A 54572-nucleotide genomic window follows, 5' to 3' on the forward strand; every position below is an offset into this window, starting at 1 on the left:
CGCTGCTCGGGACTGCTATGCCACTCGACCCCGTCGTACTCGAAGCCGAGCAGGAGGTCCTCGTTGGCCAGGTCGATGCGGCCCAGAAGCTCGCCGTAGCGCCACACCTCCACCTGAGGTACGACGGCCACATTGGCCTCGATGCAGCGCAGCCGCAGCACGGACTCGCCGGGCGACTCGCTGCGGCCGTCGGCCAGCGGGCCGATGGCCCGCAATGTCGTCACCCAGCGCATACCGCGGAAGCGCTCGATGCCGGCGACGAACTCATCGCGGCTGAACGCCCGCAAGCGGAACATGGCGTCGAGCCCCGAGATCGCCTCGTCCGTCCAGCGCACCCGGCCGAGGTCCCACGCTGTGCGGATCGGCGTGGTCACCGCGAGCCCACCCACGTTCATCACGTCCTGGTCGGTGAGGTTGCGCTCGCCGCTCGTGGACAGGTCGTTGCGGAGCCGGCCGTGTCCGGAGGGACGGAACAGGCTGAGCGGTCTCAGCTCCAGATGCTCGCCCGGCGCCAGGACCATCGGCGCGCCGTGCAACCAGCCGGCATGTCGGTCGACGACCACGCAGTCGTCCGGAACCACGAGCCGGAGGCACGCGGCCCGGAGTGCGAGCGAGTCGCCCACGTGCGTGCCGACGTACACCCCCTTGATGGGCCGGCGGACGAGCCCCTCGGCGAGGAGGCGGTCGAGCGCGCGGCGGGAGATGCCGGCGCCCACCGCATCGCGTCGCGTGAAGGCCCGGTCCGGCGATAGCGGGAAGCTGTCGGTCAGTCGTCCGTCCGAGAGCAGTTCATCGAAGTCCATGCGCCCAGCGTTCCCGGCCTGCTGCCGGTGCACCCGAGCTCACGCGGATCTGTGGACAGGGTGGGCAAGACGCGCCGACTCGCGCCCCTGCCGCGGGCAAGTTGCGCCGAGTCGCGCCTCTCGGGCGGGCAAGTTGCGCCGAGTCGCGCCCCGCTACAGCTGGCTGGCGGCGGGGCGGTCGAGGAACCAGAGGGTCTCGTCGTGGCCGGTGACGCCGGCGGCGGGGACGTCGTGGCGGTCGGCGCCGCCGAGCGCGGCCGCGACGGCGGCCGCCTTGCCCGCGCCGCTGACGAGGAGCCACACCGACTTCGCCCGATTGAGGGCCGCGAAGGTGAGGCTGATCCGCTCGGGCGGGGGCTTGGGCGAGCCGGTGACGCCGACGGCGATCGCGTCGGCGACGTCGAGCTGGGGGAAGCCGGGGAAGAGCGAGGCGACGTGGCCGTCCGGACCGATGCCGAGCATCACCACGTCGAACTCGCCGCTGCCGTGCTCCCTCAGCTCGGCGGCGTACGCCGCCGCCCCCTCGTCGGCCGAGGCGGCCGAGGCCGGGGACGGCATCTCGTGGACCTGCGTCGCCCCGACGGCGTCGAGGAACGCCGCGCGCGCCTGGAGGGCGTTGCGGTCAGGTGAGTCGGGCGCGACGAACCGCTCGTCGCCCCACCACACCACGACCCGGGTCCAGTCGACCTCGGAGGCCGGCGAGAGCCGGGCGATCTCGCGGTGGATCTCCTCGGCGACGGTGCCGCCGGTCAACGCGATCTGCGGTACGCCGCCCGCCGACTGCGCGTCGGACAGCCGGGCCAGCAGCTCGCCGGCGACGGCGGTGGCGAGGGCGGCGGGGTCGGGGTGGACCTCGATCCGCGGAGTGGTGGTCACGTCGCAGCTCCCAGCTTGAGCAGCCTGCGGGCGGTCTCGGCGTAGACCTCGTCCTCGTCGAGGCGGCGCAGCTCCTCGCCGAGCAGCTCGGGCAGGTCGCGCCGCTTGAGCGCGACCGGCCGGTCCGGTCGGCCCGGCGAGGAGAAGGTGGCGAGCTTGCCGTCGGCGCGCGAGATCCTGATCGTGCCCTCGGCGGTCTCGAGCACGACCTCGGTGATGCCCGGCCCGCGGGAGCTCCGCCGCTCGACCCTGATCCGCAGCCGGTCGGCGAGCCACGCCGCCAGCAGGTCGGCGCTCGGGCTGATCCGCTCGGCGGTCACCGAGCCGTGGGTCACCTTGAGCGGGTGCTGGTCCAGCGCCGCCGCGAGCAGCGCGCGCCACGGCGTGATCCGCGTCCAGGCCAGGTCGGTGTTGCCGTCGGTGTAGGCGAGGCACTGCTGGCGCATCGCCCTCGTCTTCCCGCGTACGGCGGAGGCGGCGTCGGTGATCCGGCGCTGCGCCAGCCTGCCGAGCGGGTCGTCGGCCGGGTCGTCCGGCGGGTGGTTCGGCCACCAGACGGCGACGGGCGAGTCGGGCAGCAGCAGCGGCAGCACCACCGAGGCGGAGTGCCGCACGACCTCGCCCTTGAGCCGGATCAGCGCGGTCTCGCCGCTCCAGCCCGAGCCGGTACCGACCTGGGCATTGACCTGGGCGGCGCCCCGGCCGTCGCCGAGGATCACGCCGAGCACCCGCGACGGGTGCTCGTGGGAGGCCGCCCGCGCCGCACGCATGGCAGTCTCGGCGTCGTCCTCGTCGACGACGATGACCAGGGTCATCACCATGCCCATCGCCGGGCTGCCGGCGCGCACCCGGGCCCGCTGGAGCTCGGCGGCGATCTCGGCCGAGTTGGTGTCGGTCAGCTCGATCATGTCAGGGCCTCCTCCAGACCCGCCCGTCGCGGGCCAGCATCGCGTCCGCGGACGCCGGCCCCCAGCCTCCCGACTCGTACTGGTCGGGCCTCGTCCTGCCCTTCTCGTCCTGCCGCGCCCAGTAGCCGAGGATGGGATCGAGGATCCGCCAGGACAGCTCGACCTCCTCGTGCCGTGGGAAGAGCGGCGGGTCGCCGAGCAGTACGTCGAGGATGAGCCGCTCGTAGGCCTCCGGCGAGGACTCGGTGAACGCGCCGCCGTAGACGAAGTCCATGTTCACGTCGCGGATCTCCAGCGCGGTGCCGGGCACCTTCGACCCGAACCGCAGCGTCACCCCCTCGTCGGGCTGCACCCGGATCACCAGCGCGTTCTCGGTGAGCTCCTGCGTGGCGGTGTCGGCGAACGGCAGGTGCGGCGCCTTCTTGAACACGATCGCGACCTCGGTGACCCGGCGACCGAGCCGCTTGCCGGTGCGCAGGTAGAACGGCACGCCTGCCCACCGGCGGGTCTCGACGTCGAGTCGTACGGCGGCGTACGTCTCGGTCGTGGAGCGGCGCCCGATGCCCTCCTCCTGGAGGAAGCCGGCCACCGGGACGCCACCGGCCCAGCCTGCGGCGTACTGCCCGCGGGCGGTGTAGAGGTCGAGCCGCCGCGGGAGCGTCACGCTGGAGAGCAGCTTGAGCTTCTCCACTCGCAGCGCGTCGGCGTCGAACGACGTCGGCTCCTCCATCGCGATCAGGCACATCAGCTGGAGCAGGTGGTTCTGGATCACGTCGCGGGCGGCGCCGATGCCGTCGTAGTAGCCGGCGCGGCCGCCGATGCCGACGTCCTCGGCCATCGTGATCTGCACGTGGTCGACGTAGTTGGCGTTCCAGATCGGCTCGAACATGTTGTTGGCGAACCGCATGGCGAGGATGTTCTGGACCGTCTCCTTGCCGAGGTAGTGGTCGATCCGGAAGATCGAGCCGCTCGAGAAGACCTGGTCGAGGATGTCGTTGAGCTCGCGCGCGGACTCCAGGTCGTGGCCGAACGGCTTCTCCACCACCACCCGGCGCCAGGAGCCGTCGGTGCCGACGGCGAGGTCGTGCCGCTGGAGCTGGTCGACCACGGCGCCGAAGAAGCCGGGCGGGATGGCCAGGTAGAACGCGTGGTTGCCGCCGGTGCCGCGCAGGTCGTCGAGCTCCTCGATGGTCCGGTGGAGCTGCTCGAAGGCGTGGTCGTCGTCGAAGTCGCCGGGCACGAACCGGAAGCCCTCGGCGAGCTGCGTCCAGACCTCCTCGCGGAACTCCGTGCGGGCGTGCTCCTTGACCGAGTCGTGCACGATCTGCGCGAAGTCCTGGTCGGCCCAGTCGCGCCGGGCGAACCCGACCAGGCTGAAGCCCGGCGGCAGCAGGCCGCGGTTCGCGAGGTCGTAGATCGCGGGCATGATCTTCTTGCGCGACAGGTCTCCGGTGACGCCGAAGAGCACCATGCCGCAGGGGCCGGCGATCCGCGGGAGCCGGCGGTCGCGCGGATCGCGCAGCGGGTTCTCGTATGCCTTCGACGCGGTCACTGGCGGTGCCTCCGGTAGTAGTCGATGAGCGCCCGCGTCGAGGCGTCCTGCTCGGCCGCGACGGCGGCGACACCGGCGACGGCCGGGCCGAGCTGCCGGGCGAGCTGCTTGCCGAGCTCGACGCCCCACTGGTCGAAGGAGTCGATGCCCCACACCACGCCCTGGACGAAGGTGAGGTGCTCGTAGAGCGCGATCAGCTGGCCGAGCACGGCCGGCGTCAGCGCGGGCGCCATGATCGAGGTCGTCGGCCGGTTGCCCGGGAACACCCGTGCCGGCACCAGCGTCTCGGCCGTCCCGTCTGCCGACTCTTGGGCCCGGACCTCCGCTCGCACCTCCTCGGCGGTCCTCCCGAAGGCGAGCGCTCGCGTCTGGGCGAGGAAGTTCGCGAGCAGCAGCTCGTGCACGTCGGCGCTCTGTCCGTCGTGGCTGTCGACCAGCGGGTACGCCGGGGTGGCGAACGCGATGAAGTCGGCCGGGATCAGCCGGGTGCCCTGGTGGATCAGCTGGTAGAACGCGTGCTGCCCGTTGGTGCCGGGCTCGCCCCAGAAGACCTCGCCGGTCGACGTACCGACCGGGGTGCCGTCCCAGCGCACGCCCTTGCCGTTGGACTCCATGGTCAGCTGCTGGAGGTACGCCGGGAAGCGGTGCAGCAGCTGGGAGTACGGCAGCACGGCGTGGGTCTCGGCACCGAGGAAGTTCGTGTACCAGACGTTGAGCAGCCCCATCAGCGCCGGGACGTTGGCCGCGAGCGGAGTCGAGCGGAAGTGCTCGTCCATCGCGTGGAAGCCGGCCAGCAGCTCGGCGAACGCCTCCGGGCCGATCGCGACGGCCAGCGAGGTGCCGATGGCCGAGTCGAGGGAGTAGCGCCCGCCGACCCAGTCCCAGAAGCCGAACGCGTTGGCCGGGTCGATCCCGAAGTCGGCCACCTTGTCGAGCGCGGTCGAGACGGCGACGAAGTGCCTCGCCACCGCCTCGGACGGGTCCTGGCCCGGCAGCCCGTCGAGCAGCCAGGCCCGGCACAGCCGGGCGTTGGTGAGCGTCTCCAGGGTCGTGAAGGTCTTGCTGGACACGATGAACAGCGTCGTCGCGGGGTCGAGCCCGGCCAGCGTGGTCGCCGCGTCGGTCGGGTCGATGTTGCTGACGAACCGGCACTCCAGCGCCGGGTGGCGGTACGGCGCCAGCGCCTCGTAGGCCATGACCGGGCCGAGGTCCGAGCCCCCGATGCCGATGTTGACGACCGTGCGGATCCGCTCGCCCGTGACGCCGGTCCACTCCCCGGACCGGACCTGCTCGGCGAAGGCGTAGACCCGGCGCAGCACGTCGTGGACGTCGGCGACGACGTCCCGGCCGTCGACACTCGGCCGTCGATCGGGGGCGGCATCGGCCGGCAGCCGCAGCGCGGTGTGCAGCACCGAGCGATCCTCGGTCACGTTGATCCGCTCGCCCCGGAGCATCGCGTCTCGGCGCTCCTCGACCCCCACCTCGGCGGCCAGGTCGAGCAGGCCCGTCAGGACCCGCTCGTCGAGCAGCGACTTGGACAGGTCGACGTGGAGGTCGGCCGCCGCGAACGTCAGCCGCGCGACCCGTCCGGGGTCCTCGGCGAACCAGCGCCGCAGGTCCGGCTCGAAGCCCTCGGCGATCGCCGCGAGCCGCGACCACGCCGCGGTCGTGGTCGGGTCGACGGGGGCGATCACGCCGTGGCCTTCTCCATCTGGCCCCGCACGGTCTCGAGCAGCTCGGTCCACGACTTCTCGAACTTGTCGACGCCCTCGGTCTCGAGGACCACCAGGACGTCGTCCCAGTCGATGCCGAGCTCGACGATCCGGTCGAGGATCGCCCGGCCCTCGCCGGCCTTGCCCGTGACGACATCGCCGAGCACCTCGCCGTGGTCGGCGAAGGCGTCCATCGTCTTCTCGGGCATGGTGTTCACGGTCTCGGCCACGACCAGGTCGCGGACGTAGAGGGTGTCGTCGTAGTCCGAGTTCTTGACGCCGGTCGACGCCCACAGCGGCCGCTGCCGGTTCGCGCCGGCGGCCTCCAGGTCACGCCAGCGCTCCGAGCCGAAGACCTCCTCGAACGCGCCGTAGGCGACCAGCGCGTTCGCGACGGCCGCCTTACCGCGCAGCGCGAGCGCGGTCTCCGAGCCGATCGCCTCCAGGCGCTGGTCCACCTCGGTGTCCACGCGGGAGACGAAGAACGACGCGACCGAGTGAATCGTCGCGAGGTCGCGGCCGGCCTCGCGGGCCTGCTCGAGCCCGGTGAGATAGGCGTCCATCACCTCGCGGTAGCGCCCCTCGCCGAAGATCAGCGTGACGTTGACGCTGATGCCCTCGGCGATCGCGGCGGTGATCGCGGGCAGGCCCTCGCGCGTCGCCGGGATCTTGATCAGCGCGTTCGCGCGGTCGACCGCGGCCCACAGCGCCCGCGCCGACGCGATCGTGCCGTCGGTGTCGTTGGCGAGCGTCGGCTCGACCTCGATCGAGACGCGGCCGTCGTACGGCGTCGCCTCGTGCACCGGCGCGAGGATGTCGCACGCGTTGCGGACGTCCTCGGTGGTGAGCTCGAAGACGACCCGGTCGACGTCCTCGCCCTTGTCGACCAGCTGGGCGACCTGCTCGTCGTAGCGCTCGCCGTCGGCGATCGCGCCCGCGAAGATCGTCGGGTTCGTGGTGACCCCGACGACGTGCTTCTCGCGCACCAGGTCGGCGAGGCCGCCGGTCTCGATGCGCTCGCGGGAGAGGTCGTCGAGCCAGATCGATACCCCCGCCTCGGACAGGGCCAACAGGTGGTCACTCATGGAGCGCTCCTCTCGGTGGTGCCGGTCAGCCGCGGGTGGCGGCGATGGTGTCGTGAGCGGCGGAGACGACGGCCTCGGTGGTGACGCCGTACTCCTGGAAGATCCGGGCGAAGTCCGCGGACGCGCCGTAGGTCTCGATCGAGACGATCCGGCCGTGGTCGCCGACGACCTCGCGCCAGCCCTGGGCGACGCCGGCCTCGACGGAGACGCGGGCCCGCACGGTCGGCGGGATGACGGTCTCGCGGTAGGACTCCTCCTGGGCGTCGAACCACTCGCGGCACGGCATCGAGACGACCCGGGCGCCGATGCCCTCCTCGGCGAGGCGGGCGCGCGCCTCGACCGCGAGCTGCACCTCGGACCCGGTGCCGATGAGGACGACGTCGGGCAGCCCGCCGTGCGGCGTGTCCTGGAGGACGTAGGCGCCGCGGTGGACGTTGCTGGTGTCACTGAACCCGTCCACGCCGCGCGGGAAGACCGGCACGTTCTGCCGGGTGAGCGCGATGCCGGTCGGGCGGGTGGTGTCCTCCAGCGCCGCCCTCCAGACCGCCGCGGTCTCGTTCGCGTCGGCCGGGCGCGCGACGTCGAGGCCGGGGATGGCGCGCAGCGCGGCGAGGTGCTCGATCGGCTGGTGCGTGGGGCCGTCCTCGCCGAGGCCGACGGAGTCGTGGGTCCAGACGTAGGTGACCGGGAGGCCCATCAGCGCCGCGAGGCGGACCGCCGGGCGCATGTAGTCGGCGAACTGGAGGAACGTGCCGCCGAAGACGCGGGTGCCGCCGTGCAGGGCGATGCCGTTCATGATCGCGCCCATGGCGTGCTCGCGGATGCCGAAGTGCAGCACCCGGCCGGCGTACGGGTCGGCCTGCCACATCTTGGAGGCGCGGTCGGCGGGGAGGAACGACGGGGCGCCCTCGATGGTCGTGTTGTTCGACTCCGCCAGGTCGGCCGAGCCGCCCCAGAGCTCGGGGATCCGCTCGGCGAGCGCGTTGATCACCGCGCCGGACGCCTTGCGGGTCGCCATGCCCTTCGGGTCCGCGGCGAACGTCGGCAGCCCGTCGGCCCAGCCCTCGGGCAGCGTGCGGGTCTGCATCCGCTCGAACAGCGCCACGTCGGCCGACGGCTTGGTGGTCCAGTGGCGGAACTCCCTGCTCCACGCCTCCTGCGCCTCCTGACCGCGCCGGACCGCCTGCCGGGTGTGCTCGATGACGTCGGCCGGCACCTCGAAGGTCTGCTCGGGGTCGAAGCCGAGCACCTCCTTGGTCGCCCGCACCTCGGCGTCGCCGAGCGCGGAGCCGTGGGACTTGCCGGTGCCCTGCAGGTGGGGCGCCGGCCAGGCGATGATGGTGCGGAGCCGGATGAAGCTCGGCCGGTCGGTGACGGCGTTCGCGGCCCCGATGGCGTCCCAGAGCTCCCGGACGTTCTCCTCGTAGCCGCGGCCGTCGTTGGTCCAGTCGACCGACTGGACGTGCCAGCCGTAGGCCGCATAGCGGGCCGCGGTGTCCTCGGACAGCGCGATGTTGGTGTCGTCCTCGATCGAGATCCTGTTGTCGTCGTAGATCAGCGTCAGGTTGCCGAGCTGCTGGGTGCCGGCGAGCGAGGAGGCCTCGCCGCTCACCCCCTCCTCGATGTCGCCGTCGGAGCAGATCGCGTAGATGTGGTGGTCGAACGGCGACGCGCCCGGTGCGGCGTTCGGGTCGAGCAGGCCGCGCTCCTTGCGCGCCGCCATCGCCATGCCGACCGCGTTCGCGACGCCCTGGCCGAGGGGTCCGGTGGTGGTCTCGACGCCGGCGGTGTGGCCGTACTCCGGGTGCCCGGGGGTCTTGCTGCCCCAGGTGCGCAGCGCCTTGATGTCGTCGAGCTCGAGGCCCCAGCCGCCGAGGTAGAGCTGGAGGTAGAGGGTGAGCGAGGAGTGCCCGGCCGACAGCACGAACCGGTCGCGGCCCGGCCAGTGCGGGTCGGCGGGGTTGTGCCGCATCACCTTCTGGAACAGCAGGTACGCCGCCGGGGCCAGGCTCATCGCCGTACCCGGATGGCCGTTGCCGACCTTCTGCACCGCGTCCATGGCGAGGACCCGGACCGTGTCCACCGCCTTCGCGTCGAGGTCGGTCCAGTCGAGGGCAGCGGTCTTGCTCACTGGGTTCCTTTCGGGGGTTCCTTCGAGGGGCTCGGCCAGTGCCGAGCCTACTCACGTCGGGCGATAGACTCCCATCGGTCCAAGCACCGCCCCGGTGCCCCCATTCCCGCCCGAGGACACCCCTGTGACGTACGTCGGCCAGCCGGCCTCCGCCGCGCGGCAGTCCGCGGCCGAGCCGGCCACGGCGAAGGACGTCCTCGCGGCGTACGTCGGGCTCACCAAGCCGCGGGTCATCGAGCTGCTGCTGCTGACCACCGTGCCGGTGATGTTCTACGCCGCGCGCGGCGTCCCGGATCTCGGCCTCGTGGTCGCCACGGTCGTGGGCGGGACGTTCTCGGCGGGGTCGGCGTCGGTCTTCAACTGCGTCTACGACCGCGACATCGACGAGCAGATGCGCAGGACGCGGCGCCGGGCGCTGCCGCGGCACATCGTGTCGCCGCGCGCGGCGCTGGTCTTCGGCTTCGTGCTGGCGACCCTCTCCACGGTGATCCTCTACGCCTGGGTCAACCCGCTGTCCGCGGCGCTGGCGCTGCTCGCCAACGCGTTCTACGTCTTCGGCTACACGATGCTGCTCAAGCGGCGTACGACCCAGAACATCGTGTGGGGCGGCATCGCCGGCTGCTTCCCGACCCTCATCGGCTGGACGGCCGTCACCGGCTCGCTGTCGTGGATCCCGGTCGTGCTGTTCCTCGTCGTCTTCTTCTGGACGCCGCCGCACACCTGGGCGCTGGCGCTGCGCTACCGCGAGGATTACGCCAACGTCGACGTCCCGATGCTGCCGGTGGTCGCGCCGGCCGCGGTCGTCGGCGGCCGGATCGTCGCGTACAGCTGGGTGATGGTCGCGACCTCGCTGCTGCTGTGGCCGGTCGCCGGCACCGGGCTGTTCTACCCGGCCGCGGCCGCGGTGCTGGGCGCGGTCTTCCTGGTCGAGGGGCACCGGATGTGGGGCCGCACCCGCGGCACCGAGGACCTCTCGGTGATCCAGCCGATGCGGCTGTTCCACACCTCGAACCTCTACCTGTCGCTGCTCTTCGTCGCGGTCGCGCTCGACCCGCTGATCGGCCGCTGATCCGATTTCACCCCTTCGGGGTGCAACCGATCCGGGTCCTGGCGCGTCTAGTGGGTGATGGCGGTAGCCCGCCCACGGGGGTGCGGGCGACCGCCGTCGCCACGTTCGCGCCGGGGGTTTGGCTGCCAGCAGCCGAAACCCCTCACGAGGCCGTCGGCTCCCGCACCTGCACCAGCGCCCAGGTGACCGCGGCCGACACGAGCGCCGCGCCGAGCATGTGGAAGCCCACGAGGACGACGGGCAGGCCGGTGAAGTACTGCACGAACCCGATCAGGCCCTGGGCGAGCTCGACCACCAGCAGGACGACGACCGCGCGGACGGTCGCGGCGGGCTGCCGCAGCGCCAGGCAGGCGAGCAGCAGGCCGATGGTGAGGCCGAGCAGCAGGAACACCAGGTCGGCGTGGATCTGGCTCCACTGGAGCGGGTCGAGGCCGTTGCGCTCCGCGTCGGCGTCGCCGGCATGCGGGCCGGAGCCGGTCACGATCGTGCCGACGTAGAGCACCGCCCAGGCGGCGGCGAACGTCGCCCACGCCAGCCACGCGAGCGGGCCGCGGTTCGGGGCCGGCGGAGCCGGGCGGCGTACTCGCTGGAGGAAGAGCACGGCGACGCCGATGATCGCCATCGAGCAGATCAGGTGGAGCGAGACGATCCACGGGTTGAGCCCGGTGAGCACCGTGACGCCCCCGATGACGGCCTGCGCGGGGATGCCGAGCGCGATGATCAGCGCCAGCACGCGCAGGTCGCGGCGGCCGGACTGCCAGGCGGCGACGAAGGTGCCGACGGCGATCGCGGCGAGCACGTAGGTGAGCATCCGGTTGCCGAACTCGATCGCCTTGTTGATGTCGTAGGCGCCGCGGGGCGTGAAGGAGTCCTCGGTGCACCGCGGCCAGGTCGGGCAGCCCAGGCCGGAGCCGGTGAGGCGTACGACGCCGCCGGTGACGACGATGCCGACGTTGGCCACGATCGAGACCCACGCCCAGCCGGCGAGCCATTCGTCCAGGTGTCCCAGCCGGTGGCGGAGGCGCGTCGTCACTCCCACGTGAACGTCCTCGCGGTCAGGGCGGTGCCGACCGCGGCCCACACCGCGAGCACGCCGAGCTCGCGCCACGCGACGCCGCCGTCGACGAAGGCGGTGCGCATCGACTCGCCGAGCGCCCCGGAGGGCAGCCAGCGGACGACGTCGCCGAACCCGCCGTACGCGCTCAGGGGGAGTACGACGGCGCCGCCGGCCATGAGCAGCAGGTAGATCAGGTTCGCCACCGCGAGGGTGGCCTCGGCGCGGAAAACGCCGGCGACGAACAGGCCGAGGGAGGCGAACGCCGCGGTGCCGAGGACGATCCCGAGCGCGACGCCGAGCACGCCGGGCTCCGGCGTCCAGCCGAGCAGCTGGCCGACGCCGCCGATGACGACCACCTGGAGCAGCTGCACCAGCAGCAGGGCGCCGACCTTGCCGGCGAGCAGTCCGGAGCGGGGGAGTGGCGAGGACCCGAGGCGCTTGATCACGCCGTACCGCCGCTCGAAGCCGGTGGCGATCGCCAGCGACGTGAACGACGTCGACATCACGGCCAGCGCGATCACGCCGGGGGTGAACACGTCGACGAGCGGCCTGGCGGTCTCCAGGTCGAGCGAGAGGTGCTCGCCCGCGGTGACGCCGCCGATGAGCACGAGGACCGGGATCACCACGGCCAGCAGCAGCTGCTCGCCGTTGCGCAGCATCAGCCGCGCCTCCATCCGGGCCTGCGCCACCACCTGGCGCCGCAGCGGCGCGGCGCCGGGACGCGGGGTGAAGTCGAGCTCACCCATCCTCGATCTCCCTCCCGGTGAGCTCGAGGAAGACGTCCTCGAGGGTGCGGGAGCCGAAGCTGATCGAGCGCACTCCGACGCCGTGCTCCGCGCTCCACCGGTCGACCGACGCGCGCAGCGCGGCCTCGGCGTCGGCCGGGAGCTCCTGGTCGACGACGAGGCGCACGGTCGCCGACGAGCCGCGGGTGAGCTCCTCCGGCGTGCCCGAGGCGATCAGGCGGCCGCGGTCGATGATGTGGACCCGGTCGGCCAGCTGCTCGGCCTCGTCCAGGTAGTGGGTCGTGAGGACGACGGTGACGCCGGCCGCGCGCAGCTCGCGGAGCAGGTCCCAGGTCGTACGCCGCGCCTGCGGGTCCATGCCCGCGGTCGGCTCGTCGACGAACACGACCTCCGGGCGCCCGACCAGCGCCATCGCCAGCCCGAGGCGCTGCTGCTGGCCGCCGGAGAGCCGGCGGTACGGCGTCCGGCCGCAGTCCCCGAGGCCGAGCCGCTCGGCGAGCGCCGCGGTGTCGAGCGGGTGCGCGTGCAGCCGGGCGACGTGGTCGAGCATCTCCATCGCCCGCACGCCGCTCCAGGCGCCGCCGCCCTGGAGCATCACGCCGATCCGGGGGAGCAGCTCCCGCCGGTCGCGGACCGGGTCGAGTCCGAGCACCCGGACCGACCCCCGCTGCGGCCTGCGGTAGCCCTCGCAGGTCTCCAGCGTGGTGGTCTTGCCGGCGCCGTTGGGCCCGAGCACGGCGGTGATCGTGGCCCGCTCGACGGTCAGCGAGAGCCCGTCGACGGCCACCTTGTCGCCGTACCTCATCGCCAGGCCGTCGACCTCGACAGCGCAGACGGCGGGGGAGGCTCCGGGCACGGCCGCAAGTCTAGGGACGGCGTCGGCGCGGCCCGGCGCCGGCCTGCCGCGGGAAGGGGCCGCGAGGTAAGGGTCGCCTTCCTTGAAGGCGCCGGAGCAATAACGGCACACTGGTGTTGTGGAATTCGAGGAGACCCCGATCCCGGGGCAGGACCAGCCGACGCGCGAGCGCGTCGCCCGGTCGATCCTCGTCCACGGACCCTCGACCGCGGCGGCGCTCGCCGAGCGGCTCGACCTCACCCCGGCGGCGGTCCGCCGCCACCTCGACCAGCTGCTCGAGGACGGCGCCGTCGAGGTCCGCGAGCCGCGCACCGGCAGCCACCGCGGCCGCGGCCGCCCGGCGAAGGCGTTCGCGCTGGCCGAGGCCGGTCGCGACCGGTTCGACCAGCAGTACGACGACCTGGCCGTGCAGGCGCTCCGGTTCCTCCGCGAGACCGGCGGCGAGGACGCCGTCCGGGAGTTCGCCGCCCGCCGGGTGGCGTTCGTCCAGGAGCGGTTCGAAAGCGTCCGCGCGGAGCACCCCGAGCTGGGCTCGGCCGAGATCCTGGCGAGGATCTTCACCGACGAGGGGTACGCCGCCGCCGTTCGCGAGCTGCCGGTGAACGGGCCCAGCGTCGGCGAGCAGCTCTGCCAGCAGCACTGCCCGGTGTCCCACGTCGCGCACGAGTTCCCCGAGCTCTGCGAGGCGGAGACCCAGGCGATCGGCCAGGCGCTCGGCCGCCACGTGCAGCGGCTGGCCACCATCGCCCACGGCGACGGCGTCTGCACCACGTGCATCCCGGACCTCCCCGCCGCGAGCGGGGCCTCGACAAGCTCGACCACCGGAAGGGAAGCGGTCACCTCATGACCTCCATCGAAGAACTCAACCCCGAGCTCCAGGGCATCGGCCGCTACGAGTTCGGCTGGGCCGACACCGACGTGGCCGGAGCCGCCGCGAAGCGCGGCCTGGGCGAGGACGTCGTCCGCGACATCTCCGCGAAGAAGAGCGAGCCGCAGTGGATGCTCGACCTGCGCCTGAAGGGCCTCAGGCTCTTCGACCGCAAGCCGATGCCGAACTGGGGCTCGGACCTCTCGGGGATCGACTTCGACAACATCAAGTACTTCGTCCGCTCCAGCGAGAAGCAGGCGACCTCGTGGGAGGAGCTCCCCGAGGACATCAAGAACACCTACGACAGGCTCGGCATCCCGGAGGCGGAGAAGCAGCGCCTGGTCGCGGGCGTCGCCGCGCAGTACGAGTCCGAGGTCGTCTACCACTCCATCCGCGAGGACCTGGAGGAGAAGGGCGTCCTCTTCCTCGACACCGACACCGCGCTGAAGGAGCACGAGGAGCTCTTCAAGGAGTACTTCGGCACCGTCATCCCGGTCGGCGACAACAAGTTCGCCGCGCTCAACACCTCGGTGTGGTCGGGCGGCTCGTTCATCTACGTGCCGAAGGGCGTGCACGTCGACATCCCGCTGCAGGCCTACTTCCGGATCAACACCGAGAACATGGGCCAGTTCGAGCGGACGCTGATCATCGTCGACGAGGACGCCTACGTGCACTACGTCGAGGGCTGCACCGCGCCGATCTACAGCTCGGACTCGCTGCACTCCGCGGTCGTCGAGATCATCGTGAAGAAGGGCGGCCGCTGCCGCTACACGACCATCCAGAACTGGTCGAACAACGTCTACAACCTGGTCACCAAGCGCGCCACCTGCGAGGCCGGCGCGACCATGGAGTGGGTCGACGGCAACATCGGCTCGAAGGTGACGATGAAGTACCCCGCGATCTACCTGATGGGCGAGCACGCCAAGGGCGAGACCCTCTCGATCGCGTTCGCGGGCGAGGGCCAGCACCAGGACGCCGGCGCGAAGATGGTGCACGCGGCGCCGCACACCTCGTCCTCGATCCTGTCGAAGTCGGTCGCCCGCGGCGGCGGCCGGACGTCGTACCGCGGCCTGATCCAGGTCAACGAGGGGGCCCACGGCTCGAAGTCGAACGTGCTCTGCGACGCGCTGCTGGTCGACCAGGTCAGCCGCTCCGACACCTACCCGTACGTCGACATCCGCGAGGACGACGTGTCCATGGGCCACGAGGCGAGCGTCTCCAAGGTCTCCGACGACCAGCTCTTCTACCTCATGTCGCGCGGCATGGAGCAGGACGAGGCGATGGCGATGATCGTGCGCGGCTTCGTCGAGCCGATCGCCAAGGAGCTGCCGATGGAGTACGCCCTCGAGCTGAACCGGCTGATCGAGCTGCAAATGGAGGGGGCAGTGGGCTGACGTGTCGTCGCTCCGCTCCGCCACGCCGGCCCCCTCTCTGCGACCCGGCCGGCTCGTTCGACCGCCTTCCGCAGGTAGCAATGGAAAGTAGACGTAGTAGTGACAGCGACTGACACGGTTCGCGAAAGCGTGGCGTCTGCCCTCGAGCAGACGATCGAGAGCCACCTCAACCCGCCCGGCTCCTACGACCTGGCGGACCATCCGGTGCCGACCGGGCGCGAGGAGATCTGGCGCTTCACGCCGCTCAAGCGGCTGCGCGGGATCCTCGACGGCGAGGCGTCCGACGCCCACCTCACGTGGACCACGACGCTGCCCGAGGGCGTGACGCTCACCGAGATCACCGCCGAGCAGGCGCGGGAAATCGGCGAGCTCGCGCCGAACGACCGGCCGTCCGCGCTGGCCGCGGCGCACGCCGGCGGCGCGCTGCTGCTCGACGTCCCGGCGGACGCCGAGGCCGCGGAGCCGATCGTGCTGCGGCTGCACGGCGAGTCGGTCGATGACCTGGCCTGGGGCCGGCTGCTGATCCGCGTCGGCCGGCACGCGCGGGCCACGATCGCGATCGTGCACACCGGCTCGGCGCGCTACTCCGCGATCACGACCGCGCTGATCGGCGACGGCGCCGTGGCCAACATCCTGTCGCTGCAGGACTGGGCGGACGACGCCGTCCACCTGGGCCGCGACGCGATCCGGGTCGGCCGCGACGCCAGCGTCAAGCACACCTCGGTCTCCTTCGGCGGTGACGTCGTGCGGATGCACGCCAACGTCGAGTACGCCGGCCCCGGCGGCGACGCCGAGCTGCTCGGCCTCTACTTCGCCGACGCGGGCCAGCACCTCGAGCACCGGCTCTTCGCCGACCACAACGCGCCCAGGACCAAGAGCCACGTCCTCTACAAGGGCGCGCTGCAGGGCCAGGGCGCGCACACGGTCTGGATCGGCAACGTGCTGATCCGCAAGGTCGCCGAGGGCATCGAGACCTACGAGGAGAACCGCAACCTGGTCCTCTCCGACGGCTGCCAGGCCGATTCGGTGCCGAACCTCGAGATCGAGACCGGCGAGATCGAGGGCGCGGGCCACGCGTCCGCGACCGCTCGCTTCGACGACGAGCAGCTGTTCTACCTGCGCTCGCGCGGCGTCTCCGAGCAGGAGGCGCACCGCCTGGTCGTGCACGGCTTCTTCAACGACCTGATCCGCAAGGTCGGCATCCCGTCGATCGAGGAGCAGCTGCTCGAGACCGTCGAGACGGAGCTCGCCAAGAACCTCCTCCAGGAGGCCCGGTGAGCTTCGAGCGAGTCTGTGCGGTCGCCGACGTGCCGACCGACGAGGCGCTCGGCGTCACCGTCGGTGCGTACGACATCGCGATCGCCCGCTGCGAGGGCGGCGAGGTCTTCGCGCTGCAGGACCTCTGCTCCCACGCGGCCGTCGCGCTGAGCGAGGGCGAGGTCTCCGCCGACCCCGGGGGAGGCTGCACCGTCGAGTGCTGGCTGCACGGCTCGCGCTTCGACCTCCGCACCGGCAAGCCGACCGGGCTGCCGGCCACCGAACCAGTAGCGACCTTCCCCGTGGAGGTCCGCGACGGAGACGTCTTCGTCGACACGACAACCACTTCGAACGGAGTCACCCCCTCATGAGCACTCTCGAGATCACGGACCTGCAGGTCTCGGTCGACACCGAGGACGGGCCCAAGGAGATCCTCAAGGGCGTCACGCTGACCATCGGGGACGGCGAGACGCACGCGATCATGGGGCCCAACGGGTCCGGCAAGTCCACCCTGGCGTACTCCGTCGCCGGCCACCCCAAGTACGCCGTCACCGGCGGCTCGGTCACCCTCGACGGCGCGGACGTCCTCGCGATGTCGGTCGACGAGCGGGCGCGGGCCGGGCTGTTCCTGGCGATGCAGTACCCCGTCGAGGTCCCCGGCGTCTCGGTCGCGAACTTCCTGCGCACCGCGAAGACCGCCCTCGACGGCGAGGCGCCGAAGCTGCGCACGTGGGTCAAGGACGTCAACGCCGCCCTGGGCCACCTCAACCTCGACCCGACGTTCTCCCAGCGCTCGGTCAACGAGGGCTTCTCCGGCGGGGAGAAGAAGCGCCACGAGATCGCCCAGCTCGAGCTGCTCGACCCGAGGTTCGCGATCCTCGACGAGACCGACTCCGGGCTCGACATCGACGCGCTCAAGATCGTCTCCGAGGGCGTGAACCGGTTCCGCGAGCAGGAGGGCAAGGGCGTCCTGCTGATCACGCACTACACGCGGATCCTGCGCTACATCCGGCCCGACCACGTGCACGTGTTCGTCGACGGCAGGGTCGCCGAGTCCGGCGGCCCGGAGCTCGCCGAGGAGCTGGAGGCCAACGGCTACGAGAAGTACACCGGGGCGGCGGTCTGAGGTGACCACGACCCAGCTGGCCGGCCTCCTCCCCGAGCTGGAGGTGATCCGCGCCGACTTCCCGATCCTCGGCCGGTCGGTCGCGGGCGGGCTGCCGCTGGTCTACCTCGACAGCGCCAACACCTCGCAGAAGCCGCAGGTCGTCATCGACACGATGGTCGACCACCTCGAGCGGCACAACGCGAACATCGCGCGGGCGATGCACACCCTCGGCGCCGAGTCGACCGAGGCGTACGAGGCGGCGCGCGACAAGGTGGCCGCCTTCCTCAACGCGCCGTCGCGCAACGAGGTGGTGTTCACCAAGAACGCCACCGAGGCGCTGAACCTGCTGGCGCGCACGATCGAGCTCGGCCCCGGCGACAACGTGGTGATCACCGAGATGGAGCACCACTCCAACATCGTGTCGTGGCAGCTGGCGTGCGAGCGATCCGGGGCCGAGCTGCGCTGGTTCGGGCTGACCGACGACGGCGAGCTCGACCTGTCGAACGCCGACGCGCTGATCGACGAGCACACCAAGGTGGTCGCGTTCACCTGGGTCTCGAACATGCTCGGCACGATCAACCCCGTGCGCGACCTCGCGGCCCGGGCCGCCGCCGTGGGCGCCCACTCGGTGATCGACGCCTCCCAGGCGGCGCCGCAGCTGCCGGTCGACGTGGCCGCCACCGGCTGCGACTTCCTGGTCTTCACCGGCCACAAGACGGTGGGGCCGACCGGCATCGGCGTGCTGTGGGGCCGGGAGGAGCTGCTCAACGAGCTCCCGCCGTTCCACGGTGGTGGCGAGATGATCGAGACGGTGACGATGGCCCGCTCGACGTACGCCTCGGCGCCCCACCGCTTCGAGGCCGGTACCCCGCCGATCGTCGAGGCGGTCGGGCTCGGCGCCGCGGTCGACTACCTGTCCCACGTCGGGATGGAGGCGATCCACCGCCACGAGCAGGCGATCACGGCGTACGCCCTGGAGGGCCTGCGGACCGTGCCCGGGCTGACCGTGCTCGGCCCGCTCGACGCGGCGGCGCGCGGCGGCGCGATCTCGTTCGAGATCGACGGCGTGCACCCGCACGACGTCGCCCAGGTGCTCGACTCGCGCGGCATCGCGGTGCGCGCCGGCCACCACTGCGCGAAGCCGGCGCACGCGCGGTTCGGCGTGCAGAGCTCGACTCGGATGTCGTCCTACCTCTACACGACGCCGGCCGAGATCGACGCGCTGGTCGAGGGCCTGGAATACACCCGCTCGTACTTCGGGTTGGGCTGAGCGATGACCCAGGAGCTCGACGCGCTGTACCAGGAGATCATCCTCGACCACTACAAGTTCCCGCACCACCAGGGCCTCCGGGAGCCCTTCGAGGCGGAGGTGCACCACGTCAACCCGACCTGCGGTGACGAGATCACGCTGCGCGTGCACGTCGCGGATGGGGTCGTGGAGGACGTGTCGTACGACGCCGTCGGCTGCTCGATCTCGCAGGCGTCCGCGTCGGTGCTCACCGACCTCGTGATCGGCCGCTCCGTGGACGAGGCGATGTCGATCCACGAGAGCTTCCTGACCCTGATGCAGGGCAAGGGGACCGTCGAGCCCGACGAGGACGTGCTGGAGGACGGCATCGCGTTCGCCGGTGTCGCGAGGTTCCCGGCCCGCGTGAAGTGCGCGCTACTGTCGTGGATGGCCTGGAAGGACGCCACCGCGACCGCGGTGGTCGAGCTTGTCGAGACCGAGGAGACCGCTCATGGCTGACCACTACTCCGATCTCCCCGACGTGCCCGAGGCCACCGGCGGCGGCGTCTCCACTGTGTCGGTCGACGACGTCACCGAGGCGATGAAGGACGTCGTCGACCCCGAGCTCGGCATCAACGTCGTCGACCTCGGCCTGGTCTACGGCGTGCACGTCGACGAGCACTCGAACGCGGTCATCGACATGACGCTCACCTCCGCGGCCTGCCCGCTCACCGACGTGATCCAGGACCAGACCAACGGCGCCCTCGAGGGCCTGGTCAACGACGTCGCCATCAACTGGGTCTGGATGCCCCCGTGGGGCCCGGACAAGATCACCGAGGACGGCCGCGAGCAGCTGCGGGCGCTCGGGTTCAACGTCTGAAGTGTGAGGTGCTTGCGCCAGCTTGCTGGCGCAAGCACCTCGAGGAGGTTGAGGGAGCCCCGCGGGTGAGCCTGCGAACCCGCGACGGGCGGCTCGAGACCTGAGGCTGGTGGGTGGCTCGGGCCTGAGTCGTGTCGGGATCCCCGGTCAGCCGGGGATCCCTGACGTTGTCGGCCGTTGCAACCCCTGACAACATCAGGGAACCCCTGACAGGCTCGTCCCATGCCCGTCGTCCTCGTGCCCGTCGACCGGGTGGCGCGCTGGGTCGGGAACTTCACCGCCCGCCACGGCGAGACCGCGCTGACGGTCGCCGACGGCGCGCTGGGCGGCACGGCGACCGACGGCAGCACCTTCGCGGCGCGCCTCCCCTTCGACCAGGAGTACGCCGGCGAGCCGGACGCGCGAGCATTCGCAGACGCCATCGAGGCCCCTGACGACTGGGGCGTGCTGCTCGTCCGCAAGGGCGGGTTCGCGGTCGCCCGGCTCAGCGGTGCACGGATGACCGCCAGCAAGGTCGGGCAGCGCCACGTCCAGGGCCGGACCAAGGCGGGCGGGCAGAGCCAGCAGCGGTTCGCGCGACGACGGGACAACCAGGCGCGGCAGGCGTACGAGGCGGCGGCCGACCACGCGGCGCGGATCCTCTCGGGGCTCGCCGGCCCGCTGGTCACCGGCGGCGACCGGGCCGCCGTCCACGAGGTGCTCGCCGACGCCCGGCTCCAGAGCTGCCGGCGGCCGACGACCGACTGGCTCGCCGTACCCGACCCGAAGCGCGGGATCCTGGAGCAGGCCGTCGCCGACGCGCGGAGCGCCCACATCGCGGTCCACAACCGCTAACGTCGAAGGGTGACGGACGAGCGTGTCATCGACATCCGCGGCCTGGTGAAGCGGTTCGGGTCCCTCCGGGCCCTGGACGGGTTGGATCTGAGCGTGGCATCGGGGGAGGTGCACGGCTTCCTCGGTCCGAACGGCGCCGGGAAGTCCACCACGATCCGGGTGCTGCTCGGCCTGCTGCGCAAGGACGGCGGCGAGGTGCGCCTCTTCGGGGGCGACCCGTGGAGCCGGGCGGCCGAGCTGCACCGGCGGCTCGCCTACGTGCCCGGCGACGTGAGCCTGTGGCCCAACCTCACCGGGGGCGAGGTCATCGACCTCCTCGGCCGGCTCCGCGGCGGATTGGACGAGGCCCGCCGCAAGGAGCTGGTCGAGGCGTTCGAGCTCGACCCCACCAAGCGCGGGCGCGCCTACTCCAAGGGCAACCGGCAGAAGGTCGCGCTCGTCGCGGCACTCGCCTCCGACGTCGACCTGCTCGTGCTCGATGAGCCGACCGCCGGCCTCGACCCGCTGATGGAGGAGGTCTTCCAGCGGTACGTCGACGCCTTCCGCGACCGCGGCCATGCCGTGCTGTTGAGCAGCCACATCCTCGCCGAGGTCGAGCAGCTCGGCGACCGGGTCAGCATCATCCGCGCCGGGAAGGTCGTGGAGTCCGGCACGCTCGCCGACCTGCGTCACCTGACGCGCACGTCGGTGAGCGCCGAGCTGGAGCGCGCGCCGGAGCCGCTGGGCGGCGTACCCGGCGTGCACGACCTGATCGTCGATGGGACCCGGGTCCGGTTCCAGGTCGACACCGCCCAGCTCGACGGCGCCCTCCAGGTCCTGCTCCGCTCCGGCGTGCGCACCCTGACCAGCCAGCCGCCGACGCTGGAGGAGCTGTTCCTGCGCCACTATGGCGACCGGGTGGAGGGCGACCGGGTGGAGGACGACCGGGTGGAGGACGACCGGGTGGAGGACGCGGGATGACCGGCTGGCCGGCGTTCCTCCGGCTGTTCCTGCGCCGCGACCGCTGGCTGGTGCTGTGGTGGGGGCTCGGCGCGATGCTGCTCTACGTCAGTCAGGCGGTGAGCGTCGACGGCCTCTACGCCACCCAGGAGGAGTTCGACCGCGCGGCCGCGAGCATGGCGAGCAACGCCGCGTTCGTCGCGATGGCCGGCCCCGCCCGCGCGCTGAACACCACCGGTGGGCAGGTCTTCTGGCAGGCGTCGGCGTTCGGGGCGATCGTCGCCGGGCTGATGAGCATGTTCCTCGTCGGCCGGCACACCCGGGCCGAGGAGGAGACCGGCCGCGACGAGCTGCTGCGGGCCACGGCCGTCGGTCGGCTCGCGCCCACGACCGCCGCGTTCGCGACCGCGCTGCTCGCGAACGCCGTCCTCGGTGTCCTGGTCGGGGGCAGCCTGGTGCTCTACGGCCTGGCCGTGCCCGACTCGGTCGCGACCGGCCTGGGGCTGACCCTCTGCGGGTGGCTCTTCTCGGCGACCGCGCTCGTCGCGGCGCAGGTGGTGGCCAGCACGCGCGCCATGTACGGGCTGGCGGGCGTCGTGCTCGCGCTGTCCTGGGTGCTCCGTGCCGTCGGCGACATCGGGAACGGCGTCGCGAGCTGGCTGTCGCCGATCGGCTGGTACCAGGCGATGCACCCCTACTCCGGTCTGCGCTGGTGGCCGGCGCTGCTCCTCCTGGCCGGTACGGCGACCGCGGCCGCCGTCGCGTGGCGGCTGTTCGACCGGCGCGACCACGGCGCGGGCGTGTTCGCCGCGCGTCCCGGGCCCGCGCGGGCGCCGGCGTCGCTGTCCGGCGGGTACGGCCTGGCCTGGCGGCTCCAGCGGGCGCCGGTGATCAGCTGGGCGGCCGGCATGCTGGTCCTCGGGCTCGTGTACGGCTCGATGGGCAACGACGTCGCCGACCTCGTCGGCGACTCCCGGGCGTCGCAGGAGATGTTCCTCCAGGGCGGCAGCGGCATCGTGGACGGCTTCTACGCGACGTCGATGATCACGCTCGCCCTGGTCGTGTGCGGGTTCGCGATCTTCTCGACGCTGCGGCCCCGCGGCGAGGAGGACGGCGGCCACCTGGAGCTGGTGCTCGCGACCGCGCTCCCGCGGACCCGGTGGCTGCTCGGGCACGTCGCGACGACGACGGCCGGGACCGTGCTCGCGCTGCTCGGGTCGGGACTCGGCCTCGCGGCCGGGTACTCGCTCGTCACCGGCACCTCGGACGAGCTCTGGCGGCTGGCGGTGCCGCCGCTGCAGTACGCGCCCGCCGTACTCGTGCTCAGCGGCGTCGCGCGACTGCTGTACGGCGTCGCCCCGCGACTCATGGCGGCCGCGTGGCTGCCGCTGGTGGGGGCGGCCGTGGTCGTGCTGTTCGGCGACCTGCTGTCGATCCCGCAGTGGGTCCAGGACGTCTCGCCGTTCGAGCACCTCGCGCTGGTGCCGGCCCAGGACGTCGACTGGCTGGCCGTGGTGGGCGTCGGCGCGGTCGCGGTGCTCCTGAGTGTCGCGGGCCAGCTGGCCTTCCGGCGGCGCGACGTGCACTAGTTTGCGGAGCATGTGGCAGCCCCAGCCCGGGTGGGTCGCACTCCCCGGGGGCACCGGCGGGTCGACCGTGGGCGTCTGGCGCGCGGTGCTCGGGGACCAGGCGGTGGTCGTCAAGCGGATCGGCGCGCCCGCCGCGGGAGACCCGGCCGAGCTGTCCGACCCACGCCACTTCGCGTACTGGCGGCGGGCCGCCGACGTGGTCACTGCCGGGCTGGTGCTCGACACGCCGGGCCTGCGGGCGCCGCGGATGGGCTCGGTCGAGGAGGACGCCGGGGGTGTCACGATCACCGAGGAGTGGGTCGAGGACGCCGCGACCAGCGGGCTGTTCGTCGCCCACGCCCTCGGCCGGTTCGCCGGCGGGCGGCTGGCGCCGCAGCCCTGGCTGGCGCGCAACCTGCTCCGCGACCGGATGGCCCGCGTCGAGCGGCACGGCGGCTGGAGGACGCTGGCCCGTACGACGGTCGCGGACGTCGCCGAGGTGCTCTGGGCCCGACGCGGCGAGCTGCTCGCTCGCTCCGACGCACTCGTGCAGGTGCCGACCCACGGCGACGCCGTACCCGCCAACCTGCCGGGGCGCGACGCGGACGACGTGGTCGCCATCGACTGGGCGATGCTCGGGACCGGGCCGGTCGGCTCGGACCTCGGCTACTACGCGCTCGCCGCCCGCGAGGAGCTCGAGCCGCTGCTCGACGCCTACCTGATGGGGCTGCCCGACGGCCTCGCCACCCGCGACGAGGTGACGCTGGGCGCCCGGGTCACCGCGGTCTACACGGTGTTGAGCCGCGCGGAGTGGGCGCTGGCCCGGGTCGCCGGGGGCGAGGGTGCCCTGGCCGGGAAGTACCGGCACCCGGCGGTCGCGCCGCACCTGCGCGCCCTCCAGCGGCAGTTCGCGCACCTGGAGGCGTTGGTCGAGGGCTGATCCGGCGTTGCGGATTGGTCACCAACCGCAACATTTCGGGCCGGAAGTCTGCGGTTGGTGACCAATCCACGACCATCGGCGGCTCCGGCCGCGACCCGACCGCACCCGCCGATGTCGGGCCGGACGGCGCTCGACCCTAGACTTCCTGCCCTCATGATCCTCACCCCACGGAGTCGCGCGGCTGCCCCGCCGCGCTCCGCCACCACCCGATTCCGCGGGGACCCCGCATGATCACCGCCCACCAGCTCGAGGTCCGGGCCGGCGCGCGCCTGCTCATGGAGAACGTCAGCTTCCGCGTCGCCGCCGGCGACAAGGTGGGTCTGGTCGGGCGCAACGGCGCCGGAAAGACCACGCTCACGAAGATCCTTGCCGGCGAGGCGCTGCCGGCCGCGGGCACCGTCCAGGCGACCGGCCCGGTCGGCTACCTGCCGCAGGACCCCCGCACCGGCGACCCCGACGTGCTCGCCCGGGACCGGATCCTGTCCGCGCGCGGCCTCGACGACGCCGTACGCCGGCTCCGGCGGGCCGAGGCCGAGATGGCCAGCGACGACCCGAAGGTGCGCGAGCGGGCGATGCGCCACTACGAGCGGGCCGACGCCGAGCTGCACGCCGGGGGTGGGTACGCCGCCGAGTCCGAGGCCGCGCAGATCGCGCACAGCCTCGGGATCGAGGACCGGCTGCTCGGCCAGCCGCTGCGGACCCTCTCCGGCGGCCAGCGCCGCCGGGTCGAGCTGGCGCGGATCCTCTTCTCCGGCGCGGACACGCTGCTGCTCGACGAGCCCACCAACCACCTCGACGCCGACTCGATCGTGTGGCTGCGGGAGTTCCTCAGGGCGCACAAGGGCGGCCTGATCGTGATCAGCCACGACACCGGGCTGCTCGAGGAGACCGTGAACCGGGTGCTGCACCTCGATGCCAACCGCGCCGAGATCGACGTCTACAACATGGGCTGGAAGGCGTACCTGACCCAGCGCGAGACCGACGAGAAGCGCCGCAAGCGGGAGCGGATGAACGCCGAGAACAAGGCCAAGACGCTCACCGACCAGGCGAACCGGATGCGCGCGAAGGCCAGCAAGGCCCAGGCCGCACAGTCGATGCTCAAGCGCGCCGAGAGGCTGATGGCCGACGTCGAGGGCGAGCGGCGGGCCGACAAGGTGGCGCGGATCGCGTTCCCGAAGCCGGCCGCGTGTGGCAGGACCCCGCTCACCGCGGCCGAGCTGTCGAAGTCCTACGGCTCGCTCGAGGTCTTCACCGACGTCGACCTGGCCATCGACAAGGGCTCCCGGGTGGTCGTCCTCGGCCTCAACGGCGCCGGCAAGACCACGCTGCTGCGCATCCTCGCCGGCGTCGACCGGCCGGACACCGGCGCCGTCGTCCCCGGGCACGGCCTCAAGGTCGGCTACTACGCCCAGGAGCACGAGACGCTGGACGTCGAGCGCACGGTGCTGGAGAACCTGCAGAGCGTGGCGCCCCAGCTGACCGACACCGAGGCACGCTCGGTGCTCGGCTCGTTCCTCTTCTCCGGCGAGGACGCCCACAAGCCGGCCAAGGTGCTCTCCGGCGGCGAGAAGACGCGGCTCGCGCTGGCGAGCCTGGTCGTCTCCAGCGCGAACGTGCTGCTCCTCGACGAGCCGACCAACAACCTCGACCCGGCCTCGCGCGAGGAGGTGCTCGCCGCGATCCGCAGCTACGAGGGCGCGATCGTCCTGGTCACCCACGACGAGGGGGCGGTCCTCGCGCTCGAGCCGGACCGGGTGCTGATCCTCCCCGACGGCGTCGAGGACCTCTGGAACGAGGAGTACGCCGACCTCGTCTCGCTCGCCTGAGCCCGACCACGGAGCGGTAGCGTCGGCCGCGTGGACGACACCTGGCACCGGCTCGAGCGCGAGCTCGTCGGGGAGATCGAGAGCCTCGGCGAGATGGAGAGCCTGGTCGCGGAGGAGGAGCCGCCCGAGCCCGGGCCGGCCCGGGGCCTCCTGCGCCGCCGCGCCGCCCCGCCTCCGGTGCGATACGTGCAGTTTCTCCGCCACGACGGCGCGCTCTTCGCCGAGTGCGTGGGGTCGCGCGACCACTTCGGCGGGGACTGGCCGGTGACCGACGAGCAGCACGCTTCGCTGCGGGCCCTGGGCTGGCGGGCGCCGGGCGACGACGACCCGACCGGGACGCAGCCGGCCTACCCGAACTACTGGTGGACCGACCCGTCGGGCGCCGAGGTCGCCGCCGCGGGCCGGCTCGGCGCGGCGGCGCTCCGGGTGCTCGGCGCGGACCCCGCCGCGCTGCAGCACCGCACGAACCGGCGGTAGACGGCGGTGTTGGTCTCCGGCGGGAAGCAGCCGGAGACCGGGTCGAGGACGTGCAGGCCGCCCGGCCCGTCGATCGCGACCGTCGTCGGCGCGTCCCCGCTGAGCCGCCAGGCGAAGTCCGCGCCGACGGTGTCCAGCGCGGCCCGGCGTACGGCGCGGTCCTCGGCGAGCAGCGCCGCGACCAGGTCGGGGTCCGCGGCGACGGGCCCGGCCGGAGTGACGAGCCTCCGCGGCCGGAGCCGGGCGAGCCGGACGAGCGCGGCGGGGAGGAGCTCGAGCGCCTCCTCGACCTCCTGGTGGGCGTCCTCGTGGACCGCGAGCAGCAGGGTGGCGCTCTCGGGTCCGGTCCGGACCCGGTGGACGAGCCGGACGGAGGGGCCGGCGACGACGAGGTCGAGGTTCACAGCGGTCGCCAGGAGTCCGCGGCGCGGGCGACCGCGGCGCCGAGGTCGAGGTAGCGGGCGGTGGGGACCGTCGCGGTGAGGGTGTGCCCGACGTCGTCGGCCGCGGTGAACCACTGCTCCATCGTGAGCGCCTCGCCGCGCGGGCCGACGTAGTGCGCGAGCCGCCGGCCGCCGGGTCGGCCGCCGACGTCCAGCCGCTCCAGGTCGATCACGAGATAGCGGTCCAGGGCGCGGCCGAGCACGACGTCGGTGCCGGCCTGCCACGCCGGGAACGAGAGCCCGCCGCACGGCACCGTCGTGACGACCAGGTTCGCGCGGAAGCCGTCGCGCTCGGGCTCGGCGGCGACGAGGACCGTGCCCACGGCCGGGTCGGCGACGACCTCCCAGCCGGTGGGCAGCCGGAGGTCAGTGGACACGGGCATCGCTCCGTCGCCGGTACCAGCCGGGCTGGAGGACCGCGGGGACGGGCAGCGGCAGGATCGTCCAGGCGCCGATCAGGAGCAGGCCCGCGAGGATCGCGAGGCCGAGGACCACGGTGGCCGCCGCCACCTTGTCGAGCAGGAGCAGCAGCGCGCCGAGCACCAGCACGACCGCGATCAGCGGCCGGACCACGAGTACGGCGCGACGGGTGAGGGCGCCGGCACCGGGGTCCGCCCAGGCGCGGGCCGCGGACGAGCGCCCCCGCCGCTGCCAGACGTTGTGCGCGGCCAGCGCCAGCCCGCCGAGGATCATCACGAGGGGTGCCATCGCGTGTCTCTAGTCCCAGAACGTCACGGCGTCCGCGACGTTCCCCGCGGTGTCGCCGGCCCAGTCGGCGACGGCCCCGCCCGCGTCGCCGATGGCGTCGACGGTGGCCTCCGTCGCGTCACCGACGCCGCCCATGACCGCCATCCCGAACTCGCTGCCCACGAAGCCTCCGACGGCACCGCCGATGAGGCCGCCGGCGACGCCGCCGATCGCCGTGCCCGCGCCGGGGAAGATCGCCGTGCCGATCGCGCCGCCGAGCCACGCGCCGCCCTGGGCGCCCGCCCAGGCGCCGCCGGCGGCCGAGAGGCCGACGGTCGTGGCCCGCGCGCCGCGCTCCACGCCGCTGATCGACGGGTCGTCGGCGTCCGCCTGCCACTGGTTCCAGCCGGCGAAGCCGGCCGTGGCGACGGTGCCGACGCGGCCGGCCCAGCGGCCGGCGGTCGTCCAGGCGCCGCGGGTGCCGGCCTGGTACGGGTTGGCGTGGAAGCTGCGTCCGGGAGTGAGGCCGGCCCGGAAGCGCTCGCCGAAGGTGAGTCCGTACGGCGAGGCGAAGCGCCCGTCGATCCGCGGCTGGAAGCGGCCGTACCGCGAGGCGACCAGGTACGAGGTCGCGGCGCCGAAGCCGAGCCCGCCGAGGCCGACGAGGTAGGCGCCGACGTCGTCGCCGTCGGCGAAGTCGGGAGGCAGCAGCCCGAGCCGCTGCAGCAGGTCCTCGATGAAGCCGTCGCCGGTGGACGCAGAGATCTTGGCGCCGAGCCGGTCGTGCGCCTCGGTCTCCTTGACGCGGGCACCGTCGGCGATCTCCACCGCCTGGTTCCACGCCTCGACCTTGGCGTTGAACGCGTCGACCTGGCCCTGGCTGAGCTGCTCCGGGGCGACCGGGCGGGTGATGTCGGTGCCGCTCACGGCGACACCGCCCGCGGCGGCCGTGGACCGGGCCGACGCCATCTGCTCCTCGACCACCGTGAGCTCGCCCGCGAAGTCGGTGAGGCCGCCCTCGATCGTCTCGATCCGGTCGGTCAGGGTGCGGAGGTCGGCGACCAGCACGTCCATCCGGCCCTCGAACGCGGCTCCGGCCCGGCCCTGCCAGGAGCCCGACGCGGTCGACCGCGCGTCGGCCGAGGACGACTCGGCGCCGGCCAGCGCGGAGCGCACCCCGGCGGCGCTCGACGCCGCCGCGCGGCACGCCGCGGCGTCGCCGTACACCCGCGTGTCGAGGACCTCGGTCATGGCGCGAACTCCGAGCCGACGGCGGCGTCCGTGGCGACGAACATGTCGCTCACGGCGCCGGTGCTCTCGGCCAGCGTGCCGATCTCGCTGGACAGTCCGGCGACGGCCGTGGCGAGCGAGGTCAGGGCCTTCGCCAGCTCGCCGCTCGAGCGGCCGGCGTCGGGCGCGATGTCCAGGTCGGGGGCGCGCGCGAACAGGCCGCTGCCCGCTGCGTCGAGCGTGCTGCCGATCTGGGTGAGGTCCTCGGGACGGACCTCGAGCTCCGGGTAGGACACGTCCACCTCCCGAGTGACTGACGGGTGCCTGCCCCAGGTCTACCCAGCGCGTGCCGGGCGCGAAACAACTACGGTCGTCGCATGGACCTGCGGGTGGACCTCCAGACCGGGCGCCGGGCGTTCTCCGAGTCGGTGGCGGCGTTCGTGCGCGCCGTCGACGGCTTCGACGAGTGGGAGCTCCTCGGCGCGTCCCGGTGCCACGGATGGACCCGCCTCGACGTCGTCGTGCACGTGATCGCGGGCTGGCAGGAGATGCTGGGCGGGCTGGTGTCGGCCACCGACCGCGCCCCGACCGTCGACGCGGCGTCCTACTGGCGCGCGTTCGCGGAGGAGTACGGCGGTGACCCGGTCGTGCCGCTGATGGCCCAGCGCCGGCGCACCGCGGCGTACGCGCGGCCGGCGTCGGCGTGCGCCCAGCTCCGCGACGTCGCGGCCGCGATGACCCGCGGCTGCGCCGCGGTCGTCGAGGCGTCGTACCTGTGGCAGGGACACGTGTTCGCCGCGGGCGACTTCCTCGCGGTGTGGGCGGTCGAGGACGCGATCCACCAGCTCGACCTGCGCAGCGAGGAGGAGGTGCCGGCGAGCGCGCTGGGCCTCGCGCGGGCCACGGTCGAGGCGCTCGCGGGCGGGCCGCTGCCGCCGGAGTGGAGCGCCGAGGAGACCGTGCTGGTCGGCGCCGGCCGGCGCCCGGTCCCCGACGGCCTGGGCGCCCTGGGCGAGCGGCTGCCGGCCCTCGGCTGATACCTGTCGATGCCGCCGCCTAGGGTCTGGGTCATGGACCCCGAGACGCTCGCCGCCGCCGGCCTCCGGTACGCCGTCGACGGCCCGGTCGCCACGATCACCCTGCACCGGCCCGAGGCGCGCAACGCGCAGACGCCGGCGATGTGGCGGGCGCTCGCCGCGATCGGCACGGAGATCCCCGGCGACGTGCGGGTGGTGGTCGTCAGGGGCTCCGGGCACTCGTTCTCGGCGGGTCTCGACCGGGCCATGCTCGACCCCGCGGACACCTCGGGAGCCGAGTCGGTGGCGGGGCTGCTCGGCCTCTCCGACGGCGAGCTGTCGGCGACCATCGACGAGTACCAGCAGGGCTTCACGTTCCTGCGCGACCCGCGCTTCGTCTCGATCGCCGCGGTGCAGGGCTACGCCGTCGGGGCCGGCTTCCAGCTCGCGCTCTCCTGCGACCTGCGGGTGCTGGCCGACGACGCCCAGCTCTGCATGAGAGAGTCCGCGCTCGGCCTGGTGCCCGACCTGACGGGAACAAGGCCGCTGGTCGAGTGCGTTGGGTACGCCAGGGCACTCGAGATCTGCGCGACCGCGCGGATGGTCGGCGCGGCCGAGGCCGTCGACATCGGCATCGCGCTGACCGCCGTACCTGCCGCGGAGCTGGACGCGACCGTCGCTGACCTCGCCGCCGCCCTGACCGCGCCGATGGCCGGAGCGGTCCGCGAGACCAAGGCGCTGCTCCAGGGGGCCGCCGACCGGAGCCTGGACGAGCAGCGGCGCCTGGAGCGCGAGGCCCAGACCCGGCGGCTCCGGGAGTTGGCCGCACTGATGCAGCAGTAGGGGAGGCGCCATGTCGGGGATGCAGGGAGCAGGCGCCGCGTGGCGGCACCTGCGGTCGGACCGCAGCGTGGTCCACAGCCGGATCGAGCGCGGCACCGTCCGGCGGGTCCTCGGCTTCGCCCGCCCGCACCGCCGCCTGATCGCGGTCTTCCTCGCCCTGACCGTCGTCGACGCGGGCCTGGTCGTCGTCTCGCCGCTGCTCGCGCAGCGGATCATCGACGACGGCATCGTCGCCGGCGACCGGGGCATCGTCGTGACGCTCTCCCTCGCGATGGCGGGCGCGGCCCTGGTGACCGCGCTGCTGTCGGTCGGCGAGGGCTGGCTGTCCTCGCGGATCGGCGAGGGGCTCATCTACGACCTGCGCACCCGTGTCTTCGGGCACGTCCAGCGGCAGTCGCTCGCGTTCTTCACCCGCACCCAGACCGGCGCGCTCGTCTCGCGCCTCAACAACGACGTGGTGGGCGCCCAGCGGGCGTTCACCTCGACGCTGTCGAGCACCGTCTCCAGCACGATCTCGGTGATCGTCGTCGGCATCGCCATGATCGCGCTCAGCTGGCAGGTCACACTGCTCTGCCTCGCGGTCTTCCCCCTGCTGCTGCTCATGTCGCGGTGGGTCAGTCGCCGCCTCGCCGGCCTGACCCGCGAGCAGATGGACGGCAACGCCGACATGGGCAACGCGATGACCGAGCGGTTCAACGTCGGCGGCGCGATGCTGCTCAAGCTCTTCGGCCGGCGCGCCGACGAGGACGCCCTCTTCGCGACCAAGGCCGCGACCGTGCGCGACCTCGGCGTCCGGATCTCGCTGCTGACCCGGATCTTCGCCGCCTCGATGATGACGGTGCCGGCGCTCGCGACCGCGCTCGTGTACGGCGTGGGCGGCCAGCTCGCCATCGACGAGACGCTGACCGTCGGCACCCTGGTCGCGCTCGCCACGCTGCTGCTGCGGCTGCTCGGCCCGCTGCAGAGCCTGTCGAACGTGCGCATCGACGTGATGACGGCGCTGGTCAGCTTCGAGCGCGTCTTCGAGGTCCTCGACCTGCCGTCGATGATCCAGGAGCGGCCCGGCGCCGCCGTGCTCCCGCACATCGCCGGCCGGCTGGAGTTCGACCACGTGGCGTTCGCCTACCCGCGCGCCGACGAGATCTCGCTCGCGTCGCTCGAGACGGTCGCCCGCACCGAGTCCCGCGACGGCGGGCCGGTGCTCAACGACATCAGCTTCACCGCCGAGCCCGGACAGATGGTCGCCCTGGTCGGCCCCTCCGGCGCCGGCAAGACCACGATCACCCACCTCGTCGCCCGCCTGTACGACGTCGGCGCCGGCGCCGTCCGGGTCGGCGGCCGGGACGTCCGCGACGTGACGCTGCAGTCGCTGGAGGACGCGGTCGGCTACGTCACCCAGGACGCCCACATGTTCCACGACACGATCCGGGCCAACCTGCGCTACGCGCGCCCGGGCGCCTCCGACCGCGAGGTCTGGGACGCCCTCGCGGCCGCCCAGATCGCCACCCTGGTCCGCGCGCTGCCCGACGGCCTCGACACGGTCGTCGGCGACCGCGGCTACCGGCTCTCCGGCGGCGAGCGGCAGCGGCTCGCGATCGCCCGGCTGCTGCTGAAGGCGCCGCCGATCGTCGTCCTCGACGAGGCGACCGCGCACCTCGACAGCGAGTCCGAGGCGGCCGTACAGCGGGCGCTCGACGCCGCGCTGACGGGGCGCACGTCGCTCGTGATCGCCCACCGGCTCTCGACCGTGCGCGGCGCCGACCAGATCCTCGTCGTCGACGAGGGGCGGGTCGTGCAGCGCGGCACGCACGCGAGCCTGCTGGCCGAGGGCGGCCTCTACGCCGACCTGTACCGCACCCAGTTCCTGGAGAGCTCCCGGACCCCGGCCTGACCGGTCGGCTACGGCGAGCCGGAGCGGGCGCTCTCCCGCTCCTGCCGCTCCTTCTCGTAGGCCCGCTGGTACGCCGCGCGCACGGCCTGCTTCCGCGCGGCCCGGTCGGCGCGGCGCCGCTTGCGCTCGCCGAGGACCTCGGTGCGCTCCGACTCGTCGTCGCGCCGCGCGGAGCGCCGCTCGTCCCACGCCAGGTAGCCGAACCCGACGATCGCGAGCACCCCGAAGAACCACCACTGGAGCCCGTAGAAGAAGTGCGGCCCGTTGTTCAGCTCCGGCAACTCGACCGGCTGGAGCCCCGCGGCCGCCTGCCCGCCCTCGGAGCGCAGCTCCATGAACCCGTCGAAGACCGGATAGCCGATCGCCTGGGCGATCCGCTCGCTGGAGATCGCCCGGGTGGAGAGCGCCTCGACCTCGGTGGCCCCGCCCGAGGTGTCGGCGCGGACCCAGCCGTCGACGGTGACCCGACCGGTCGGGGGCGGCGGCACGTCGACCTGCCCGCCGCCCTGGTTGTCGGTCGCCATCCAGCCGCGGTTGACGATGAGCGCGGTGCCGTCGGCGGTCACCAGCGGGACGAGGACGTCGACCCCGGACTGGCCGTCGCGGGTGCGGTAGCGGACCAGGACGGTCTGTCCGGCGTCGTACGAGCCGGTCGCGGTGACCTGCCGCCACTCGTCGGACGCGGTCACCTCGCCGTCGCGGGAGAGCACATCGGTGACGGGCACCGGATCCCTCTCCTCGTTCGCCAGGACCACGCCGTTGCTCTGCTTGCGGTCCTGGAGCCGGTCGAACTGCCACCGGCCGAGCCACCACGCGGCGTAGCAGAGCAGCACGACGACGAGCGCGAAGAGCACCCACCGTCGCGTCAGGAGGAAGCGCCACGACCGCACCCGACGAGGTTATCCGGCGACCATGACCGTCGTAGACTGCAGGGGTGCACACGAGAGCGCTCGAGGACCGGTACGGCCGGGTCGCGACCGACCTGCGGGTCTCGCTGACCGACCGGTGCAACCTGCGCTGCTCCTACTGCATGCCCGCGGAGGGCCTGGACTGGCTCCCGAACGACGACGTGCTCACCGACGACGAGGTCGTCCGGCTGGTCCGGATCGGGGTCGAGCTGCTCGGCATCCGCGAGGTGCGGTTCACCGGCGGCGAGCCGCTGGTCCGCCGGGGACTCGTCGACATCGTGCGGCGTACCAGCGCCCTCGGCGTCGAGACCTCGCTTACCACGAACGGCCTCGGCCTGGCGCGTACGGCGCACGCGCTGGCCGATGCCGGCCTCGACCGGGTCAACGTCAGCCTCGACAGCATCCGGCGCGAGTCGTTCCGCGAGATCACCCGGAGGGACCGGCTGGCCGACGTCCTGGCCGGCCTCGCGGCCGCGCAGGAGGCCGGGCTGGGCCCGGTGAAGGTGAACGCGGTGCTGATGCGCGGGATCAACGACGACCAGGCGCCCGAGCTGCTGCGCTGGGCCGTCGCCGAGGGCTACCAGCTGCGGTTCATCGAGCAGATGCCGCTGGACGCCCAGCACGGCTGGAGCCGTGCGGGCATGGTCACCGCGGACGAGATCCTCGCCCGGCTGGAGACAGAGTTCACGTTGGCGCCGGCGGCCGAGCCGCGGGGCAGCGCGCCGGCCGAGCTGTTCGCGGTCGATGGCGGCCCGGCGACCGTCGGCGTGATCGCCAGCGTCACGCGCCCGTTCTGCGGCGACTGCGACCGGGTGCGGCTCACCGCCGACGGGCAGGTGCGCAACTGCCTCTTCGCCCGCGAGGAGTCCGACCTGCGGGCCGCGCTGCGCGAGGGGGCGAGCGACGCGGAGATCGCCGACCGCTGGGTGGTCGCCATGCGCGGCAAGCGCGCCGGCCACGGCATCGACGACCCGGCGTTCCTCCAGCCCGACCGCCCGATGTCGGCGATCGGCGGCTGAGCCGACTCGTCCGCCTCTCGCGGCCCTCTACGCCGCCCTCAGGAGGACGACTCGTCCTGCGCGTGCGGGACGACGTCTCGCAGGAACTGCCGCGCGGCGAGGAAGTCCGAGAGCGACTGCCGGTGGTCGGCGCAGGCGAGCCAGACCTTGCGGCGGTCGGGAGTGTGCAGCTTCGGGTTGTTCCACCGCAGCTCCCAGGTCGCGGGCGCCTGACAGCCCTTCGCGGAGCAGATCTCGGCGTCGGTCACGGGTGCCATCTTGGCAGTGGAGCGGTGCCGGACGACCACGGGGGAAGCCGCCCGGCACCGCTGCGGCGAACCGAGACGGGGGAGACCCGGCTCGCGCGGGCGATTCTGTCACGCTGCCGGGAGTCGTCCAAGGCTCGGCTACTCCTCGGCGCGGGGCCTGCCCGGCGGGAGCTCGGCGGCGCCCGGCTGCCCGGGCGGGAGCTCGAAGCCGTCGGACTTCGAGCTGGTCGCGTTCGCCATCACCACGGCGGCGTACGGGAGCAGGACGGCGGCCGCGACGAGCACCCAGCGCAGCACGCCCGGGCCGACCACGATCGCGGCGAGGAAGCACAGCGTCCGGATCGTCATCGAGACGACGTAGCGGCGCTGGCGGGCGGAGATGTCCGCCTGCGGGCTGGTGGCGGCCGTGGTGATCCGGACCGCCTCATCCGGCTTCCGACGGAGGTCCTTGGCCATTGCGCCATCGTACGTCGCTGGCGGCATCGCTAGTCTCGGAGTCATGACGAACCGCACCTACCGTGTCACCGAGATCGTCGGCACCTCCCCGGACGGCATCGACGAGGCCGTCCGCAACGGCGTGGAGCGGGCCGGCCGCACGCTGCGCCACCTGGACTGGTTCGAGGTGACCCAGGTGCGCGGCCAGATCAAGGACGGCGAGGTCGAGCACTTCCAGGTCGGCATGAAGGTCGGCTTCCGACTCGAGGACGACTGACCTTTTCGGCGTACCCACCGGTAGTCGCTAGCGTCGAGCCCCGTGGACAGCACCGCACAGGAGCCCAGGTCGGTCCTCGTGACCGGCGGCAACCGTGGCATCGGCCGCGCGATCGCGCAGGCGTACGTCGCGAACGGCGACCGGGTCGCGGTGACGACCCGCAGCGGCGGCGCCCCCGACGGTGCACTCGACGTCCGCTGCGACATCACCGACGCCGAGCAGGTCGAGGCGGCCTTCGCGACCATCGAGGAGGCGCACGGCCCGGTCGAGGTGCTGGTCGCGAACGCCGGCATCACCGCCGACACCCTGCTGCTGCGGATGTCCGACGACGACTGGTCGTCGGTGCTCGACACCAACCTCACCGGCTCGTTCCGGCTGGCCAAGCGCGCCGCGAAGGGCATGCTGCGGCTCCGGCGCGGCCGGATCGTGTTCATCTCCTCGGTCGTCGGGCTGCTCGGGTCGGCCGGGCAGGTCAACTACGCCGCCTCCAAGGCCGGACTGGTCGGCATGGCCCGCTCGATCGCGCGCGAGCTCGGCTCCCGGTCGATCACCGCGAACGTCGTCGCCCCCGGCTTCATCGAGACCGACATGACCGGGGTGCTGACCGAGGACCAGAGGGCCGCGATCCTCGCGCAGGTGCCGCTGGGGCGGTACGGCGCGGTCGAGGAGATCGCGGACACGGTGCTGTGGCTGACCGGCCCCGGCGCGGCGTACGTCACCGGGGCGGTCGTCCCGGTCGACGGTGGACTCGGAATGGGGCACTGAACCGATGGCAGGCATTCTCGACGGCAAGCGGATCCTCGTCGCGGGCGTGACGATGGACAGCTCGATCGGCTTCGCCACCGCGAGGGTGGCGCAGGAGCAGGGCGCGACCGTGCTCATCTCGAACTTCGGCCGCGCGCTCGGCATCACCCGCCGGATCGCGAGGCGGCTGCCGGTGGAGCCGCCGGTCCTGGAGCTCGACGTCACCGACGAGGACCACCTCGCCGGGCTGGCGGCGCAGGTGCGCGAGCACCTGGGTCCCGATGCCGGCCTGGACGGCGTGGTGCACTCGATCGCCTACGGCAACCCGGAGACGCTGCTCGGCGGCAGGTTCCTCACCGGACCGTGGCCGGACGTCGCGCAGGCGGTCCAGGTCTCGGCGTACTCGCTGATGTCGCTGACGCAGGCGTGCCGGCCGCTCATGGCCGGCGGCGGCTCCGTGGTCGGGCTGACCTTCGACGCCTCGGTCGCCTGGCCGGCCTACGACTGGATGGGCGTGGCCAAGGCGGGCCTGGAGTCCACCGCGCGCTACCTCGCGCGCGACCTCGGCCCCGCGGGCATCCGGGTCAACCTGGTGTCCGCCGGGCCGCTGAGGACGCTGGCGGCGAAGGCGATCCCGGGCTTCGAGGACCTCGAGGCGATGTGGAGCACCCGCGCGCCGCTCGGCTGGGACAACACCGACCAGGAGCCGACCGCGAAGGCGGTCTGCGCACTGCTCTCGGACCTCTTCCCGGCCACGAGCGGCGAGATCGTGCACGTGGACGGCGGGTTCCACGCGATGGGAGCATGACCTGGTGAGTCGTCGTCTGGTGGTCATGCGGCACGCCAAGGCCGAGCAGGGCGGCCCGACCGACTTCGACCGGCCGCTGGCCGAGCGCGGCCACCGCGACGCCGCGGAGGCGGGCGCCTGGCTCGCCGGAGAGGGTGTCGAGCCGGAGCACGCCCTCGTCTCCGCCGCGCGCCGCACCCGGGAGACCTGGGCCGCGCTGGCGGACGGCGGCGGCTGGGACCTCGAGCCCGACTACGACCGCGGGCTGTACGCCGCCGAGCCGGCGACCGCGGTCGACCTGATCTCGCTGGTCGACGAGGAAGTCCGGACGCTCGTCGTGATCGGCCACAACCCGACGATGGCCTACCTCGCCCAGCTCCTCGGCGACGGCGCGGGCGACCCCGAGCTCGAGGGCAAGCTGCTCTCCGGCTTCCCGACCAGCGCGACCGCCGTGTTCGAGTACGCCGGCGCCTGGGCCGACCTCGCCGAGGGCTCGGCGCGCCTGGCGGCCTTCCACGTCGGGCGCGGCTGAGGCGTCAGAGGAACGGGCAGTCGCCGAGCAGCCGGGCGGACATCAGCGCCACGGTCGGCACCAGTACGAGGAGCATCGCGACGATCGCCGTGGCCAGCGTCGTCAGGTGGCCGCAGCGGGCCCGCTCGGAGCGGGCGAAGGCGACCCGCCGGTCCGCGACGCCGGCGGTCAGCGCCTCGATGGCCGCGGCCATCGTCTCGCGGTCGGTGCTGCGCCGCCCGGCACAGTCGGCGTTGAGCTCGACCAGCTCGCGCGACCGGGCGTCCACCCCGTGTGCCCACGCCAGGCGGGTGCGCCGGGCGAGCGCGGCGGTGGCCTGGAGGAGCAGATGATGGCGCGCCGAGAGGTGCTTGCGCTCGTGGGCCAGGATCGCCTGCTGCAGCGTGGCGGGCAGCGTCGTACGGACGCCGGCGGACACGACCACCTGGCCGCCGCGCCACTGGGGCACGGAGTAGGCGAACCGGCGCTCGTGGGGGACGACCAGCACCGACGCCTCCTGGGTCGCGATCAGGCCGACCAGGTCGGCATGGCGCCGCCGTTCGCGCCGGGCCCGGTCGTTGGCCCGGACGAACTCGGCCAGCACCACGAGGCAGGCCAGGCCGGCGACGGCGAGGGCGGCCACGCCCAGCGAGCGGCCCGGCACGTTGCGGTGCGCGGACAGGACGACCACGGCGGAGAGCACGGCGAAGGGGAGGGCGAGCAGCGCCATCCAGTGGACGAGGACGGCCGAGCAGGGGAGCGCACGCGGGAGCCGGCCCCGGGACGCGGCGGTCAGCCCGGCGACCGAGCTGGCCATCGCCGCGAGCAGGAGCACCGTCACGCCCATGGCCGGCTACCGGGGCTCGTCGGCGCGGTCGAGAGCGGCCCGCAGCGCCGTACGCCCGCTCTCGTCGAGGTTCCCGACGAAGCGGACGAGGGCGGCGTCGGCATCCCCCGCGACGCCGAGGGCGTCGCTGAGGAGCTCGTCGAAGACCTCCTCGCGGGTCGCGGCGACCGAGTAGCGGAAGGCCCGCTCGGCCCGGGACTCGTGCACGAGCCCCTTGCGCGCCATCCGCTGGAGCGTGGTGTTCACGGTGGTGTAGGCGATCTCGCGTGATCGGGCGAGGCACTCGTGCACCTCGCGCGCCGTGGCGGGGCCGTCGGACTGCCACAGGCACTCGACGACCGCCCTCTCCAGGGACCCCAGCGCGACCATGGGCACAGTCTAGAGGGCCTGACGACCCTTGACTATCAGCGTCGTACTACTACTGTAGTAGTCATGACTGCAGCGTTGGAGTGCCGTGGCCTCGTGAAGACCTTCGGCCAGGTCCGGGCCCTCGACGGGATCGACCTGGTCGTCCAGCCGGGGGAGGTGGTCGGCTTCCTCGGGCCCAACGGCGCCGGCAAGTCGACCACCATCCGCGCCGTCCTCGGCCAGCTCCGGCTCGACAGCGGCGCCGCGGCGATCTTCGGACACGACGCGTGGTCGGCCCCGGTGCGCGCGCACGAGCGGATCGCCTACGTGCCCGGCGACGTCACGCTCTGGCCGGGCCTGACCGGAGGCGAGTGCATCGACCTGCTCGGCGCCCTCCAGGGGCGTCCCAACCCGGGGCGGCGCACGGAGCTGATCGAGCGGTTCGACCTCGACGCCGGCAAGCGCACGCGGACCTACTCCAAGGGCAACAAGCAGAAGGTCGGGCTGATCGCGGCGCTCTCGACCGACGCCGACCTGCTGCTCCTCGACGAGCCGACCAGTGGCCTCGACCCGCTGATGGAGGCCGAGTTCCAGGCGGTGGTCCGCGAGCGCGTCGACCAGGGCGCGGCCGTCCTGCTCTCGAGCCACATCATGAGCGAGGTCGAGGCGCTCTGCGAGCGGGTCAGCATCATCCGGTCCGGCCGGATCGTGCACGACGGCACCCTCGCCGGGCTGCGCTCCGAGTCCACCTCGACGATCGACTTCACCGCTGCCGACGGCACCGAGGTACGCGGCTGGGACGACGTCGCGGTCGTCGCCGAGCGGGCCACGCCGCGGGGCGTGCACCTGGTGCTGCGGGTCGACCCCGAGCGCCTGACCGAGGTGCTGGAGCGGGTGCTGCGGCTCGGCCCGACCGCGCTCACCGTGCAGCCGCCGTCGCTCGACGAGCTGTTCCGGCAGCACTACGAGCGCGAGACGGAGCCGGTCGGAGCGGAGGGCTGATGGACCGGCTCGCCGGCACCGGCCGGCTCCTCCTCCTGCAGCTGCGGACGGTGCGGCTCTCCCTGCTGCTCACCACGGTCGTGGTCGCGGGCACGGTGACCGCGGTGATGACCGGGGTCGCCAACCTCTACGCGACCGCCGCGGACCGGGCGAGCTACGCGGCCACGCTGGGGCGCTCGCCGGCCACGGCGGCGTTCAACGGCCCGCCGTCGGACCTGGACGTCATCGGGGGCATCGGCGTCTACGAGGTCGGGCTCTTCGGGCTGCTGCTCCTGCCGGCGATGGTGCTCCTGCTGAGCATCCGCGTCAGCCGTGCCCAGGAGGACGTCGGCCGCGCCGACCTGCTCACCTCGATGCAGGTCGGCCGGCTCGCGCCGCTCGCCGCAGCCATGCTGACCGTGGCCGGAGTGGTCGTGGCGTCGGCGCTGATCGTGCTCGGCGGGGTCGTCCGCGCCGGGTACGACCCGGGCGGCACGGCCCGCTACGCGGTCGCCCTCGCCCTGTTCCTGCTCGCGGCGGCCGGGCTCGGGTTCCTGTGCGCCGAGACGAGCCAGTCCGCCCGGTCGGCCGGTGCGCTGGCGTTCGCCGGGCTCGGGGGCGCCTACGCGATCCGGGCGGTGATCGACGGGCGGTTCTGGGACCTGCCGTGGACGACCCCGATGGGCTGGTTCGGCGCCACCTCGCCGTACGGCCCCGGCGCGCCGTGGTGGCCCTACGCCGCCCTCGCCGCCCTGTCCCTCGCCCTCCACGCCGGGGCGCTGGCCGTCCGCGCCCGGCGCGACCTCGGCGGCGGGCTGGTGGCGCCGCGGCGGGGTCCGACCGAGGGGACGGTCCGCACCCCGCTGGGCCTGGCGCTGCACGTCGTGCGGGGCGCGACGCTCGGGTGGGCCATCGGCGCCGCGGCCTGGGGCGCGGCCGCCGGCCTGCTCTCCGAGGAGATGCGCACCGTCCTCCGCGACAACGCCGCGCTCGGCGAGGCGCTCATCGGCAGCGCGGACAGCCCCGACGAGCTGATGACCTACATCGGCAGCTCGCTCATCGGGCTGATCGCGACGGCCGCGGCACTGCAGGCGGTGACCCGGTACGCCGCCGAGGAGTCGGTCGGCCGCACCGGCGTCGTCCTGTCCGCCACGGTGTCCCGACGGCGGTACTGGACGACCTGCTGCGGTGTGGCCGGGGCCGCGCTCGTGCTCACGCTGCTCGCGGGTGGCCTGGCGTTCGGGGTGAGCGCGCTCGCCACCGGCGCGACCCTGGGGACGGCGGTCGAGGCCGCGCTCGTGACGCTGTCGTACGTCGCGCCCGGCGCGGTCATCGTCGCGGTCGCCCTCGCCCTGCTCGCGGTGTCGCCGCGCATCGCGGTGGCCGGGTGGGCGGTGCTGCTCTGGGCGACCGTCGTGGCCCTGCTCGGCGAGACCCTCCAGCTCCCGCAGTGGGCGCGGAACCTGTCGCCGATCGAACTCCTCGGGAAGGTGCCGGTCGACCCCGTGGCGCCGGGCACGTGGGTCGCGCTGCTCGGCTCGGCCCTGGTGGTCGTGGCGCTCACCGTGCCGTGGGTGGCCCGGCGCGACCTCGCGGCGGGCTGAGCCAGGCTGAGGCGTCGATCAGACCGGTGGCGCGGGCGTGACGAGCCCGGCCTCGGCGTCCGCGGCCTCGACCTCCTCGCGGGAGATGCCGAGCAGGTACATGATCGTGTCGAGGTAGGGCACGCTCACCGCCGTGTCCGCCGCGTCGCGCACCAGCGGCTTGGCGTTGTAGGCGACGCCCAGGCCGGCCGCGTTGAGCATGTCGAGGTCGTTGGCGCCGTCGCCGATGGCGATCACGGCCGCCTCCGGCACGCCGATCTCGGCGGCGAACTCGCGGAGCGCGGCCGCCTTGCCGGCCCGGTCGACGACCGCGCCGACGATCCGGCCGGTCAGCCGGCCGTCGACCACCTCGAGCTCGTTGGCCCGGGAGAAGTGGATGCCGAGGTCCGCGGCCAGCCGGTCGGTGATCTGGCTGAACCCGCCGGAGACGATCGCGAACCGGTAGCCCAGCCGGCGCAGCGTCCGCACCATGGTCCGGGCGCCGGGCGCGAGCACGATGGCGTCGTACACCTCGTCGAGCGCGCTCGTGGGGACGCCCGCGAGCAGCGCGACCCGCGAGCGCAGCGACTCCTCGAAGTCGACCTCGCCGCGCATCGCCGCCTCGGTGATCGCGGCGACCTCGGCCTGGTAGCCGGCGTGGGCGGCGAGCATCTCGATCACCTCGCCCTGGATCAGCGTCGAGTCGACGTCCATCACGATCAGGCGGGTGCCGCGGCGCAGCAGCGTCGCGGGCTGCACGGCGACGTCGATGGACTGCTTGACGGCCTCGGCGGCGAGCAGCGGCCGGAGCACGTCGGTGTCGACGCCGCTGACGTGCAGGTCGATCGCGGTGACGGGGTAGCGCGCCATCCGCTCGATCCGGTCGATGTTGGCGCCGGCGTCCGCGATGCGGCCGGCGACGGCGGCCATCGCGGTGGCGCCGAGCGGGGCGCCGATCACGGTGACGTGCGACCGGCCCGACCCGCGGGACTTGTTGTCGCCGACGCCGCCCTCGACCTCGACGTGCATGCCGAGCCGGGCGCCGGTCGCGTGGACCGCCTCGGTCACCCGGCGCACGTTGCGCGGCGCGGTGATGAGCACGCCGAGGATCAGCCGGCCGCGGAGCACGATCTGCTCGATGTCGAGCACCTCGATGCCGGTGGAGGAGAGGGCGGTGAACACCGCGGACGTCACGCCCGGCCGGTCCTTGCCCGACAGGGTGATGAGGAGGGTCTCCGGCTTCGCGTCAGTCATGTCAGTCGCCGAGGCTATCGCTGGTGGGCCGACCGTCGGTGGTCGCGTCCATGGTGGGGTCGTGGCTCGCGCCCGACAACTTCATGACCGCCTCACTCGGGCGGGGGCCACACCTCGGGTGAGGTCGCCGCGGCGAGTGCCCGCCGGGCGGCGCGATCGAGCGGCACCAGGGCGGATCGACGCCGCTCGGCCTCGGTGGCGGAGACTGCGGCGCCGTCGTCCTCGAGCGCGAGGTCGACGATCTCCCTCGCCTGCAGGCCGCGCTCGGCCAGCTCCACGCAGCGCGGCGGGACGCCGTCGGGGGCTGCGAGGGGCTCGCGATGCCGGAGGTCCAGCAGCCGGTCGGCGACCTCGGACCGCCAGCGCGCGACGTCGAGATCGGCGAGCGCGTTCGCGGACTCGAGCAGCGCCGCGCGCAGGGCGCGGTCCGCCTCGCCCACGTCGGGCAGCTGCCGCGGTCCTGCGGGGTGCACGGTCCACCCGACCGCGGCGCCGGTGCGGTGCGGCACCAGGCCGAGGCCGGTCCCGGCGACGACGACGGCCTCGCCCGCATCGAGGGCGGCCGCGTTGAACGCCGGCGGGCCGCCGAGCCCGATCGGGTCGCCCTCGACGGGGAAGGCCGCGCCGACGGTGGTGGCGCCCAGCCGGCGCAGCTCGGCGAGACCCTGCACGAGGGTGGCGGTGGCCTCGACGCCGGGCAGTCCGGCGACCACGTGGGTGGCGTCCGTGCCGATGACGGCGTCGATCGCGAGGTCCGCGACGGCCTGTCCGCGCAGCCACGCGGTCGCCCACCAGGCCAGGCGGGCGGCAGGCGGCAGGACGGTCGTCACGGCGGCCGAGGATACGCGCGAGCGGCGCTCGCACGGTCGATAGGGTGGCGGCATGAGCACCCCACGAAATCGAGTGCTTCCCCCGCTTCGCTCCTCCAGCACACGATTTCGCAGGGACCCCGCATGACCACCGTGCTCGACTTCGCCGAGGTGACCATCCGGCGGGGGCAGGCGACGCTGCTCGACGGCGTCTCCTGGCGCGTCGAGGACGACGATCGCTGGGTGATCCTCGGCCCGAACGGCGCCGGCAAGACCACGCTGCTCCAGGTCGCGTCCGCCCAGGTCCACCCGTCCTCGGGCGTCGCCGGCATCCTCGACGAGGTGCTCGGCACCGTCGACGTCTTCGAGCTGCGGCCCCGGATCGGGCTGACCAGCGCCGCGCTCGCGGAGCGGATCCCGCGCGGCGAGCGGGTGCACGACGTGGTCGTGTCGGCGTCGTACGGCGTGGTCGGCCGGTGGCGCGAGACCTACGACGACCTCGACCATGAACGCGCCAGCCAACTGCTCACCGAGGTCGGTGCCATGCACCTGGTGGACCGGACCTTCGGCACGCTGAGCGAGGGCGAGCGCAAGCGCGTCCAGATCGCGCGCGCCCTGATGGCGGACCCCGAGCTGCTGCTGCTCGACGAGCCGGCGGCCGGCCTGGACCTCGGCGGCCGCGAGGACCTGGTCTCGACCCTGTCGGTGCTGGCCGCCGACCCGGGCTCGCCGGCGACGGTGCTGGTGTCCCACCACGTCGAGGAGATCCCGCCCGGGTTCACCCATGCGCTGCTGCTGCGCGGCGGCCGGGTCGTGGCGGCCGGGCCGATCGAGGAGGTCGTGACGGAGGCGAACCTCGCGACGACGTTCGGCATGTCGCTGGTGCTCAGCCACGAGGACGGCCGATGGAGCGCGCGCCGCCGCGCGCGGCACCGCTGAGGTGTCGACTAGGGTCGGGACATGGACTGGCTGAGCGACAACGCGTGGGCCGCGTGGTTCGGCCTGGCCGCGGCGCTCGGGGTCGCGGAGCTGGTCAGCCTCGACCTGGTCCTCATCATGCTCGCGGCCGGCGCGGTCGCGGGCGGCGTCACCGCTCTGCTCGGCGGCGCGCTGGTGGTCTCGCTGCTCGTCGCGGCGGCCACCGCGATCGGCATGCTGGCGCTGGTGCGCCCGAGCCTGATCGCCAAGCTGCACCAGGGGCCCGAGCTCACGCTCGGCCACAACAAGCTGGTCGGCGAGCGCGCCGTGGTCACGTCGCAGATCAGCGGGCTGGCGGTCGGCCAGATCAGGCTCGCCGGGGAGACCTGGACCGCCGCCCCGTACGACGAGCACCTGACGATCGAGCCCGGGGCGACCGTGGAGGTCTTCGAGATCCGCGGCGCCACGGCGTACGTCCATCCGGTCGCCGAGCTCGGCGAGTGAACCGTAGGAACCTAGGAGGAGTCTCGTGGAGCTGGCGTTCCTGATCCTGCTCGCACTGCTGCTGATCTTCGTGGTCGTGGTGCTGGCCAAGACCGTCCGGATCATCCCGCAGGCCCGCGCCGGCGTGGTGGAGCGGTTCGGCAAGTACCTCAAGACCCTGCCCGCCGGCCTCAACCTGGTGGTGCCGTTCGTCGACAAGGTGCGCTACCTGATCGACCTGCGCGAGCAGGTCGTCAGCTTCCCGCCGCAGCCGGTGATCACCGAGGACAACCTCGTGGTGAGCATCGACACCGTCATCTACTTCCAGGTGACCGACCCGATCGCGGCGACCTACGAGATCGCCAACTACATCCAGGCGGTCGAGCAGCTCACGATGACGACGCTGCGCAACATCGTCGGCGGCATGGACCTCGAACAGACCCTGACCAGCCGCGAGGAGATCAACAACGGCCTGCGCGGCGTCCTCGACGAGGCGACCGGCAAGTGGGGCATCCGCGTCAACCGCGTCGAGATCAAGGGGATCGACCCGCCGCCGTCGATCAAGGACGCGATGGAGAAGCAGATGCGCGCCGACCGCGACAAGCGCGCGCTGATCCTGACCGCCGAGGGCCAGCGGCAGTCCGCGATCCTCACCGCCGAGGGCAACAAGCAGTCCTCGATCCTGAACGCCGAGGGCGACCGCGAGTCCCAGATCCTGCGCGCCCAGGCGGACCGCGAGGCCGCGATCCTGCGGGCCCAGGGTGAGGGCCAGGCCATCCAGACGGTGTTCCAGGCGATCCACGACGGGCAGCCGGACCAGTCGCTGCTGGCCTACCAGTACCTCCAGATGATGCCGAAGATCGCCGAGGGCGACGCCAACAAGGTGTGGATCGTCCCGAGCGAGATCGGCAAGGCGCTGGAGGGCCTGGGCTCGACCATGAACAGCCTCCAGGGCATCCCGCAGCAGGTCGACGGGCCGATCAAGCGGGTCGACATGGGCCCGAGCGCGCCCACGGAGCCCAAGTCGGCCGCCGAGCTGCGGGCGACCAGCGCCGCCGTGGAGGCCGCCATCGCGGAGGCGGAGAGCGCGGCGAACCCGGGCAAGGGCGCCCCGGAGACCGATCCGACCGTGGACCCGGGTGAGGTGCCGCCTCTCCAGTGACGTTCTTCGAGGTCGTCGCGATCCTGCTCGCCGGGGTCGCGGCCGGCACCATCAACACGGTGGTGGGGTCGGGGACGCTGATCACGTTCCCGACCCTGCTCGCGTTCGGTGTCCCTCCGGTGACCGCCAACGTCTCCAACACCATCGGCCTGGTGCCGGGGGCCATCTCCGGCGCGATCGGCTACCGCCGCGAGCTCGCGGGCCAGCGGGCCCGGGTGCTGCGGGTGTCCGTGGCCTCGTTCCTGGGCGGTACGGCGGGCGCCGTACTGCTGCTCGTCCTGCCCGCGGGTGCCTTCGAGGCGATCGTGCCGGCGCTGGTCGTGCTCGGCCTGGTGCTGGTCGTGCTCCAGCCGCGGATCTCGGCGTGGGTGGCGCGGCGTCACGACGCTGCCGGCGGGGTGGCCTACCACGGCACCTGGTGGGTGTGGCCGGGCGTGCTCGTGGCCGGCGTCTACGGCGGCTACTTCGGCGCCGCCCAGGGCGTGCTGCTGATGGCGGTGCTGGGCATCGGGGTCGACGACACGCTGCAGCGGCTCAACGCGGTGAAGAACGTGCTGGGCGCGGTCGTCAACGGGGTCGCGGGACTCGTCTTCGCCGTGGTCGCGGACGTGGACTGGTGGATCGTGCTGGTGATCGCCGTCGGTGCCGTGATCGGCGGGCAGATCGGCGCGAGCCTCGGCCGCCGGCTGCCGAACGCGGTCCTGCGGGTCGTGATCGTGATCGTCGGCGTGGTGGCGCTGACGGTGTTCCTGGCGAGCTAGGGCGAGATCGCTGAAAGGAACCGCTACGACCACGGATTGACGACATCGACACCGGTGCGCACGAAGTCGGGAACGTTGCGGGTCACCACGACCAGGTCGCGGGCAAGAGCGGTAGCGGCGATCAGAGCGTCCGCGTGCGCCGCGGGATCGGGCACATGGAGAGACGCCGTTCGCCGGACGGTGGGGAGGTCGACCGGAAGGATGCGTCCGGCGAACCCGTCCAGCACCTTCTGCTCGAACCAGGCCGTCAGGCGGTCGGCCTGGGCTCGGTCCGTGCGAGCGATGCGCAGGATGCCCGTCTCGATCTCGAGGACCGTAATGACGCTGATGGCCAGGTCCGCCGACGACTGCTCCCGGACCCACGTGTTCACGCCGGCGTTGCCCGGTCGCCGGCGCAGCTCGCTGACGACGTTGGTGTCGAGGAGGTACCTCACAGCTCTGCGGGCGCGAACCAGGAGCCGATCCGATCGAACTCGACGTCCTCGTCCTCCGGCGCGGCGTTCTCCATCTTGAGCCATGCGGCCAGGTCCTGCGGGACGTTGTGGAGCCGCTGGTACTCGGCGTAGGTCATCAGCACGAACGAGGGCCGGCTGTGCTCGGTGATGACGACGGGGCCGGCCTCGGCCGCGCGCTTGACCTTGCTCGGACGCTGGTTGAACTCAGCGGCAGTGACGGTCGCCATGGTCGATCACCTCAGAGAAAAGTAGCACCTGTAACTAGATTCTACCGCGGTCAGGCGCGGCGCTTCACCAGCGCGAGCAGGCCCGAGCCGACCGCGCCGAGAGCGGGGGCGATCAGGGTGTAGGCGGTCCTCCTCGAGACCGTGCCGTCGCGCATCGCGAGGAAGCCGGTGGCCGCGTCGGCCGCGTCGACGGCGACCCCGACGGCGATGACCCCGCGCCGGGTGCGTCCGCCGGCGAACAGCGTGATCAGGCCGAGTGCGACCTCACGGGCGCCGAAGAGCCGGACGACGTAGGGGACCTGCGGGTTCGACGTCGCGTCGAGCTGGAGCGTCCGCGTCGCCAGGTCGGGGTTGGCGAGAGCCAGCGAGCCGACGGCGATCCGGCCGAGGGACAGTCCGATCAGAGGGTTCATGGAGGGACCGTATCGGTTGGGGATCGGTCGCCGGGTGACGACATGGCAGGCTCGTCGGCATGGACCTGTACGACGCCATGCGGACCACCCCGGCCGTCCGGGAGTTCACCGACGACCCGCTCCCGGACCAGACGCTGCACCGGATCCTCGACCACGCCCGGTTCGCGCCGAGCGGCGGCAACCGCCAGGGCTCGCACCTCGTGGTGGTCCGCGACCCGAGCACCCGGGCGCGCCTGGCCGAGCTGGGCGAGCCGGCGGTGCGCCGCTACGTCGCCCAGATCAGCGCCGGGCAGAGCCCCTGGAATCCACGGCAGCCGCCCGCGCCGACGCCGGAGGAGATCGAGGCGGCCGACGTGCCCGCGGCGTTCACCAGGCCGCTGCTGACCGCCGGCGCCGTGCTGGTCGTCTGCGTCGACCTCGAGGTGGTCGCGGCGACGGACCAGGACCTCGACCGGGTCGGCCTGGTCGCCGGCGCGTCGGTCTACCCGCTCGTCTGGAACATCCTGCTCGCCGCCCGCAACGAGGGCTTCGGCGGGACCATCACCACGATGGCGATCGCGGCCGAGCCGGCGGTCAAGGAGCTCCTCGGCATCCCGGAGCAGTACGCCGTCGCGGCGGTCGTCCCGCTCGGCAGGCCGGTCCGGGAGGTCACGAAGCTGCGGCGCAACGAGGTCTCGGAGTTCGTCACCCGGGACCGGTTCGACGGGGAGCCCTTCTGACGCCGGTGCCGATGCGGGGACGACGTGGGTGGCCCGACGGCCTGCGCGGAGACGGCGGTCAGAGCGCGGCAGGCGCCGGGAGAGCAGTCGGGACAGGCCCGGCGAGCGGTGCCGAGCCCGCAGTCAGCCCACGTAGGCGCGGAGCCAGCGCTCGATCTCGGCGTACGCCGTGGCGCGCGGCTCGGGCCGGGACAGCACCACGTCGTGGCGGGCACCCTCGACGGCGACGTAGGTCACCCGGCTGCCGAGGGCGGTGGCCCACTGCCGGATCTGGGGCACCTCGAGCACGATGTCGTAGCCGTGCGCGTCCTCGCCCATCTCCGTGGGCCAGCGCGTCCCGGCCGAGGAGAGCACCAGCGCCGGGCAGCCGACCTCCAGCCCGGCGTGCAGCTCGTCGTGGCCGAGGCGGATCGCGCGGAGCCAGCCGAAGGTGACCGGGAACGAGTCGAGCGGCTTCCACTCGGTGTCGAACATCCACTCGCCGTCGTGCTCGACGTGGAGGCTGCGGCCGTAGTGGCCCGCCGGGGTGCGGGGGACGACCCGCTTGGGCCGGCGGGCGCCGATCTGCTTGATCGCCTTGGTGCCGATGCCGCGGAGGAGCGCGCCGCCCTGCATGTCCAGCCAGGGGGAGTTCAGCACCATGCCGGCGATGTCCGGGCGACGCTCGTTCGCCCACAGCGCCGAGATCAGGCCCCCGGTCGAGTGCGCGCTGACCACGACGTGGTCGTGCCCGTCGCGCTCGACGATCCGGTGCAGCGCGGCGTCGAGGTCGGGGAAGTGCTCGCGCAGGTCGGTGACGTAGTTCGGCGTCTGGTGCGGCCGCAGCGAGCGGCCGTACTTGCGGAGGTCGACGGCGTAGAAGTCGTAGCCACGGGCGTTCCACCACTCGGCGTACTCGGTCTGGAAGAAGTAGTCGCAGAAGCCGTGCACGTGCAGCACGGCGCGACCGGTCGACTGCTCGACACGGCGTACGACGAGGGTCGCGACGACCGGGCCCTCCTCGTCAGGCGGCAGCGCGATGGTCTCGGCCAGGAAGGGCTCGCCCAGGACGTCGGGGACGAGCCGGTCGAAGGCGCCGCTGGTCATGCGCGCAGTCTGTCAGCCAGCCGGCCGAGCGGGACCGCCGTCTCGACGCCGACGAGCGCTATCGAGCCGACGAGTACGCCGTGGCCGCGCGGACCAGCCCGGCCAGCAGGCCGACGTCCGCGGCCGTCTCGGGGTGCCACTGCACGCCGACGCAGAACCGGTCTCCGGGGGCCTCGATGGCCTCCAGCGTGCCGTCGGCGGCGTGCGCCACGGCGTCGAAGCCCGGGTGGGTGCGCACCGACTGGTGGTGGTGGCAGCTCACCGCGAGCCGGTCGCCGACCAGGCCCGCGAGCCGGCTGCCCGCCGTGGTCGCCACCGCCACCGCGCCGAACTCGTCGCCGCCGGGGGAGTGCTGCTCGTGGCCGACCAGGTCCGGCACGTGCTGGTCGAGGACGCCGCCGGCGCGGACGGCCATCACCTGCATGCCGCGGCAGACGCCGAGCACCGGCAGCCCGGCCGCCTCGGCGGCGTCGAGCAGCGCGGTCTCCCAGGCGTCCCGATCCGCCCGCCAGCCGGCCGTGCGCGGGTGCGCGGCCTCGCCGTACCGCTCCGGCTCGACGTCCGCCCCGCCGCTGATCACCAGCCCGTCCAGCCGGGCGACGACCGCCGCCGCGGCGCCGGGCTGCGCGACCGGCAGCAGCAGGGGTACGCCGCCCGTCGACTCGACCGCAGCGGCGTACTGCGTCGGCAGCAGGTCCGCGCGCTGGCGCCACACGCCCCAGGCCGCCTCCTCGCGGTAGGTGGTGAGCCCGATCAGCGGGGCGCTCACAGCGGCGTGACGTACGCGCCCGAGATGCCGCCGTCGACGAGGAACGTGCTGGCGGTCATGAAGGACGAGTCGTCGGAGGCCAGGAACAGCACGGCGGCCGCCATCTCCTCGGGCTCGCCGAAGCGCCCCATCGGGACGTGCACGAGCCGGCGCGCGGCGCGCTCGGCGTCCTTGGCGAAGAGCTCCTGGAGCAGCGGGGTGTTCACCGGCCCGGGGCAGAGCGCGTTGACGCGCACGCCCTGGCGGGCGAACTGCACCCCGAGCTCGCGGGTCATCGAGAGCACGCCGCCCTTGGAGGCGGAGTAGGAGATCTGCGAGGTCGCCGCGCCCATGACCGCCACGAACGAGGCGGTGTTGATGATCGAGCCCCTGCCCTGCTCGAGCATGTAGGGGAGCGCGGCCTTGCAGCACAGGTAGACGCTGGTCAGGTTGACCTCCTGGACCCTGCGCCAGGCATCGAGGTCGGTGTCCAGGATCGAGTCGTCCTCGGGCGGGCTGATGCCGGCGTTGTTGAACGCGATGTCGACCGAGCCGTAGGCGTCCTTCGCCGTCCGGAAGAGCGCGTCCACCTCCTCCTGGGAGGTGACGTCGACATGCACGTACGTCGCCACCGACGCGCCGCCGAGCCGGCCCACCAGCTCGTTGCCTCGCTGGTCGTCGATGTCGCCGATGACGACCCGCGCGCCCTCCTCGACGAAGCGTTGCACGGTCGCGAGTCCGATGCCCGAGCAGCCGCCGGTGACGACCGCGACCCGGTCCTGGATGCGTCCTGCCATGAGTTGCTGCTGCCTTTCGTCGTACGGGTCTCGACAAGCTCGACCGGCGGTGGGTCAGTGGGCGATGAAGACGTTCTTGGTCTCGGTGAACGACATCGGCGCGTCCGGGCCGAGCTCCCGGCCGAGGCCGGACTGCTTGTAGCCGCCGAACGGCGTCCAGTAGCGGACCGAGGAGTGGGAGTTGACGCTGAGGTTGCCGGCCTCGACGCCGCGGGCGACGCGCAGCCCCTTGCCGAGGTCGCTGGTGAAGATCGAGCCGGACAGGCCGTACTCGGTGTCGTTGGCCCGCGCGACCGCGTCCGCCTCGTCGTCGAAGGCCATCACCGCGACGACCGGGCCGAACACCTCCTCGCGCCAGATCCGCGCCCCGGGGTCGTCGACGGCGACGACCGACGGCGCGACCCAGAACCCCTCACCGCCGGGCGCGGAGCCCGCGAACGCGAGCTCCGCCTCGTCGAGGTAGGCGAGCACCGACTGCTTCTGCCGGGCCGAGATCAGCGGCCCCATCTCCGAGGCCTCGTCGCCCGGGTCGAGCACCCGCATCCCGGTGACGGCCGGCTCCAGCCGGGACAGGAACTCGTCGTACGCCGAGCGCTCGACCAGGATCCGCGACCGCGCGCAGCAGTCCTGGCCGGCGTTGTCGAAGACGGCGTACGGCGCGCTCGCGGCCGCCGCGGCGATGTCGGCGTCAGCGAACACGATGTTGGCGCTCTTGCCGCCGAGCTCGAGCGTCACCCGCTTCACCTGGTCGGCGCAGCCGGCCATGATCCGCTTGCCGACCTCGGTCGAGCCGGTGAAGCAGACCTTGCGCACCAGCGGATGCGTGACGAACCGCTCGCCGACGACCGAGCCCTTGCCGGGCACGATCGTGAGCACGTGCTCGGGCAGCCCGGCCTCCAGCGCCAGCTCGCCGAGCCGGATCGCGGTCAGCGGCGTGAGCTCGGCCGGCTTGAGCACCACGGTGTTGCCGGCGGCCAGCGCAGGAGCGAGACCCCAGGCGGCGATGGGCATCGGGAAGTTCCAGGGCACGATGATCCCCACCACGCCGAGCGGCTCGTGGAAGGTCACGTCCACGCCGCCGGCGACCGGGATCTGGCGGCCGAACAGCCGCTCCGGCGCGCCCGCGTAGTAGTTGAGGCAGTCGCGGACGTTGCCGGCCTCCCACCGCGCGTTGCCCCACGTGTGGCCGGCGTTGCGCACCTCGAGCCCGGCGAGCTCCTCGACGTGCGCGTCGACGACCGCGGCGAAGCGGCGCAGCACGGTCGCCCGCTCGCCCGGCGCCATCGCGCGCCAGGCCGGGAACGCCGCGTGCGCGGCCTCGATCGCGGCGTCCGTGTCCGCGACGGAGGCGAGTCGGACCTCGGTCACCGGCGCCGCGGTCGCCGGGTTGATGACGGTGTGTACGTCGGTCACCTACAGCCTCTCGAACCCTCGGTGCAGCTCCCAGTCGGTGACGGTCGCGTCGTACGCCGCCAGCTCCACGTCGGCCATGTTCGCGTAGTGGTCCACGACCTCGTCGCCCAGGGCCGCCCGGACGACGGCCGACGACGCGAACGCCGCCCGCGCGGCGGCCATCGTGTGCGGCACCTTCGGCCGGTCGGACGTGTAGGCGTTGCCGACCAGCTCGTCCTCGAGCGGCAACTCGTTCTCGATCCCGTGCAGCCCGCCGGCCAGCATCGCGGCCAGGGCGAGGTAGGGGTTGACGTCGGCGCCGGGGACCCGGTTCTCCATCCGGGCGCTCGCGCCGTGGCCCACGAGGCGTACGGCGCAGGTGCGGTTGTCGAGCCCCCACGCGATCGTGGTCGGGGCGAACGAGCCGTCCGCGAACCGCTTGTAGGAGTTGACGTTCGGCGCGTAGAGCAGCGTGAAGTCGGCGGTCGTCGCCAGGACCCCGGCGACGAAGTGGTCGTAGAGCGGCGTGCGGGCGCCGTCCCTCCAGAACACCAGCTCGCCGTCCGCGCCGCGCAGCGACAGGTGGATATGGCAGGAGCTGCCCTCGCGCTGGTTGTACTTCGCCATGAACGTGATCGCCTTGCCCTGCTGGGCGGCGATCTCCTTGGCGACGGTCTTATAGACCACGTGGTTGTCGGCGGTGGTGAGCGCGTCGGCGTAGAGGAACCCGATCTCGTGCTGGCCGAGGTTGCACTCGCCCTTCGCGCCCTCGACGTCCAGGCCGGCGTCGTACATGACGTTGCGGATCTCCCGGAGCAGCGGCTCCACGCGCGAGGTGCCGAGGATCGAGTAGTCGACGTTGTACTGGTTGGCCGGCGTGAGGTCGCGGTAGTGCCGCCGGTGCGCCTCCTCGTAGGGGGTGTCGAACGCGATGAACTCCAGCTCGGTGCCGGCCAGCGCCTGCCAGCCGTGCGCCGCGACCCGGTCGAGCTGCCGCTGCAGGATCGCCCGCGGCGACTGGAGGACGGGGGAGTGCTGCCCTGAGTCGTCGGCAGGCCACACCAGGTCGCACTGCACCATCGCGGTCGCCGGGTGGTGGGTCAGCAGGCGGATGGTGCGCTCGTCGAGCACGAACTCCATGTCGCCGTACCCCTTCTCCCACGAGGAGATGGCGTAGCCGTCCACGGTGTTCATCTCGACGTCCACGGCGAGCAGGTAGTTGCAGCCCTCGGTGCCGTGCGGCACCACGACGTCGGCGAAGTAGCGCCCGTGCAGGCGCTTGCCCTGCAGCCGCCCCTGCATGTCGGTGAACGCGACGACGACGGTGTCGATGTCACCGGCGTCGATGCGCCGGACCAACTGCTCCATCGAGAGATGGCGGTCGTTCCTCACGTGCACTCCTATCCGACGAGGCCGCGCAGCAGCGCGGCCGTGTCGTCGCAGTGTTCCTCCATGACCGTGCGCGCCCGGTCGGTCCGCCCGGCCAGGATCGCCTTGACCAGCGCGGCGTGCTGCCGATCGGAGTGGGCGATGTTGGCGCCGAGCACGGGGATCGCGAGCAGCATCTCGTGCAGCGTCGCCTGCACCGACGTCACCGCCTCGATCACCCGCGGCGAGTCCGCGAGCGAGGCGACCGTGAGGTGGAAGCGGGAGTCGGCCTGCCGGTGCGCCGCGGGCTTGGCGGCCGCCGCGACGTCGGCGAGCGCCCGCTCGAGCTGTTCCCGGCGTACGCCGGTGGGCCTGCTCCGCGCCGCGAGGTACGCCGCCCCCGGCTCGACCACCCTCCGGAACTCGAGCGCGTCCAGCCAGAGCAGCCGCTGCTCGTGGCTGATGCGAGCGGCTGCGCGAGCGCTCGGTGTCCGGGGCTTCAGCGTCACCACCGTCCCGCCGCCGCGCCCGCGCGTGGTCTCGACCAGTCCGGCCTGGCGGAGCGCGGCCATCGCCTCGCGCAGCGTCGCCCGGGAGACCTGCAGGATCGAGGCGAGCTCGCGCTCGGGCGGCAGCGTGCTGCCGAGCGGGTAGACCCCGAGCCGGATCGCGGTGGCCAGCTGCTCCACGCACGCCTCGAACGCGTGGTGTCCCCGCACCGGGCGCAGCACCGCCTCCGGGAGGCGGTGCTCGGGCGACGCGGTCATGGGCTCATCCTTCGGGTCGAGGGCGGTCGCGGTCAATTGCGCAATGGTCTGAGTTCATACCAATTTTACGGGAACCCATTTACACCCCGTTCGGGGCGGGTCTAGCGTCCGGTTCACGTTCGCACGATCGTCCATTCGGAGGGTGGCGCAATGCCTGAAGCACACGAGCCGATCCCGACTCACCCGGTCCCGGAGCTGAACGAGGACGAGAAGACCCTGGCGAGACTCGGGTACAAGCAGGAGCTCAGCCGGACCTGGTCCGGGTTCTCGAACTTCGCCATCTCCTTCTCGATCATCTCGA

General features: G+C 73.0%; 61 protein-coding genes (2 of these 61 cut by a window edge). 31 read left to right on the forward strand and 30 right to left on the reverse strand.

Annotation, left to right across the window (positions count from 1 at the left end):
* The 7 genes from ACYVKX_RS18665 to tkt form a co-directional block, all read right to left on the reverse strand.
* Positions 1 to 803, reverse strand: the 5' portion of a protein-coding gene (locus ACYVKX_RS18665) for a type IV toxin-antitoxin system AbiEi family antitoxin domain-containing protein (RefSeq protein ID WP_460835180.1). 163 nt of this gene lie to the left of the window's left edge; 803 of the gene's 966 nt are visible here — the first part of the coding sequence; it begins with the start codon at positions 801 to 803; its stop codon lies off the left edge, out of view.
* A 153-nt stretch (positions 804 to 956) separates the two neighbouring features.
* The gene (gene pgl / locus ACYVKX_RS18670) at positions 957 to 1679 is read right to left on the reverse strand and encodes a 6-phosphogluconolactonase (RefSeq protein ID WP_460835181.1); all 723 of its coding nucleotides are present in this window, start codon (positions 1677 to 1679) and stop codon (positions 957 to 959) included.
* A complete protein-coding gene (locus ACYVKX_RS18675; protein ID WP_460835182.1) occupies positions 1676 to 2587 on the reverse strand; it encodes a glucose-6-phosphate dehydrogenase assembly protein OpcA in 912 nt (303 codons plus the stop codon). Before ACYVKX_RS18675 ends, pgl begins: the two co-directional genes overlap by 4 nt.
* 1 nt (position 2588) lies before the next feature.
* Positions 2589 to 4139, reverse strand: coding sequence for a glucose-6-phosphate dehydrogenase (gene zwf, locus ACYVKX_RS18680; protein WP_460835183.1), 1551 nt, complete (start codon positions 4137 to 4139; stop codon positions 2589 to 2591).
* Positions 4136 to 5833, reverse strand: coding sequence for a glucose-6-phosphate isomerase (gene pgi, locus ACYVKX_RS18685; RefSeq protein WP_460835184.1), 1698 nt, complete (start codon positions 5831 to 5833; stop codon positions 4136 to 4138). The genes zwf and pgi overlap by 4 nt, the downstream gene beginning before the upstream one ends.
* Complete coding sequence (gene tal / locus ACYVKX_RS18690) at positions 5830 to 6936, reverse strand: transaldolase (protein WP_460835185.1); 1107 nt, start codon at positions 6934 to 6936, stop codon at positions 5830 to 5832. Before tal ends, pgi begins: the two co-directional genes overlap by 4 nt.
* A 25-nt stretch (positions 6937 to 6961) precedes the next feature.
* A complete protein-coding gene (gene tkt / locus ACYVKX_RS18695; RefSeq protein ID WP_460835254.1) occupies positions 6962 to 8995 on the reverse strand; it encodes a transketolase in 2034 nt (677 codons plus the stop codon).
* A gap of 196 nt (positions 8996 to 9191) precedes the next feature.
* Between tkt and ACYVKX_RS18700 the strand changes: the two genes are divergently transcribed.
* Positions 9192 to 10136: a heme o synthase gene (locus ACYVKX_RS18700; RefSeq protein WP_460835186.1), complete on the forward strand. Its 945-nt coding sequence runs from the start codon at positions 9192 to 9194 to the stop codon at positions 10134 to 10136.
* A 142-nt stretch (positions 10137 to 10278) separates the two neighbouring features.
* Here the strand turns inward: ACYVKX_RS18700 and ACYVKX_RS18705 are convergent, their stop codons facing one another.
* Genes ACYVKX_RS18705 through ACYVKX_RS18715 form a run of 3 tightly spaced genes read right to left on the reverse strand, consistent with a single transcriptional unit; the run spans position 10279 to position 12744 of the window.
* Positions 10279 to 11175 (reverse strand): COX15/CtaA family protein, encoded by an 897-nt coding sequence (locus ACYVKX_RS18705; protein ID WP_460835187.1) that lies wholly within the window; start codon positions 11173 to 11175, stop codon positions 10279 to 10281.
* Entirely contained in the window at positions 11166 to 11939 is a 774-nt protein-coding gene (locus ACYVKX_RS18710; protein WP_460835188.1) for an ABC transporter permease, read from the reverse strand. The genes ACYVKX_RS18705 and ACYVKX_RS18710 overlap by 10 nt, the downstream gene beginning before the upstream one ends.
* On the reverse strand, positions 11932 to 12744 hold the full coding sequence (locus ACYVKX_RS18715; protein ID WP_460835255.1) for an ABC transporter ATP-binding protein: 813 nt from the start codon (positions 12742 to 12744) through the stop codon (positions 11932 to 11934). The genes ACYVKX_RS18710 and ACYVKX_RS18715 overlap by 8 nt, the downstream gene beginning before the upstream one ends.
* A 169-nt stretch (positions 12745 to 12913) precedes the next feature.
* Between ACYVKX_RS18715 and ACYVKX_RS18720 the strand changes: the two genes are divergently transcribed.
* The 14 genes from ACYVKX_RS18720 (at position 12914) to ACYVKX_RS18785 (ending at position 26114) form a co-directional block, all read left to right on the forward strand.
* Positions 12914 to 13642: a helix-turn-helix transcriptional regulator gene (locus ACYVKX_RS18720; RefSeq protein WP_460835189.1), complete on the forward strand. Its 729-nt coding sequence runs from the start codon at positions 12914 to 12916 to the stop codon at positions 13640 to 13642.
* Positions 13639 to 15057: a Fe-S cluster assembly protein SufB gene (gene sufB, locus ACYVKX_RS18725; RefSeq protein WP_460835190.1), complete on the forward strand. Its 1419-nt coding sequence runs from the start codon at positions 13639 to 13641 to the stop codon at positions 15055 to 15057. Before ACYVKX_RS18720 ends, sufB begins: the two co-directional genes overlap by 4 nt.
* A 129-nt stretch (positions 15058 to 15186) precedes the next feature.
* Positions 15187 to 16335 (forward strand): Fe-S cluster assembly protein SufD, encoded by a 1149-nt coding sequence (sufD, locus tag ACYVKX_RS18730; protein ID WP_460835191.1) that lies wholly within the window; start codon positions 15187 to 15189, stop codon positions 16333 to 16335.
* Positions 16332 to 16685, forward strand: coding sequence for a non-heme iron oxygenase ferredoxin subunit (locus ACYVKX_RS18735; protein ID WP_460835192.1), 354 nt, complete (start codon positions 16332 to 16334; stop codon positions 16683 to 16685). Before sufD ends, ACYVKX_RS18735 begins: the two co-directional genes overlap by 4 nt.
* Positions 16682 to 17440 (forward strand): Fe-S cluster assembly ATPase SufC, encoded by a 759-nt coding sequence (gene sufC, locus ACYVKX_RS18740; protein WP_460835193.1) that lies wholly within the window; start codon positions 16682 to 16684, stop codon positions 17438 to 17440. The genes ACYVKX_RS18735 and sufC overlap by 4 nt, the downstream gene beginning before the upstream one ends.
* A 1-nt stretch (position 17441) precedes the next feature.
* Positions 17442 to 18692, forward strand: a complete 1251-nt coding sequence (locus tag ACYVKX_RS18745; protein WP_460835194.1) for a cysteine desulfurase — start codon at positions 17442 to 17444, stop codon at positions 18690 to 18692.
* Positions 18693 to 18695: 3 nt separating this feature from the next.
* The gene (gene sufU, locus ACYVKX_RS18750; RefSeq protein WP_460835195.1) at positions 18696 to 19169 is read left to right on the forward strand and encodes a Fe-S cluster assembly sulfur transfer protein SufU; all 474 of its coding nucleotides are present in this window, start codon (positions 18696 to 18698) and stop codon (positions 19167 to 19169) included.
* A complete protein-coding gene (locus ACYVKX_RS18755; RefSeq protein ID WP_460835196.1) occupies positions 19162 to 19530 on the forward strand; it encodes a metal-sulfur cluster assembly factor in 369 nt (122 codons plus the stop codon). Before sufU ends, ACYVKX_RS18755 begins: the two co-directional genes overlap by 8 nt.
* Positions 19531 to 19752: 222 nt before the next feature.
* Complete coding sequence (locus tag ACYVKX_RS18760; RefSeq protein ID WP_460835197.1) at positions 19753 to 20364, forward strand: acVLRF1 family peptidyl-tRNA hydrolase; 612 nt, start codon at positions 19753 to 19755, stop codon at positions 20362 to 20364.
* A 9-nt stretch (positions 20365 to 20373) separates the two neighbouring features.
* The gene (locus ACYVKX_RS18765; protein WP_460835198.1) at positions 20374 to 21324 is read left to right on the forward strand and encodes an ABC transporter ATP-binding protein; all 951 of its coding nucleotides are present in this window, start codon (positions 20374 to 20376) and stop codon (positions 21322 to 21324) included.
* Positions 21321 to 22892, forward strand: coding sequence for an ABC transporter permease (locus tag ACYVKX_RS18770; protein WP_460835199.1), 1572 nt, complete (start codon positions 21321 to 21323; stop codon positions 22890 to 22892). Before ACYVKX_RS18765 ends, ACYVKX_RS18770 begins: the two co-directional genes overlap by 4 nt.
* Before the next feature lie 10 nt (positions 22893 to 22902).
* A complete protein-coding gene (locus tag ACYVKX_RS18775; protein ID WP_460835200.1) occupies positions 22903 to 23811 on the forward strand; it encodes a phosphotransferase in 909 nt (302 codons plus the stop codon).
* Between the two features lie 227 nt (positions 23812 to 24038).
* Complete coding sequence (locus ACYVKX_RS18780) at positions 24039 to 25637, forward strand: ABC-F family ATP-binding cassette domain-containing protein (RefSeq protein ID WP_460835201.1); 1599 nt, start codon at positions 24039 to 24041, stop codon at positions 25635 to 25637.
* Between the two features lie 30 nt (positions 25638 to 25667).
* Positions 25668 to 26114: a TY-Chap domain-containing protein gene (locus ACYVKX_RS18785; protein WP_460835202.1), complete on the forward strand. Its 447-nt coding sequence runs from the start codon at positions 25668 to 25670 to the stop codon at positions 26112 to 26114.
* Positions 26115 to 26514: 400 nt separating this feature from the next.
* On the opposite strand, the gene ACYVKX_RS18790 is transcribed toward ACYVKX_RS18785, so the two are convergent.
* Genes ACYVKX_RS18790 through ACYVKX_RS18805 form a run of 4 tightly spaced genes read right to left on the reverse strand, consistent with a single transcriptional unit; the run spans position 26515 to position 28776 of the window.
* A complete protein-coding gene (locus ACYVKX_RS18790) occupies positions 26515 to 26934 on the reverse strand; it encodes a hypothetical protein (RefSeq protein ID WP_460835203.1) in 420 nt (139 codons plus the stop codon).
* Positions 26924 to 27265 carry a hypothetical protein gene (locus ACYVKX_RS18795; RefSeq protein WP_460835204.1) on the reverse strand — a complete coding sequence of 114 codons (342 nt, stop codon included), beginning with the start codon at positions 27263 to 27265 and terminating at the stop codon, positions 26924 to 26926. The genes ACYVKX_RS18790 and ACYVKX_RS18795 overlap by 11 nt, the downstream gene beginning before the upstream one ends.
* Before the next feature lie 9 nt (positions 27266 to 27274).
* Positions 27275 to 28495, reverse strand: a complete 1221-nt coding sequence (locus ACYVKX_RS18800) for a hypothetical protein (RefSeq protein ID WP_460835205.1) — start codon at positions 28493 to 28495, stop codon at positions 27275 to 27277.
* Complete coding sequence (locus ACYVKX_RS18805; RefSeq protein ID WP_460835206.1) at positions 28492 to 28776, reverse strand: hypothetical protein; 285 nt, start codon at positions 28774 to 28776, stop codon at positions 28492 to 28494. Before ACYVKX_RS18805 ends, ACYVKX_RS18800 begins: the two co-directional genes overlap by 4 nt.
* 75 nt (positions 28777 to 28851) lie before the next feature.
* Here ACYVKX_RS18805 and ACYVKX_RS18810 point away from each other — a divergent pair, with 75 nt between their 5' ends.
* Genes ACYVKX_RS18810 through ACYVKX_RS18820 form a run of 3 tightly spaced genes read left to right on the forward strand, consistent with a single transcriptional unit; the run spans position 28852 to position 32224 of the window.
* Positions 28852 to 29511: a maleylpyruvate isomerase N-terminal domain-containing protein gene (locus ACYVKX_RS18810; RefSeq protein WP_460835207.1), complete on the forward strand. Its 660-nt coding sequence runs from the start codon at positions 28852 to 28854 to the stop codon at positions 29509 to 29511.
* 33 nt (positions 29512 to 29544) lie between these two features.
* Positions 29545 to 30333 carry an enoyl-CoA hydratase/isomerase family protein gene (locus ACYVKX_RS18815; RefSeq protein ID WP_460835208.1) on the forward strand — a complete coding sequence of 263 codons (789 nt, stop codon included), beginning with the start codon at positions 29545 to 29547 and terminating at the stop codon, positions 30331 to 30333.
* 10 nt (positions 30334 to 30343) lie between these two features.
* A complete protein-coding gene (locus ACYVKX_RS18820; protein WP_460835209.1) occupies positions 30344 to 32224 on the forward strand; it encodes an ABC transporter ATP-binding protein in 1881 nt (626 codons plus the stop codon).
* Between the two features lie 8 nt (positions 32225 to 32232).
* Here the strand turns inward: ACYVKX_RS18820 and ACYVKX_RS18825 are convergent, their stop codons facing one another.
* Positions 32233 to 33114 carry an SURF1 family cytochrome oxidase biogenesis protein gene (locus tag ACYVKX_RS18825; RefSeq protein ID WP_460835210.1) on the reverse strand — a complete coding sequence of 294 codons (882 nt, stop codon included), beginning with the start codon at positions 33112 to 33114 and terminating at the stop codon, positions 32233 to 32235.
* Positions 33115 to 33158: 44 nt separating this feature from the next.
* Here ACYVKX_RS18825 and moaA point away from each other — a divergent pair, with 44 nt between their 5' ends.
* Complete coding sequence (moaA, locus tag ACYVKX_RS18830) at positions 33159 to 34151, forward strand: GTP 3',8-cyclase MoaA (RefSeq protein ID WP_460835211.1); 993 nt, start codon at positions 33159 to 33161, stop codon at positions 34149 to 34151.
* A gap of 38 nt (positions 34152 to 34189) precedes the next feature.
* On the opposite strand, the gene ACYVKX_RS18835 is transcribed toward moaA, so the two are convergent.
* Positions 34190 to 34408, reverse strand: coding sequence for an acetone carboxylase (locus ACYVKX_RS18835; RefSeq protein WP_460835212.1), 219 nt, complete (start codon positions 34406 to 34408; stop codon positions 34190 to 34192).
* Between the two features lie 129 nt (positions 34409 to 34537).
* A complete protein-coding gene (locus tag ACYVKX_RS18840; protein ID WP_460835213.1) occupies positions 34538 to 34855 on the reverse strand; it encodes a DUF3099 domain-containing protein in 318 nt (105 codons plus the stop codon).
* 43 nt (positions 34856 to 34898) lie between these two features.
* On the opposite strand from ACYVKX_RS18840, the gene ACYVKX_RS18845 reads away from it, so the two are divergent.
* The 4 genes from ACYVKX_RS18845 to ACYVKX_RS18860 are packed head-to-tail and all read left to right on the forward strand — an operon-like array spanning position 34899 to position 37174.
* Entirely contained in the window at positions 34899 to 35111 is a 213-nt protein-coding gene (locus tag ACYVKX_RS18845; protein ID WP_460835214.1) for a dodecin, read from the forward strand.
* Positions 35112 to 35153: 42 nt separating this feature from the next.
* Positions 35154 to 35876, forward strand: coding sequence for a 3-oxoacyl-ACP reductase FabG (fabG, locus tag ACYVKX_RS18850; RefSeq protein WP_460835215.1), 723 nt, complete (start codon positions 35154 to 35156; stop codon positions 35874 to 35876).
* 4 nt (positions 35877 to 35880) lie between these two features.
* Positions 35881 to 36663 carry an enoyl-ACP reductase FabI gene (fabI, locus tag ACYVKX_RS18855; protein WP_460835216.1) on the forward strand — a complete coding sequence of 261 codons (783 nt, stop codon included), beginning with the start codon at positions 35881 to 35883 and terminating at the stop codon, positions 36661 to 36663.
* A 4-nt stretch (positions 36664 to 36667) separates the two neighbouring features.
* Entirely contained in the window at positions 36668 to 37174 is a 507-nt protein-coding gene (locus tag ACYVKX_RS18860; RefSeq protein ID WP_460835217.1) for a SixA phosphatase family protein, read from the forward strand.
* A gap of 4 nt (positions 37175 to 37178) precedes the next feature.
* On the opposite strand, the gene ACYVKX_RS18865 is transcribed toward ACYVKX_RS18860, so the two are convergent.
* Together ACYVKX_RS18865 and ACYVKX_RS18870 are read right to left on the reverse strand one after the other, a co-directional pair.
* A complete protein-coding gene (locus tag ACYVKX_RS18865) occupies positions 37179 to 37994 on the reverse strand; it encodes a M48 family metalloprotease (protein WP_460835218.1) in 816 nt (271 codons plus the stop codon).
* Positions 37995 to 38006: 12 nt separating this feature from the next.
* A complete protein-coding gene (locus ACYVKX_RS18870) occupies positions 38007 to 38369 on the reverse strand; it encodes a BlaI/MecI/CopY family transcriptional regulator (RefSeq protein WP_460835219.1) in 363 nt (120 codons plus the stop codon).
* Positions 38370 to 38432: 63 nt separating this feature from the next.
* Here ACYVKX_RS18870 and ACYVKX_RS18875 point away from each other — a divergent pair, with 63 nt between their 5' ends.
* Together ACYVKX_RS18875 and ACYVKX_RS18880 are read left to right on the forward strand one after the other, a co-directional pair.
* Positions 38433 to 39350: an ABC transporter ATP-binding protein gene (locus tag ACYVKX_RS18875; protein ID WP_460835220.1), complete on the forward strand. Its 918-nt coding sequence runs from the start codon at positions 38433 to 38435 to the stop codon at positions 39348 to 39350.
* Positions 39350 to 40933 (forward strand): hypothetical protein, encoded by a 1584-nt coding sequence (locus ACYVKX_RS18880; protein WP_460835221.1) that lies wholly within the window; start codon positions 39350 to 39352, stop codon positions 40931 to 40933. Before ACYVKX_RS18875 ends, ACYVKX_RS18880 begins: the two co-directional genes overlap by 1 nt.
* An 18-nt stretch (positions 40934 to 40951) precedes the next feature.
* Here ACYVKX_RS18880 and serB read toward each other — a convergent pair whose 3' ends face one another.
* Positions 40952 to 42166: a phosphoserine phosphatase SerB gene (gene serB / locus ACYVKX_RS18885; protein ID WP_460835222.1), complete on the reverse strand. Its 1215-nt coding sequence runs from the start codon at positions 42164 to 42166 to the stop codon at positions 40952 to 40954.
* A 92-nt stretch (positions 42167 to 42258) separates the two neighbouring features.
* A complete protein-coding gene (locus ACYVKX_RS18890; RefSeq protein WP_460835223.1) occupies positions 42259 to 42996 on the reverse strand; it encodes a hypothetical protein in 738 nt (245 codons plus the stop codon).
* 123 nt (positions 42997 to 43119) lie between these two features.
* Here ACYVKX_RS18890 and ACYVKX_RS18895 point away from each other — a divergent pair, with 123 nt between their 5' ends.
* Genes ACYVKX_RS18895 through ACYVKX_RS18910 form a run of 4 tightly spaced genes read left to right on the forward strand, consistent with a single transcriptional unit; the run spans position 43120 to position 46299 of the window.
* Positions 43120 to 43914 (forward strand): ABC transporter ATP-binding protein, encoded by a 795-nt coding sequence (locus tag ACYVKX_RS18895; protein WP_460835224.1) that lies wholly within the window; start codon positions 43120 to 43122, stop codon positions 43912 to 43914.
* Positions 43915 to 43935: 21 nt separating this feature from the next.
* The gene (locus ACYVKX_RS18900) at positions 43936 to 44397 is read left to right on the forward strand and encodes an NfeD family protein (protein ID WP_460835225.1); all 462 of its coding nucleotides are present in this window, start codon (positions 43936 to 43938) and stop codon (positions 44395 to 44397) included.
* Positions 44398 to 44422: 25 nt separating this feature from the next.
* Positions 44423 to 45538, forward strand: a complete 1116-nt coding sequence (locus ACYVKX_RS18905; protein WP_460835226.1) for an SPFH domain-containing protein — start codon at positions 44423 to 44425, stop codon at positions 45536 to 45538.
* Complete coding sequence (locus tag ACYVKX_RS18910; RefSeq protein WP_460835227.1) at positions 45535 to 46299, forward strand: sulfite exporter TauE/SafE family protein; 765 nt, start codon at positions 45535 to 45537, stop codon at positions 46297 to 46299. The genes ACYVKX_RS18905 and ACYVKX_RS18910 overlap by 4 nt, the downstream gene beginning before the upstream one ends.
* Positions 46300 to 46322: 23 nt before the next feature.
* Here ACYVKX_RS18910 and ACYVKX_RS18915 read toward each other — a convergent pair whose 3' ends face one another.
* The 3 genes from ACYVKX_RS18915 to ACYVKX_RS18925 are packed head-to-tail and all read right to left on the reverse strand — an operon-like array spanning position 46323 to position 47394.
* A complete protein-coding gene (locus ACYVKX_RS18915) occupies positions 46323 to 46733 on the reverse strand; it encodes a PIN domain-containing protein (RefSeq protein WP_460835228.1) in 411 nt (136 codons plus the stop codon).
* Positions 46730 to 46981 carry a type II toxin-antitoxin system Phd/YefM family antitoxin gene (locus ACYVKX_RS18920; RefSeq protein ID WP_460835229.1) on the reverse strand — a complete coding sequence of 84 codons (252 nt, stop codon included), beginning with the start codon at positions 46979 to 46981 and terminating at the stop codon, positions 46730 to 46732. Before ACYVKX_RS18920 ends, ACYVKX_RS18915 begins: the two co-directional genes overlap by 4 nt.
* Before the next feature lie 50 nt (positions 46982 to 47031).
* The gene (locus tag ACYVKX_RS18925) at positions 47032 to 47394 is read right to left on the reverse strand and encodes a hypothetical protein (RefSeq protein ID WP_460835230.1); all 363 of its coding nucleotides are present in this window, start codon (positions 47392 to 47394) and stop codon (positions 47032 to 47034) included.
* 59 nt (positions 47395 to 47453) lie between these two features.
* On the opposite strand from ACYVKX_RS18925, the gene ACYVKX_RS18930 reads away from it, so the two are divergent.
* Positions 47454 to 48113 (forward strand): nitroreductase family protein, encoded by a 660-nt coding sequence (locus ACYVKX_RS18930; protein WP_460835231.1) that lies wholly within the window; start codon positions 47454 to 47456, stop codon positions 48111 to 48113.
* Positions 48114 to 48236: 123 nt separating this feature from the next.
* On the opposite strand, the gene ACYVKX_RS18935 is transcribed toward ACYVKX_RS18930, so the two are convergent.
* The 6 genes from ACYVKX_RS18935 to ACYVKX_RS18960 are packed head-to-tail and all read right to left on the reverse strand — an operon-like array spanning position 48237 to position 54271.
* Complete coding sequence (locus ACYVKX_RS18935; RefSeq protein WP_460835232.1) at positions 48237 to 49199, reverse strand: alpha/beta hydrolase; 963 nt, start codon at positions 49197 to 49199, stop codon at positions 48237 to 48239.
* A 58-nt stretch (positions 49200 to 49257) separates the two neighbouring features.
* Complete coding sequence (locus tag ACYVKX_RS18940) at positions 49258 to 49968, reverse strand: gamma-glutamyl-gamma-aminobutyrate hydrolase family protein (protein WP_460835233.1); 711 nt, start codon at positions 49966 to 49968, stop codon at positions 49258 to 49260.
* Positions 49965 to 50744, reverse strand: a complete 780-nt coding sequence (locus ACYVKX_RS18945) for a 3-oxoacyl-ACP reductase (RefSeq protein WP_460835234.1) — start codon at positions 50742 to 50744, stop codon at positions 49965 to 49967. The genes ACYVKX_RS18940 and ACYVKX_RS18945 overlap by 4 nt, the downstream gene beginning before the upstream one ends.
* 54 nt (positions 50745 to 50798) lie before the next feature.
* A complete protein-coding gene (locus tag ACYVKX_RS18950) occupies positions 50799 to 52157 on the reverse strand; it encodes an aldehyde dehydrogenase family protein (RefSeq protein WP_460835235.1) in 1359 nt (452 codons plus the stop codon).
* Positions 52158 to 53528 carry a glutamine synthetase family protein gene (locus ACYVKX_RS18955; protein WP_460835236.1) on the reverse strand — a complete coding sequence of 457 codons (1371 nt, stop codon included), beginning with the start codon at positions 53526 to 53528 and terminating at the stop codon, positions 52158 to 52160. It lies immediately after the preceding gene.
* An 8-nt stretch (positions 53529 to 53536) separates the two neighbouring features.
* The gene (locus tag ACYVKX_RS18960; protein ID WP_460835237.1) at positions 53537 to 54271 is read right to left on the reverse strand and encodes a FadR/GntR family transcriptional regulator; all 735 of its coding nucleotides are present in this window, start codon (positions 54269 to 54271) and stop codon (positions 53537 to 53539) included.
* A 150-nt stretch (positions 54272 to 54421) separates the two neighbouring features.
* Here ACYVKX_RS18960 and ACYVKX_RS18965 point away from each other — a divergent pair, with 150 nt between their 5' ends.
* Positions 54422 to 54572 carry the 5' portion of an amino acid permease gene (locus ACYVKX_RS18965; protein WP_460835238.1) on the forward strand. 1469 nt of this gene lie beyond the right edge of the window, so 151 of the gene's 1620 nt are visible here — the first part of the coding sequence; the start codon lies at positions 54422 to 54424; its stop codon lies beyond the right edge, outside the window.

It is taken from the genome of Nocardioides hungaricus, assembly GCF_054782915.1.

Excerpts from the sequence above, each read along its gene's own strand:
- ACYVKX_RS18710 (WP_460835188.1), bottom strand. The coding sequence starts at position 11,939 with ATGGGTGAGCTCGACTTCACCCCGCGTCCCGGCGCCGCGCCGCTGCGG.
- ACYVKX_RS18935 (WP_460835232.1), bottom strand. The coding sequence starts at position 49,199 with ATGACCAGCGGCGCCTTCGACCGGCTCGTCCCCGACGTCCTGGGCGAG.
- ACYVKX_RS18775 (WP_460835200.1), top strand. The coding sequence starts at position 22,903 with ATGTGGCAGCCCCAGCCCGGGTGGGTCGCACTCCCCGGGGGCACCGGC.
- sufU (WP_460835195.1), top strand. The coding sequence starts at position 18,696 with ATGACCCAGGAGCTCGACGCGCTGTACCAGGAGATCATCCTCGACCAC.
- ACYVKX_RS18815 (WP_460835208.1), top strand. The coding sequence starts at position 29,545 with ATGGACCCCGAGACGCTCGCCGCCGCCGGCCTCCGGTACGCCGTCGAC.
- ACYVKX_RS18960 (WP_460835237.1), bottom strand. The coding sequence starts at position 54,271 with ATGACCGCGTCGCCCGAGCACCGCCTCCCGGAGGCGGTGCTGCGCCCG.
- ACYVKX_RS18920 (WP_460835229.1), bottom strand. The coding sequence starts at position 46,981 with ATGGCGACCGTCACTGCCGCTGAGTTCAACCAGCGTCCGAGCAAGGTC.
- ACYVKX_RS18845 (WP_460835214.1), top strand. The coding sequence starts at position 34,899 with ATGACGAACCGCACCTACCGTGTCACCGAGATCGTCGGCACCTCCCCG.
- ACYVKX_RS18760 (WP_460835197.1), top strand. The coding sequence starts at position 19,753 with ATGCCCGTCGTCCTCGTGCCCGTCGACCGGGTGGCGCGCTGGGTCGGG.
- ACYVKX_RS18925 (WP_460835230.1), bottom strand. The coding sequence starts at position 47,394 with ATGAACCCTCTGATCGGACTGTCCCTCGGCCGGATCGCCGTCGGCTCG.
- ACYVKX_RS18770 (WP_460835199.1), top strand. The coding sequence starts at position 21,321 with ATGACCGGCTGGCCGGCGTTCCTCCGGCTGTTCCTGCGCCGCGACCGC.
- ACYVKX_RS18880 (WP_460835221.1), top strand. The coding sequence starts at position 39,350 with ATGGACCGGCTCGCCGGCACCGGCCGGCTCCTCCTCCTGCAGCTGCGG.
- ACYVKX_RS18780 (WP_460835201.1), top strand. The coding sequence starts at position 24,039 with ATGATCACCGCCCACCAGCTCGAGGTCCGGGCCGGCGCGCGCCTGCTC.
- fabI (WP_460835216.1), top strand. The coding sequence starts at position 35,881 with ATGGCAGGCATTCTCGACGGCAAGCGGATCCTCGTCGCGGGCGTGACG.
- ACYVKX_RS18715 (WP_460835255.1), bottom strand. The coding sequence starts at position 12,744 with ATGAGGTACGGCGACAAGGTGGCCGTCGACGGGCTCTCGCTGACCGTC.
- ACYVKX_RS18900 (WP_460835225.1), top strand. The coding sequence starts at position 43,936 with ATGGACTGGCTGAGCGACAACGCGTGGGCCGCGTGGTTCGGCCTGGCC.
- sufB (WP_460835190.1), top strand. The coding sequence starts at position 13,639 with ATGACCTCCATCGAAGAACTCAACCCCGAGCTCCAGGGCATCGGCCGC.
- ACYVKX_RS18795 (WP_460835204.1), bottom strand. The coding sequence starts at position 27,265 with ATGGCACCCCTCGTGATGATCCTCGGCGGGCTGGCGCTGGCCGCGCAC.
- ACYVKX_RS18870 (WP_460835219.1), bottom strand. The coding sequence starts at position 38,369 with ATGGTCGCGCTGGGGTCCCTGGAGAGGGCGGTCGTCGAGTGCCTGTGG.
- ACYVKX_RS18820 (WP_460835209.1), top strand. The coding sequence starts at position 30,344 with ATGTCGGGGATGCAGGGAGCAGGCGCCGCGTGGCGGCACCTGCGGTCG.
- sufC (WP_460835193.1), top strand. The coding sequence starts at position 16,682 with ATGAGCACTCTCGAGATCACGGACCTGCAGGTCTCGGTCGACACCGAG.
- serB (WP_460835222.1), bottom strand. The coding sequence starts at position 42,166 with ATGACTGACGCGAAGCCGGAGACCCTCCTCATCACCCTGTCGGGCAAG.
- ACYVKX_RS18930 (WP_460835231.1), top strand. The coding sequence starts at position 47,454 with ATGGACCTGTACGACGCCATGCGGACCACCCCGGCCGTCCGGGAGTTC.
- ACYVKX_RS18800 (WP_460835205.1), bottom strand. The coding sequence starts at position 28,495 with ATGACCGAGGTCCTCGACACGCGGGTGTACGGCGACGCCGCGGCGTGC.
- ACYVKX_RS18755 (WP_460835196.1), top strand. The coding sequence starts at position 19,162 with ATGGCTGACCACTACTCCGATCTCCCCGACGTGCCCGAGGCCACCGGC.
- ACYVKX_RS18875 (WP_460835220.1), top strand. The coding sequence starts at position 38,433 with ATGACTGCAGCGTTGGAGTGCCGTGGCCTCGTGAAGACCTTCGGCCAG.
- ACYVKX_RS18945 (WP_460835234.1), bottom strand. The coding sequence starts at position 50,744 with ATGGCAGGACGCATCCAGGACCGGGTCGCGGTCGTCACCGGCGGCTGC.
- ACYVKX_RS18895 (WP_460835224.1), top strand. The coding sequence starts at position 43,120 with ATGACCACCGTGCTCGACTTCGCCGAGGTGACCATCCGGCGGGGGCAG.
- ACYVKX_RS18840 (WP_460835213.1), bottom strand. The coding sequence starts at position 34,855 with ATGGCCAAGGACCTCCGTCGGAAGCCGGATGAGGCGGTCCGGATCACC.
- tkt (WP_460835254.1), bottom strand. The coding sequence starts at position 8,995 with ATGGACGCGGTGCAGAAGGTCGGCAACGGCCATCCGGGTACGGCGATG.
- tal (WP_460835185.1), bottom strand. The coding sequence starts at position 6,936 with ATGAGTGACCACCTGTTGGCCCTGTCCGAGGCGGGGGTATCGATCTGG.
- ACYVKX_RS18675 (WP_460835182.1), bottom strand. The coding sequence starts at position 2,587 with ATGATCGAGCTGACCGACACCAACTCGGCCGAGATCGCCGCCGAGCTC.
- ACYVKX_RS18810 (WP_460835207.1), top strand. The coding sequence starts at position 28,852 with ATGGACCTGCGGGTGGACCTCCAGACCGGGCGCCGGGCGTTCTCCGAG.
- ACYVKX_RS18835 (WP_460835212.1), bottom strand. The coding sequence starts at position 34,408 with ATGGCACCCGTGACCGACGCCGAGATCTGCTCCGCGAAGGGCTGTCAG.